Genomic DNA, 57045 nt, shown 5'->3' with positions numbered 1-57045 from the left:
AACGAGCTCTGGGGCGACGCCTACCTCGACATCACGACCCGACAGGACATCCAGAAACACTGGATCCGCGTCGAGGACGTGCCCGAGATGTGGGAGCGCTACGACGAGGTCGGCCTGACGACGGTGCAGGGCTGCGGTGACTCGGCCCGAAACGTCCTCGGCTGCCCCGCGGCCGGGCTCGACGACCACGAGTGTTTCAACGCACAGCCAGTCATCGAGGCGGTCTCTGACTTCTTCACCGAGAACCGCGAGTACGCCAACCTCCCGCGGAAGTTCAAGATCACGATCACCGGCTGTGCCCACGACTGCGCGCAGTCCCAGATCAACGACGTCGGGCTCGTCCCGGCGAAGAAGGAGATCGACGGTGAGTACCTCTACGGCTTCCACGCCCGCGTCGGCGGCGGCCTCTCCGACGGCCCGCGAATGGGTTCGGAACTCGACGTCTTCATCCGACCCGAAGACACCGTCGAGTTCTGCCGCGCCGTCGCCCAGACGTTCAAGGAACTGGGCGACCGCAACAACCGCGGCGTCTGCCGCATGCGGTACCTCGTCGAGCAGATGGGCCCCGAGAAGTTCGAGGAAGCCGTCCGCGACCGCTGTCAGATCGACCTGCCCACCGGCGGCGAGAACCTGACCGTCGGCTACCAGAGCGACCACGTCGGCGTCCACGAGCAGAAACAGGACGGGCTCAACTACGTCGGCTTCAACGTCATCGCCGGCCGCATGGGCGGCGACGAGTTCGCCGCGGCGGCCCGGGCCGCCGAGAAGTACGGGACCGAGGACGCCTCCGTCCGCCTCGCAACCGATCAGAACTTCCTGATCACCCACATCCCCGACGAGAACGTCGACGACCTGCTGGCCGAACCGTTCGCACAGGAGTACAGCCCCGATCCGGGGCCGTTCTCCCGCGGCGCGGTCGGCTGTACGGGCAACGAGTTCTGTAACTACGCCATCATCGAGACCAAAAAGCGCACCAAGCGCTGGGCCCGCGAACTCGATGACCGCATCGACGTGCCCGACGACATCGAGTCCATCCGGATGCACATGTCCGGCTGCTCGGCCTCCTGTGCCCAGCCCCAGATCGCGGACATCGGTTTCCGGGGCGAGACGGTCAAACTCGAGGACGAGAACTCCACCAACGCCGAGGGCGACAACATCGTCGAAGGGATGGACTTCGGCCTCGGCGGCTCGCTCGGTGCCGACAACGAGTTCCTCGACTGGGTCGAGAGCGCCGTCCCCGCCGACGCCGTGATCCCGGCCCTCGAACAGCTGTTCGAGGCCTACTCCGCGGACCGCGACGACGAAGAGGAGTTCTACGAGTGGTGTCGCGGCGTCGACAACGGGCAGCTTCGGTCGATCATGCAAGACGCGGACGCGCCGGTCGCACGAGGTGTTGCTCATGGGGATTAACGGCGAGGACGAACGCCGCTTCCCCCGCGTTCCCGACTCGGACGACGATGACGACGCGGTCATGGTCCCCGACGCCGGCAGCGGTGGATCTCGCTCTCGAGAGGGAACGGACCACGCTCGAGAGGGCGCAATCGCGACGGACGGCGGTGCCGACGGTGCGAGCGGCGAGAGCTGCTCGCCGGACACCTGTACCTGCGGCGAGAAGACCGCTGAACCGGCGGCCGAATCGACCGGCGACAAGCCCGTCGCCACCGACGGAGCAGGCGTCGCCAACGTCGACGAGATGGGCGAACTCGGCGACCTCGAGTTCACCGAGCCCGCCGAGGACGTCAGTCAGGACGTCTACGACGACTCGCCGGATACCCGCGTCGGGATTCCGGACGGCGTCGACCTCGAGACGCCGGAGTACTCGATTCGATCGCGGATGAACGACATCGAGACGCCGGACGAGAAGACCTGGTTCATGGAACTGGACGAGGCCGTCATCGACGAGGGGCGGTGTATCCAGTGTGGGACCTGTGTCGCCGCCTGCCCGTCGGACTCGATCGGCATCGGCGACGACGGCCACCCGGAACTGGTCAAGATGTGTACCGGCTGTTCGATGTGTTGGGACTTCTGTCCCCGCGGCGGCCTGCGCTACGAGCGCCAGTGGAAGATCACCGGCGGCGAGGACAACGTCAAGGGCGCGGGCGACCCGATCACGGAGTTCTCCGCGAAGGTCGAGGACGACTGGACCGATCAGGCCCAGGACGGCGGCGTCGTAACCGGCATCCTCTCGACGCTGCTCGAGGAGGGCGAGATCGACGGCGCGCTCGTCGCGACCGAGAGCGACGAACAGGAGTGGAAAGCCGAGAGCTACCTCGCGACCACGACCGAGGAACTCATCGAAAACGCCGGCACCGTCTACAACCAGACGATGGCGCTTGGCAACCTCGACCTCGGCCAGTGGGAGCACAAGCTCCCCGACAAGTCCTGGGACGAACTCAGCATCGCGATCGTCGGCACGCCGTGTGAGATCGAGGGCATCCGCGCCCTGCAGGACTTCGAGTGGGACTATCAGGGCCACGAGGAGGGCATCCGCGCGGTCGACTACACGATCGCGCTGATGTGTACGAAGAACTTCAACTACCACAGCCTCATGGGCGAGCAGTTGGAGGAACAACGCGGCATCTCGCCGTCGGAGATCGGCAAGATGGACGTCCTCAACGGCAAGATGATGGTCTACGACCACGAGGGCGAGATGATCGTCGAGGAAGACATCGAGAACTTCCACGACGCCGCGCTCAAGGGCTGTGACGAGTGTGCCGACTTCACCGGCTTCTGTTCGGACATCACCGTCGGCTCCGTCGGCTCCGCCGACGACTACTCGAGCGTCATCGTCCGCACCGAGCAGGGGATGGACGCGTGGGAGCTGACCGAGTCCAAGCTCGACTACCACGACCTCGAAGACAAGTCCGCGGTCGGCAAGCTCCAGGGATGGGACAAGAAGAAGGCCTTCGAGAGCCTCGAGCGTCCCTTCGACCCCGACGCGCCGCGATTCATCGAGTACACCGACCACGCCGAGAACTACGGGACGACGCTGAACCCGCACGACGACGGTCACTAACGGTCGACCAACGGCCGCGTCGCCTCGGTTTCAGTTTCGGACACGATTTTTGCGTCGCTGGAAGCAGCCGAAGACACTTCAGTACTTGTCAACTATATTCCAGTATGCGCGTTCCAGTGAGTCGACTCGGCGTTCTGGGAATCCTCGGAATTATCGGTGTCTGGACGAACGAGCCAGCGCTGTACGGCCTCTTCGCGCTGTTCGTGCTCTTCGCCAGCGACCGGACCATCCGGCTCCCGATCGGCGACGACGAAACGACTGAGTGACGCCGCGAGGCCGGTCGTCGGCTCCCCGGCTCAGATGACGACGCCGGACTGGAGAATCGCGATCAACACGGTCAACACCGGGATCGCCAGCAGCGTCGTGAGGAACACGCAGGTCGAGACGTACTCGGAGACAAGCACCCCGTCAGTGCGGGCGCTGCCGGCGAACTCGATGGCCAGAATCAGCGGCGTCACGGCGGCCGGCATCGCCGTCTCGAGGACGAACACGCGCGCGACGGTCGGGTTCTCGAAGCCGACGAGGAGCGCGATGCCGAGACCGACGACGGGCGCGATCACCATCTTGAGCGCCGTCGCGGGCCACGCACGGGAGACCGCCGAGGCGGTGTCGGCCCGGGCGAGTTGGATGCCGAGGATGAGCAACATGAGCGGGATCGAAGAGTCGCCGACGAGCTGGAGCGTCTCCATCGCCGCCGCGTCCGCGGGCGGGACCAGATCCAGCGCTCGCGCGATCAGCGCCGCGATAACCGCGTAGACGAGCGGGATGTAGAACACCCGCCGGACGCCCTCGAGGCCGGCCGAGCCGCTGCTCCGGGAGGCGACGTAGACGCCGACGGTGTACATCAGCACGGACTGGACCGAGAGAAAGAGGACCGCGGTCTGGCGGCCGACTTCGCCGAACGCGAAGTCGGAGACGGGGATGCCGAGGTTCCCCGAGTTGGTGAAGATCGCGACGAGGACGAGCCCGCTCAGCGCCGGCTCTCGCTCGCCGGTGGCGCGGCCGACGACTTCGGCGATCCCCCACATGGCCGCGGTAAAGACACCGATACCGACCGTCACCCGGAGGAGCGTCGACGCCGCGAGTTCGGTAACGGCGAGGCTGTGAAAGACCAGCGCGGGTGCCAGTACGTAGACCACGGCCGTGTTCAGCGGCTCCGGGTTGATCTCCTTGACCGTGGCCAGTACGTACCCGACGGCCGCGATAGCGACGATCGGCCCGACCGCGGAGCCGAAGATCGCGACGAGGTCCGCCATCGGTCAGCGCTCGCCTCCGCGGCGAGCCGGTCGACTCGAGCAAGCCATCGATCGGGCGACAGTCGCGTCCTGCATTACGCGGCGTGATACTCCCCGGACGTGATATGTGGCTTACGATTGCGGACACGGTATCCGTGGGCGATTCCCTCGAGTCGGGAGAACGGGGTCCTTAACTCCGTGAGACCCCAAACGGGGCCAATGAGTGAATCGCGTGCGTTCTGTCCCCGGTGTGGGGACCCAGTTCCCGAGCGGTCGGCGAGCGACGCGAACGATCCGTTGCGGCCCGGTGCGGAAGTCGAGCTCTGTGACGCCTGTTACTTCGAGGACTTCGACTTCGTCGACGCCCCGGACCGGATCGACGTTCGCGTCTGTTCCCGGTGCGGTGCGGTCCACCGGGGCAACCGGTGGGTCGATGTCGGTGCGGAAGATTACACCGACATCGCGATCGAGGAGGTCAGCGAGGCGCTCGGCGTCCACGTCGACGTCGAGGACGTCGCGTGGCAGATCGATCCCGAGCAGGTCGACCAGAACACGATCCGGATGCACTGTTACTTCACGGGCGTCGTGCGGGGAACGCCGGTCGAAGAGCAGGTGACGGTACCGGTCAAGATCGCCCGCCAGACCTGTACCCGGTGTGGACGGATCGCCGGCGACTACTACGCCAGCATCGTCCAGATCCGCGCCGAAGATCGGACCCCGACGACCGAGGAGATCGACCGAGCGAAAGAGATCGCGAACCAGATCGTCGCCGACATGGAGGCCACGGGCGACCGCAACGCCTTCGTCACCGAGGTCGGCGAGACCGACGACGGGCTGAACGTCAAGGTCTCGACCAACAAGATCGGGAAGAAGATCTCGAACAAGATGATCGAGGAGTTCGGCGGCACCGTCAACGACGCCGAGACGCTGGTCACGGAAGACGAGGACGGCAACGAGGTCTATCGGGTCACATTCGCCGTCCGCCTGCCGCCCTACACTCCCGGCGACGTCATCGACCTCGCCGACGACGACGGCGGCCCCGTCCTCGTCCGCAGCGCCCGCGGCAACCTCAAGGGCGTCCGCGTGACGACCGGCGAGCGCTACGAGGCGAGTTACGAGGAGGGGAATTCGCCCGAGGCGCGCAGGCTCGGCGACCTCGAGGACGCGGCCGAAGCGACGGTCGTCACCGTCGAGGACGACAACGCGGTGCAGGTACTCGACCCGGAGACGTTTCAAGCCAAAACGGTCTCGCGGCCGGACTACTTCGATCCCGGGGTCGAGACCGTGCCAGTCCTGAAGAGCCGCGCTGGGCTGCACATTCTGCCCGACGAGGGCGACGAGAGCAATGACTGACGAGGACGCGGCGGACCCGTCGACAGACGACGCCCTCGAGCCCGCGGTCGACGAGGTCCTCGAGCGGGCGACGGCCGACGGCCCGCTGGCCGCGGTCGTCGAGAAACCCCGAGCGGAGGCGGCCGCCGAGTCGCTCCGCGCCGAGGGGGTGTACGACGATTCGCGGCGCGTGCGCGAAGACGGCCCCGACAGGGTCGCGCTCCCGGTCACCGAGCCGCCAGCCGAAACCGACGTGCTCGAGGTCGTCCGGCAACTCGAGCCCGAGCCGCGGAATCCGGATCTGGAAGCCCTGCTTGCCGATCGGGGCTGGAGCGACGCAGACCTCGAGTCGGTGCCGGGCTCGTGGGCGGTGATCGGCTCGGTGATCCTCGTGACGGTACCCGAGGGCTGTCCCGACGAGGCCGAACTGGGCGAGGCGCTGCTCGAACTCCACGGCGAGGCCGACAGCGTACTGGCCGACGAGGGGATCGCGAACGAGGGTGCGGCAGGCACCTTCCGCGAGCCCCGCACCCGGCTCATCGCGGGCCAGCAGGACACGGAGACGATCCACACCGAGCACGGAACGCGGTACGGACTCGACCCCGCGACGGTGATGTTCTCGCCGGGCAATCAGGCCGAGCGCGTTCGGATGGGCGACATCGGGAGCGCCGACGAGCACGTCTTCGACATGTTCGCCGGCATCGGCTACTTCACGCTCCCGATGGCCCGGGCCGGCGCACGGGTGACCGCGACCGAGATCAACCCGACCGCCTTCCGCTACCTGCTCGAGAACGCCGTGCTCAACGACGTCGGCGACCGGGTCGACGCCTACATGACCGACTGTCGGGACCTCGCCGGGGAGATCGAGGCCGACCGGGTCGTCATGGGTTACTACGGCAGTTCCGACGGCTCGAGGGCCGAGGACGAGAGCCCGGACCACGGCTCGCGAACGGACGAAGCACACGACTTCCTCGAAGACGCCCTCGCGGCGCTCGTCCCCGGCGGCGTCGTCCACTACCACGAGGCGACCCCCGAGTCGCGGCTCTGGGACCGGCCGCTCGAGCGACTCGAGGCCGCCGGCACCGCCGCCGGGCGCGAACTCGAGGTACTCGAGAAACGCCGCGTAAAGAGCCACAGCGCGGGCGTCGCACACGTCGTTGTCGACGCCCGGTTCGCGTAGCGGGTCGCCAGCGGCCCGCGACGGGCTCGCGGCGGCGGTCGTGAGATTGATACACGCGGAGCGAATCCCGTTATCTATGGACAAGAATCAGCTCATCGCGCTCGTCTTCGCGGTTCTCATGGTGTCCTCGATGGTCGCGTGGGGCGCGACGGCGATCTTCTGAGGCCCCGACTGACCGCTGGCTCACAGTCCCACAGAACGGACACACTGGGAAACCAGAAACAGCGAGCCAGCTATTCTCATCCCGAGTCCGTATCGACGACGGCCTCGAGTGTGCTGGTCGAGGGGAACCGGCATTCCGTTCGGGGAAGCCTGCCCCTCAAGGGGCGCGAGGCTGTCAGTACGCCCGTGAGCAGCAACTCGATCACAAACGAGAGCGACACGTTCGAAATCGGCGATTCGACCGTCCACCGGCTGGGATTCGGCGCGATGCGGCTCACCGGCGAGGACATCATCGGTGCGCCCGACGACGAGGAGCTCGCACGCGAGGTCGTCCGACACGCCGTCGACTGCGGTGTCGATCTCATCGACACGGCCGACTCCTACGGCCCCGCCGCCAGCGAGCGCCTCATCGGCGAGGCGATCGGCGACCCCGAAGACGTGTTGGTCGCGACCAAGGCCGGACTCCTGCGCAACCGCGACGGCGACTGGATCGCCCACGGCGATCCCGATTACATCCGGAATCAGGCGCTGACGTCGCTCGATCGGCTCCAGACCGATACCATCGACCTCTACCAGTTCCACCGGCCCGACGACGAGGACACCCCCTTCGAGGACTCCGTCGCGGCCTTCGCGGAACTCAAAGACGAGGGCGTCGTCGACGAGGTCGGCGTCAGCAACGTCTCCGCCGAACTCCTCGATCGAGCCCGCGAACAGGTCGAGATCGCGACCGTCCAGAACCGGTACAACCTCGACGACCGCGGGAGCCAAGAGGTCCTCGATATCTGTGACGACGAGGGCATCGGCTTCATCCCGTGGGCTCCGATCAACGGCGATGACCTGGACGAACACGGCGACCTCCTCGACGAGATCGCCGCGGAACACGACGCGACGCGCCGACAGGTCGGGCTGGCGTGGCTGCTCGAGCGTTCCGAGGTCATCCTCCCGATCCCGGGCACGTCGGACCCGGACCACCTCGAGTCGAACGTCGCCGCCTCGCAGTTCTCGCTCGCCGAAGACGAGGTACAGCGACTGACCGAAGCGGCGGACTGAGCCGCTCCGGTTTCGATTGCTGCCGAGTCGTTCGTCGACTCGAGTGACATCGCGGCCGTTAGCCGTCGAGTTGAGCGGCGAGACGCTGGGAGAGCGCGGTGAGGTAGAACGAGCCCCAGACCGCGGCGACGACGGCCCCGACGACGTCGTAGACGAGGTCGACGATCGTATCGTTCAGGCCGTGTTGGGCGACGACGGCCTCGATACCGAGTTGCTGTGCGCTCCAGTCGAGGGTAAACTCAAGCAGCTCCCAGGCGACGCCGAAGGCGAGGACGAAGACGAGGATGAACGCGAACAGCATCGCCGGCGGGAAATAGATCTCGTCGGTGTGGAGGTCGATCGCCCGGACGACGGCATACCCCGCCGCGGCGACGATCGACGCCGAAATCGTATGCGTCAGGCTATCCCACGAACTGATAAGCGCGTACAGACCGGCCGAGCCGAGCGCGTGAAGAAACACCGCTGCGGTGAGCCAGAACACGAGCCCCGGCTCGAGCGTGAGCCGGTAGTCCCGCTCGAGGATGGCGGGGAGGAAGGTGATCCCGAGCGCGATGGCGGCGTTCGAGACCGTCGTCAGATCGAGGGTGACGAACCCGTACAGCAGGAGGACGGCGAGGGAAACCTGCATGACCCGGGAGAGCCCCCGAACAACTGCTTCTGGGGCGTCTAGCTGATCGCGGATCAGCGTCGGGACGGGGTCCGGTTCGGAATCGGGGGAGGTCTCCCGCGGCGTCGGCGTCCGCTGGGTCTCGATAGCATCTCCGTAGGATCCGAAGTACCGGCTGAAGACCACGCCCGCGAACAGGCCGGCGATCGCCGCGTACGCGAAGTTGACCATCAGGTCGTGGTTGGCCACGTCCTGTGACCGCCCGTCGAGAATGTAGTTCGTCCCGAATGTCACGTCGGCGAGCCACTGGGCGACGTGCCACGCGCCGGCGACGGCCAGCGTCGTGAGTACGACCAGCACGACCGCGAAGGCGTGATTCATACGGACCGCGGTGAACCGATCGATCTCGACGGTGACGACGAGCGCGATCGCGGCGACGGCGACGTAGATCGCGATCGACGTCAGAAACGTCTCGCCGAGGACCGTCGCGTCGACGACGGGGAGCAAGACGAGGACCAGCAGTTCCCACGGCGGCATCACGAGCGGATCCCGAAACGCGGCGGCCGGGAGCAAGACGATCGCGACCGCAAAGCCGGTAAAGGCAAGCCAGCGGTACGAATCAGCGAGCCCGTGATTGAGTGCGAGCACGACGAGCGCGACCGTGATTACCCAGGCGAGCGCCGCGTTCTGCTGCGTGTTGCCGAGCATGCCGCCGTGCTGGGTATCCGCCATACGCGCGGTACGGGCCGGCGCTCCTAAACGCGGGCGCATGACAAAGCCGCCGACCGGTCCAACTATTCGCCCATCGTTTTCGTCCGTAGGCTTCATCGAACGGGAGGATTCCGTCACAGGAGACACTCGGCTGGATCGTCTATTTCCGTTCTCGATCGATAGGAGCGCGCGGACGGACCTCTGTCTGGGGATACGGTCAGTCGCGGGTCCGAGAGAGTCGCGCCCGAACACTGATACCTCGACCTCGTAATGTTGTCGTATGGTTTCGTGTGACAGTATCGAACACGGCCGGGCCCGCGTCAACGGAACGAAACTGCACTACGTGACCGCCGGCGCGGGCCCGCCGCTGGTGTTGCTCCATGGCTGGCCACAGACGTGGTACGAGTGGCGAGACGTCATTCCCGCCTTAGCCGACGACTATACCGTCATCGCACCGGACCTCCGCGGGCTGGGCGACTCCGAGACACCCGTTTCGGGGTACGACAAAGATACCGTCGCAACCGACGTCCGCGAACTGGTTTCCCACCTCAAGTTCGACGGCGAACCAATCGCGCTCGTCGGCCACGACTGGGGGATGCCGACGGCCTACGCGTACGCCGCCCAGTACCGCGACGAGGTACGCGCACTCTGTGTCCTCGAGGCGGGCCTTCCCGGGATCAACGAGGACGGGAAACGAAAGCTCTGGCATACCCGCTTTCACGGCGTCCGCGACCTCCCGGAACGGCTGGTTGCTGGCCGGGAACGGCTCTATCTCGACTGGTTCTACGGGGAAGGGGCGTATGACCCGTCTGCGATCGACGACGACGCCCGTGACGAGTACGTTCGCTGTTACTCGCAGGCCGGCGGCCTGCGGGGCGGCTTCGAGTACTACCGCGCGTACGAGACCGACGCCGAGCACAATCGGGACCACGCCGAAGACCTCCTCGAGATTCCCGTTCTCGCGCTCGGCGGCGAAGCCTCTTTTCGCGAGCTCCCGATCAGGGACATGGAACGGGTCGCGACCGATGTCGACGGCGAGGTCGTCGAGCGTGCCGGCCACTGGATCCCGGAGGAACGACCAGACTACTTCGTCGAACGATTGACCGAATTTCTCGAAGATGCGGCGTAAACGAGTCGTCCTTGACAACCGTAGAACTCGAGTTCAGTACTGTTCCTGTACCGCGTCGATCTGACACTGGATGCAGTGGTCGTCGGCGACACAGGCGATGTTGTCGTACGGGCAGTCGTACTCCTCGACGTCGACGGAGAGGCGACGTTTCGCGTGCTCCCACTCCGTCGCCCAGTCGTCGATATCCATCCCGGCGGAGGTAAAGACGACCTCGCCGTCCCGGTCGACGATCTTCGCGACCGTGACCGAGCGGTGGTGTTCCTTGACGACGGCGATCGCGTCCTCGTACGATGGACAGCGAACCCGCTCGGTTCCGCTCTGGTCGTCTAACAGCCGAACGACGATGGAGCCGTCGTACTCCTCCGTGGGCTCCAATCCGCGAGTCATGTCTGCTACTGACGGAACGATATATAAAAACCTGCGCGTCAGCGAACCGGTTCGTCCTCGAGCTTCGATCGGTCCGGGTGCGAGAACCGAACCACGCCGAGACGTGCCCGCTGCGCGCGACTCGTCTGGTTCGATCTCGCCGTCCAGCTTTGCCACTCTGCCCGATGGACGTCGTGAAAAAGCCCGGGTGCGAGAACCGAACCGAAGGGAGAGGTTCCTGCTCACTCCGTTGCGCGGGCTGCCTCTCCCAGGGTTCGATTCTCTGAGGATTTGCGCCGCTCACGGATTTGTTCGCGGCGACAAAGTCCGGGTGCGAGAATCGAACCCGCGTCTCAGCCTCCACAAGGCTGAAGGATAACCACTACCCCAACCCGGACACGCGTACAGGTTATCCTACGGCCGGTTGGACTCAAATACGTTACGACTCTTCGATACGGTGTGGGGAGCCATACCGCGCGATTCCGGCCGCCGCGTGCGGGTCGGACTCTCTCGTCGCACTCGTGTCCGCTCGCGACCGGGACGTTTTTCGACCCACAGCCCCTAGGATCGCCAACGCGTGGCTATCACCGACAAGATCTACATCAAGAACCACCGGCAGCTCAGCTCCCAGCTCGAGACGAATATCCCCAGGGGAGCGTTCAAGGGCGCGACGCTCGACATGCTCTTCCAGGGTGACGGCCTCGAGAAACTCGACGACGCGACCCGCGATCGGGTGCTCGATTTCACGCAGGATTTCCTCGACTGCGGGTGTGACAACAATCCCTACTGTGGCTGCCCGGAGCGGAAGTTCATCAAGTATCTGCTCGAACTACGCGCACAGGGGCTCGGGCCGGACGCGATCGTCGACGTGATGACCGACGACTACATGGTGTATGCCTATTCGGGCGACGTGCTCTCCTTCCTCGATAACGGCGTCCGCACCCTCGAGGCCGCGGAGGGCCTCGCTCGCGTCGACGGCGCGGATGAGAAGTACGACGAGATTCGGCAGGCGAAACGAGAACTCGAGCGATAGAATCGACCCGCCAGTCGCCGCTATTCGTCCGTATCCCAAACGTCCGCCAACGGACTCGAGCGAGAGGATCGTCCCGATCGACTCGAGCGCGACGACGATCGGCCGTCGCGGCCGCCGGAGTCTGCCTCGTTGGCTCGTCCTCGACTCGCAGTTCCAGAGCCCGAACCGGATCGACCGCCGGTTCCCGACGCCGTCCCGTCCAGCGCCGACCGCGGCTCGAACGCCGGCAGGTCCGGCCGCTCCATGCGGTCGACCTGCGCCTCGAACCAGTCCGGCATGTCCGTCTTCGCGCGGTCGAACAGGTCCACCAGACTCGAGTCCGCGAGATACGTCGCCCCGTAGTCGTCGGGCGCGCGGACGACCCGGCCACAGCCCTGAATGACGGTTCTGAGCGCCGTGCGGTAGTACCACGCCCACTGGCCCTCCTCGAGTCGGTGGGCCACCCGCGAGTCGCCGGTGTTGAGGAAGGGGGCCTTACAGAGGACCTGCCAGCGACAGAGGTCGCCCTTGAGATCCAGCGCTTCCTCCATCTTCACCGAGAGGAAGACGTCGGGGTCGTCGCTGGCTTTCCACTCCTCGAGGGCGGCGTCGCGGCCGTCGCGGTCGTGAGTCCGAATCCGGTCGCCGACGCCGAAGTCCCGCAGGAGGTCGGCGAGGCGCTCCTGAATGTTGTAGGAGTGGGCGTGTACCAGCCCCTTCTCGTCGGGGTGGTGTTGCATCAGCCGGACGATGGTGCGGGCGATTTTGGGCGTCGTTTCGTCGCGCTCCTCGTAGGTCATCTTCCCCTGTGTCACGTCGTACAGTGGCCGGTTCTCCACGGGGAACGTGTGTTCGACGTCGACCAGCGCGACATCGTCGGGGTCGAGCCCGACCTGTCGACAGAACGCGGCCTTGTTGAGGATCGTCGCCGAGAGCAGCGCGAACTTGTTGCCCCGATCCCAGACGGTGTGCTGGAGGTACTTCTCGGGGTTCATCGGCTTGATCGTCAGCGGGCCGCCCTGCGGTTCGTCACTCTCAGCATCGCCATTGCGTGTGCCCGACCGCAGTTCGGACTGATCGACCAGCCACGTTGTCGGACTCTGGGGATCGCGGTAGTCCGAGACGAACCACTCGAGTTCGCCGATGAGTTCCTGCAAGCGGTCGCGTTCACGCACCTCGCCGGGGGATAGCGAGTCCTGTGCGAGCAGTTCGTCCTTGCGGCGCTCACAGGTGCCGGCGAGGTTCTCGGCGTAGCGGACAGCGCGTTCGATGCCGTCGATCTCGGGGACGCGGAGGTCGTCCCAGAACGAGACGGTTCGCGGGCCGAGCTGGATGGTCGCGTACATCTCGGCCCACTCGGCGAGGCCGTGGGCCTCGTCGACGACGACGACGTCGCGTTTGCGGAAGACTTCGCTCCCGGCGGTCTGCATGAAGTAGGCCAGCGTCATCGCCGCGATTTCGCGGTTCGACGCGATGGCCCGGTCCGAGAAGTACGGACACCGGTGTTTGACCGAACAGTCGTAGCCCCGCTCTCGCACGCAGGGGGCCTGATTGACCGGCGTGTCGCGTTCCTCCGGCAGGATGCAGGTGTAGTTCGATTTCCCGCGGATGACGTTGAGATCGGCCAGTAAGTCGTCGGCCGCCACGTCGTCCAACTGGGAGACCTGCGGGGTCGTGTAGTAGGCCCGGGTGGCGTCGCTGGGGTCGCCCTCGTCCGCGCGGCGGGCACACCCGGCGACGGCGCGGGCGAGCAGGGACTTGCCGCTGCCCGTCGGCGCGCGAACGAGCACGACATCGTTGCCGGCCGCGAACGCGTCGCGAATGTCGCGGAGGGCCTGCTGTTGGGTCCCGCGGTAACTCGGCGCGGGAAACTCCTCGAAGATCCGCTCGGGATTCACCGTTGGACTCACGGGGCGGCCGCGTCCTAAATGCTGCGGACCGTTGCGGCCGGTGCGAGATCTTCGAACCACGGACGGCGATATGAACGTCGAAACCACCGGCTACCGTCGGGTATCGCCCACCTACGGGAGACGATTGGCTGTCAGCGAGCGGGTAATCAGCTGATTACAAAGACGAACTCCGCCGTCGGATCGAGGTGCGGAAGGGTCGCTCAGCGGTAGAGCACCGCGGTGCCACTTGGTTCCGCGGCGGCATTTCGCCCCGTGGCGTTCAAATCCCACCCCTTCCGCTCACGGTTACGGTATGCCGTGGACGGCTACGGGCCGTCATGCTCGCATCGCCACGGCGCAGTGCGCCGTGACCGTCACACTCGCCTCCACGCTCCGCTCCGACATTTTTGCGGCCGACGACTGTGGCCGAGTCGCCACGATCGATGCTAGAGCACGCCGAGTTGCGAGGTCTCCTCGTCGACCTGCTCTAACCGCTCGATGTCCTCGACGGTGGGATAGTCCGGCAGCGCCTCGATACAGGGATAACACAGCAGGTGCGACGATCCGTCCTCGAGTTCCAGCGTCATCGCGGTCCCGACGGTGCCGGCGTCGGTGCCGAACGACCAGAGGTTGGCGATCCCGCCCGACACCGTGACCGTTCGGCCGCAGCCGTCACAGGAATCCTTCGACATACGGTGGCGTGGGTGGCCGACGGTGAAAGTCGTTCTCCCGTCGGACTCGGTCGGGGCGCTCGAGCCCCCGCGGCGGCGCGAGCCCGCACAGCTGTTATAGGCCACAGCGGCATACCGCCGCCTATGGAGGTGAACTGCGAGGGCTGTGCGGGCTGTTGCATGGACTGGCGGCCGCTGCTCGACGGCGAGGACGACGCGACGGCCGCCACTCGAGGTACCGACGCCGAAACCGAGGGCAAGAGCGAGGCCAGTTACCGACGCAAGCGACGCCGCAAGCCGTTCGGCGAGCGCGACGACGACCGGGAATCGGCTCGTGAGCCGCTCGACGACGACGCGAACTTCGTCCCCTTGACCCGCGACGAGGTGCGGGCCTTCCTCGAGGTAGGGATGGCCGACGCGCTGACGCCGCGGTTCTGGGACGCCCGCGACGAGCGTTCAGGCGATGCGTCCCCCGGAGAGGACGAGGGCGATGGTGAGGGCGTCGACATCGACGACCACACTGTCGCCGCCATCGCGGGCCGACCGGTCTTCTTCGTCGGCCTCCGAAAACCGCCGAAACCGGTGGCCCCGTTCGGGCGCGAGGAGCCGACGTGGCTCTCAACCTGCGTCTTTCTCGATCCGACGACGCTGCAGTGTCGGATCCACGGGAGCGACCGTTATCCCGACGAGTGCAGGGCCTACCCCGAACACAACCTCGCACTCGAGCAGGCGACGGAATGCGAACGCGTCGAGGCGGCGTTCGGCGGTGATCGGCTGCTCGAGGCCGATCACGACGATCCGGACGGACTGTTGCTCGGTTCACAGGCGATCGGCGCGAAACTCTTCTGCCACCCGGAGCCGGCTGCTCTCGAGGGGATCATCGACCGAGCCGCAAGCGGCGACCTCACGCGGGCGGATCGAGCGGAAGCCATCGCGGTCGCCGCCGGCTCGAGTCCCGGAACGCTGGCGATCTCCGACCATCACTACGAGCGGGCGAAAGCACAGGTGCTCGAGAGGACGGACAATGACGGCGACTCGACCGCTGCAGAGGAGACGGCCTGGGTCGGCCCGGCGATCCGCGACTGGACCCGGCGCTACCGGGCGGCCGGCGAGACCGTTCCGTCACCGACCGTCGCCGACATCGTCGAAACGGATCGCGGCGCACCCGAAACACCGGGCTGGGACGACCTCGAGTGACCGGTTCGACTCGAGTTCGGTTGAGTTCGTCGGAATTCGACGGCGGACGTACTCGAGCGCAGTTGGGACTCGGAACGACTGGACTGGACACTCACCCTGCGGAAACCCCGACGAAAAGAGGAGGAGAAGCCCACCGTCGGTCGGCACTAGTCCGACTTCATCTGTTCGAACCGGTCGAGCAGTTCCTCGGTGGAGTCGCCGGAATCGTACTCGACTTCGCCGCGGTAAATCGTCCGCTCGTCGTCGAAATCGGTGTCGACCTTCGAGGCTTGTTGTTCGCGGCGCTCGTGTTCGTCTTCGTCATAGGCACCCATTGGCATGGTAAGTATAGACATGGTAGGGCCGTCGCGATTATTAATGTAACGGTCTATCACATCCGCTGATCGCGTAAAACGTATCGCGGTTCCCGTAACGATTACACGAATTCGGCGTCGAATCGGACGATTCGTGCGACAGGTGACAACGAACGATATATGCGTCCCCGCGGCGTAATACCGCCCGTGGCACGGCCGCTTCGCTTTCGCTATTCGCCCCAGTCGTGGAGCGACGGGCGAGTACGACACGACATTCTCCAGTCGCTCCAATCGAACATCGGTGCCCAAGCCGTCTCGCCGTGGTTCAAGATCGGCGGCGACTGGCAGACACACCGCTTCGAGATGCAAAACGGCGACATCTCCCTCTTTGCACGCACCGACTCGGAAGCCTACTGGATGGGCAACACCGAAACGCCCTCCGCGCTCTGGAAGACTGATAAGTTCGGCTGGCGGGAAGTCCCCTACCACGTCTCGCGGTGGGCCCAACGGGAGCTGACCGCGACGCTCCACGAAGAAGACCCGTGGCTCGCCGATTACCCGCACCTCTCGTGGTTCTTCCTGCCGGTTTTCATGTCCAAAGACGGCCGTCACTCGACTCGAGCGTTCTTCCGCGAGCACGCCGCCGGCTTTCCCGATGCCGGCCGGCGAGAGACCACTCGTTTCTTCGAGGAATTCCTCCAGAGTGGCGTTCTCGACGAGTACCGACACGTCATGTCGGGCAAGCTCGGAACCAGCGACCACGTCGACCGCGTCCGGATGAGCGCCGCGATGGCCGAGTTCATCGCCGCGAAGATCCTCACCGACGCGGGGTACGGCGTCGTCCCGGAGATCGAAGTCACGACCGGGCACTCGCTGGATTTCCGGGCCGAACGCGGCGAGACCAACGTCCTCGTCGAAGTCACTCGCCCGCAACCGCCGGGCAACCGCGCCGCCTCGGGTCCCGTGGCGGCCGTCCGCGACACCGCCGAGACCAAGACCAACGGCCAACTGGCCGAACACGGCGGCGGCGCGGTGCTGTTCGTCGACTGCTCGAGCTTCCGAGACGATTCGTGGAGTGCGGTCCGCGGCGAACAGCCCGACGTGCGCCACCGCCCCGCAGTCGTCTACCGCGTCCGGCCGAACGGCCACGTCGAGGGGTATCGGAAGGGCGCGGTCCCCCTCGAGTTGGGCGACGCGATGGAGTTTTTGGACTGAATCGATCGCTACCGCGCTCGATACTGTCGGCTTCGCCGTCCTCTCACTGCCTGCGACGAGGTGGGGTGTATTTGTACTATGACATAGTTAATCATGTACATGCGCGCAGCAGTCCTCGAGGAGCACGCGGAACCGCTATCGATCGAAGAGGTCGACGCCCCGGAGCCGGCACCGAACGGCGCGGTCGTCGACGTCGAAGCCTGCGGCGTCTGCCGGAGCGACTGGCACGGCTGGCAGGGCGACTGGGGATGGCTCGGACTCGAGACCCAGCCCGGCCAGATCCTCGGCCACGAGCCCGCCGGCCGGGTCATCGCCGTCGGCGACGATGTCGAGCAGGTCTCCGAAGGCGACCACGTCGCGGTTCCGTTCAACCTCGGCGACGGTGTCTGCCCGCAGTGCCAGCGGGGCCACTCCAATACCTGTGAGAACGTGATGCCGCTTGGCTTCATCGAGGAGGCACAGGGTGCCTTCGCCGAGCAACTCCACGTTCCCGTGGCCGACCATAATCTCGTGAAACTCCCCGACGGCGTCTCCTCGGTCGACATGGCCGGGCTCGGCTGTCGGTTCATGACCTCGTTTCACGCGCTGGCACACCGCGCCGATATCGGTGCCGGCGACTGGGTCGCGATCCACGGCTGCGGTGGCGTCGGCCTCTCTGCGGTCCACATCGCCGACGCGCTGGGCGGCAACGTCGTCGCGGTCGACCTGAAAGACGAGAAACTCGAGAAAGCCGAGGAACTCGGGGCCGTCGAAACGGTCAACGCCGAAGACGTCGAGAACGTGCCCGGCGAGGTCACATCGATCACCGACGGCGGAGCCGGCATCGCAATGGACGCCCTCGGTATCGAAACGACCAGCCAGAACTCCGTAATGAGCCTCGGCACCCGCGGCCAGCACATCCAGGTCGGACTCACCACCCAAGACGAGCAAGGGATGATCACCCTCCCATCGGACGCGATGGTCATGAGCGAAATCGAGTTCATCGGCTCGCTGGGCATGCCCCCGACCCGCTACGACGAAATCTTCCGCATGGTCGCGACCGGCAAACTCGAGCCCGAAGCCGTCGTCTCCGAAACCATCGGTCTCGAGGACGTCAGCGACAAACTCGAGTCGATGACCGACTTCGAAACGGTCGGGATTCCAGTCATCGACAATTTCTAGAACCTAAATTTTGCTCTGCGGGCACGGCTTCGCCGCGCCCTCGGCAAAATTTAGTATAAAAGCACTCCTCCTTCCGTTCGCTCGCGATGCTCGCTCACATCAGTCGTCGGCCCGCTCGCTCCCTACGGTCGCTCGCGGGTGCTTGCGGTGACCGCAGTGTTGAACGCAAGTAGTCGTACCGAGCGCGCCGCTGGCGCGCTCGGCCTTTTTTAATCGAATTTTTTTGGCGGGGTTCGAGCGAGCGAAGCGAGTGAGGACCCCGTGAAAAAACTTCGTTCCCTAGAACGAAACCGCGTCGGGCGAGTACGGGCTGCCGACCGGGGTCGGATCGCGGTCGCTGTAGCCGACGCGGCCGATGGCCTTGTTGCTGACGGCGGAGTAGACGGCAAAGCGCGCGTCCTCGGCGTTGTCGAAGGTTTCGGACTCGAGGCGGGCGAGTACATCGGCGACCGTCTCGCTACCGTTCGGGAGTTCGAGGGTACGGTCGCCGTACTCCTCGATCAGTTCCTCGGTCGTGGCGGGGTACTCGTGGTCGTCGATGACATCGCCGGTGCCGTTGAGCAGCATTACACCCTATCTTCTGTGAACGATAATTATAAACATTGTCCACGTATGTTTCCTAGTAGCACTGGATACCTTATACACCTAATAGTCCCCTAGAGATAGAGGGCGACGGGTGCAAATTGGAGTAACGCCTTTACGAGCGGGCCCGTTCGGATACCGTATGCCGTATGCGGATTTACACGTCCACACGACGCGCTCGGACGGGAGCCTCGAGCTCGAGGCCGTCCCCGACGCCGCCCGGCGCGGCGGCGTCGATGTCGTCGCGGTGACGGACCACGATCGGGTACAGCCGTTCGACGGGCCGGTCGTCGAGCGCGACGGCGTGACGCTGCTCCACGGAATCGAGTTGCGCGTCGAGACGCCAGGGGGACAGCGGATCGACCTGCTCGGCTACGGCCTCGAGCCGAGCACGGAACTCGAGGCGATCCTCGGGACGATTCAGGAGAATCGCATCGAGCGCGGCCGGGCGATCGTCGACTGCGTGGAGTCGCGGCTGGACGTCGATCTCGACGTGACCATCGACGGCGGGTTCGGACGGCCACATATCGCGCGGGCGATCGAGGCCCATCCCGGAACCGACTACGACTATCAGGGCGCGTTCGATCACGTCATCGGCTCCGATTGTCCGTGTTACGTCCCCAGAGCGGTCCCGTCGTTCGAGCGCGGGCAGGCGGCGTTATCCGAGTCGTGTCGGCTCGTCTCGCTTGCCCACCCGTTGCGGTACCGCGACCCCGAAAGCGCGCTCGCCCTGGCCGCAGAACTCGACGCCGTCGAACTGCAGTACCCCTATGGTCGCGAGGTCGATCGCGACCCCGTCGAGCGAGCGATCGAGCGCCACGGCCTGCTCGCGACCGGCGGCAGCGACGCCCACGACGAGCGACTCGGCGTCGACGGGCTCTCCCGCGAGGCGTTCGACCGACTCGAGCTGACAGCCGACTAACCCAAATCATGGCCGCTAGCGGAGGGTTCAATGCATCGTGGGCCATACGACGGTGTATGAACTGCCACTATTGCGACCGCGAGGCTGCCTTCGCCGCGGAGTCCGACGGACTCAAAGTTGGCCTCTGTGAGGAGCACTTCCGGGAGCGGCTCCAAGAGCTCGCGGAGGCAGACGGACTCGAGAGCCTGAAGGAGAAAGTCGACGTGGATCGCGCCGAATAAGGCGCGTTAGGCCGTTCGACCGGCGTCGACGTCGATGGCGTCGACCGGACAGACGTCGACACAGAGCATACAATCGATACACTGGACCTCGTTTGCGGGGTCTGCCTTCTCTTCGCTCTCTGGGTGACCCGGCGTGTCGATCCACTCGAACACGTCGACCGGGCAGTCCTCGACGCAGGCCCCGTCGGCGAGACAGATGTCGAAGTCGACGGCGACGTGCGTGCCGTGGATCCCGAGTTCCTCGGGCTCGTCGACGGGCCCCCAGACCGAGTGTCCCTCGTGTTCGTCGACCTGATCGCGATTCTCGTGGAACTGTGGGTCTATGGCCATTGCTAGCAGATTAAAAGCGGGTCGCGTACTTAAAAGTGCGTACTCGTCGGCGTTCGGGAGCCGACGGATCGAGGAAGCGGCTTCGATCGGACTCAGCACGGAAGACGGGAAGCCCTCAGCTATCCGTCGTTCGGTTGTCGTCGTGTTCCGCGAGCCGATCGTCGAGCAGTTCGCGTATCCAGACCGCAAAGCCGTGATCGCGGCCGTAGGTCCAGACCGCCATCTCGTTGACCACGTCGGGGAGGTCGCTCTCCTTGATGCCGGCGGCGACGATCGCTTGCTGGTCGACCATGAGTAACTGCGCCGGCCACTCGTCGTAGACCTCGTTCGTCGACTGGAGAGCGGCGGTCACCTCGATGTCCGCGCCCGGAACCGCGTTGGCGAACTCCTCGCGGTCGTCATCCGTCCCGACCTCGATGTACACGCTGACGCCGCGCTCGGCGGCCGCCCGAAGCTCGGTGTGGATCTGCTGGTCGACGACCTCCGTCGCCGGAACGAGGTAGTGAACCGTCCCCTCGGCTTCCTCGAGGAACATCACGACGCGGTCGGTGATGTGTTCTTTCCGGGTGATCGCCCACATTCCCTCGTCGTCCTTGGAGTCCGGCTCCTCGAGTTGGCCGAGCGCGTTCTCGGCGGCGTTGATGCGGGAGTCGTAGTCCTCGCGGATTCGCCGACACGCCGTGTCGACCGGGACGGCCTTGTACTGGCGCGGTTCGGTCTGCTGGACGCTGACCAGTCCCTTCCGGTCGAGGCGCTCGATGGTGTCGTACACCCGCGAGCGGGGGACATCCGCGACCTGACTGATTTCCTTGGCGGTCCCCGTCGAGAGGCGGACGAGCGCCACGAAACAGCGGGACTCGTACTCCGTCAGCCCCAGTTCCTCGAGGGTGGAGACCGCTTCCTCGGCGTTCGACACGGTTGGAACAGGATCAGAACGGGGGAAAGGGCGCGGCTTTCGAACGCCGCCCCGTTAACATCACTCAGGAGAACACTCGGAAGGAGGTGCTGCCGCAGGGACAGCCGTCCGTGCTCCCGATCGGCCGAATCCCGTCCGACGAGACCCAGACCGCGAGCGCCCTCCCACAGTCCGTACATCGCGCTGCGCCCTTCCGCCGTGACTGTGCTTCCATGGAGCGTAGTTCGCCCGGACAGCACATAAGCAGCCTGCGAGTTCGACGGGAGTCACGGGTCACCTATTTCTGCCGTAACAACAACCGCACGGGCCTCGAGCCGGAATTAGTAGCCGAGCGAGAACGCCCAGTTGACCGCCAGTGCGGCGAAGACGACGGCGAGTAACGCGGCGAGAAAGCCAAAGGAGACGCCCCAGCCGAACAGATCCGCCAGCGTACCGGTCACCACCGACCCCAGCGCGCCGACGAAGCCGTAGACGGTCCGAACGAGTCCGAACCCCGCGCTGCGCTCGGCCGCGGAGAGTTCGTCCATGAACCGGGGCAAGAGTGCCGCACCCCAGCCGAGGCCGATCCCGAGGAGGACGGTCCCCGCGACGACGGAGACGATTCCCGGAACGGCGATGTACAGGAGGAAGCCGGCGACCGAGAGCGCCATACAGGCCGCCGTGGAACTCTCCCGGCCGTACCGGTCGGAGGCCGCGCCCACGCCGACCTGCGTGATCCCTTGGACGACGAAGTAGCCGCCGAAGACGAGACTCGCCGTCGTCGCGGACTGGCCGCGATAGGCGACGAGGAAGGTCGGCAGGAACGAGGAGGTCGCCTGCCAGACGAAGTCGCCCAGAATCGCGAGGACGCAGGTGAAGGCGATCTTCGGCCGGGAGAGCAGTTCGACGAGCGGCGCGAGTTCGAAGCGCGAGGCCATCGGTTGGTCGGGCCGCTGGGGTTCGGTCGGCCGCACCGAGCGGGCGAACAGGACGAAGATCGGCACGGCGACGACGGTGCCGACCGCGATCGCGGCGCGCCAGCCGTACCGAACTGCGACCCACGCGGCGACCGGCGGCGCAATGAGCCCCGCAATCGGGCCGCCGCTGTTGTGGACGCCGATCGCGACCCCGATCTCGTCATAGGTACGGGTCAGCAGTGACGTCGCGACGCTGTAGTGGAGGCCCGCGACGGCCCCGAGCGCGACAGTCCCGACGACGAAGACCGGAAACAGCGGCGCGACCGCGAGGAAGGCGCTCGCGACGGCCGTCCCGCCGACGGCGACCAGAATGATCCGCCGCTCGCCGTACTTGTCCGCGAAGACGCCGCTGGGAAACTGCGAGCAGAAGTACGCCATCCACATTCCCGTCAGCGCGAGGCCGATCACCGAGTTCGAGATGCCGAACTCCGCGGTGATCCGTGGCACCACCGGGCTGATCACCAGCCGGCCGGCCATCGTCGCCAGGAAGGCGAGCGTACACATCGCGAGGACGGTTTCCTTGTATCGCCAGCGCATCAGTCGACCTCGAGGAGTCCTGTCATCACAATCATCACGCGTCGGAAAGCGGCAATCACTCGTGGTTCATCGATTCCGACGGATGAGGGTATTGTTCTCGGCAGGCGGTGCTGGATCGCAGTTCGATGGGACAGGAGATCGCCGAGCGTCGGCGGGACACCACGCACTGACAGCGCGCCGCCAGGTCGGCCGCGACCCGCGGGGCATCGAGCGCATCGCTTTTGCGACTCCCGTCGAATACACGGCTATGGATCTCACTCACCGCCCCCGACGGCTCCGACAGGACCGCGTTCGCGGCCTCGTCAGCGAGACGAGCCTCGAGCCCGCCGACCTGATCGCACCCGTCTTCGTCGACGCGACGACCGACGAACGCCGGCCGATCGAGTCGATGCCCGGCCACGACCGCGTGCCGATCGACGGGATCGTCGGTCGGGTCGAGGAAGTCCTCGAGACCGGCGTCGAGGCGATCATGCTGTTCGGGATTCCTGCGTCGAAAGACCCCGAGGGAAGCCGCGCGTGGGCCGACGACGGCGTCATTCAGGAGGCGCTGCGCCGAATTACGAGCGAGACCGACGCCTACGTCATCACCGACGTCTGTCTCTGTGAGTACACCGACCACGGGCACTGCGGCCCGCTCGAGGAGGAGTTACGGAGCGAGGACATCGTCGACGCGGACGGCCCCGCTTGCGAACCGACGATGACCGTCGATAACGACGCGACGCTCGAGGCCCTCAAGCGGATCGTCACGTCCCACGCTCGTGCGGGCGCGGACATGGTGGCCCCGAGCGGGATGATGGACGGCATGGTCGAGGTCATCCGCGAGGCGCTGGACGGGGCGGGGTTCGAGCACGTCCCGATCATGAGCTACGCGGCCAAGTACGAGAGCGCGTTCTACGGCCCCTTCCGGGACGCCGCCGACGGCGCGCCCTCGTTCGGTAACCGGCGGCACTACCAGATGGACCCCGCGAACTCGCGGGAAGCCATGCGAGAGGTCCGACTCGATGCCGAGCAGGGTGCGGACGTGATGATGGTCAAACCCGCACTGCCGTATCTGGACATTATCAGCGCCGTCCGCCGGGAGTTCGACCACCCCGTCGCCGCCTACAACGTCTCCGGCGAGTACGCCATGCTCCACGCCGCCGCCGAGAAGGGGTGGCTCGATCTCGAGGCGGTCGGCCTCGAGTCGCTGCTGTCGATCAAGCGGGCCGGTGCGGATCTGATTCTGACGTACTTCGCCGAGGACGTCGCACAACGGCTGTAGGGACGAGCGCGTCTTCCGTCGCCGGGTTCGGTCGGACTCGTACGCTCGGGAAGCGACCATTCTCCACCACACAGGATCGGCGATTAGACGAATGTCAATCTCGAGTCCGGCTCGCAAACCGGGGTGGCAATATCTGCCGCGCGCGAGCGGAGAGGCACCGATACGCCCCGCTCGAGCGGCAATCTACCGGTAATCATCCCGATTGTGAACGGTTTGACCGCTCACCACTGGTTGACAAACGGGTAGAATATAACCGTCGCTCGAAAAAGACGTGATTTTCAATACCCTTATACACATTAGATCTGATTTAGCTTTGGACGGATTACCCTATTACGCCCGTTATTTTGCAGATCTGTCAACGCTAACCCTTAAATGAAACAAGTACAACTGACTCGAACGTGATTTGGAGGACAAACATGAACGGAATTGCACTGGAAGGGGACGATCGTTTGGTCGCTGAATGCAGCGCTGCGTGGAACGGAGAGGTGAACGTCTGATGGATCCGACGCTTCTGCAGTCCGGAGAGGTCGCCGACGTTGGCGTCCTCGTCAATGCACTCAATTACACGTGGATCCTGGTGGTGTGTTTCCTGATCTTCTTCATGCACGCGGGCTTCGCGATGCTGGAGGCCGGTCAGGTTCGATCGAAGAACGTCGCCAACCAGCTGACGAAGAATCTGCTGACCTGGTCGGTCGGGGTCGTCGCGTTCTTCCTCGTCGGAGCCGGTGTAAGCAGCCTCGTCGGCGGAGGCGGCTTCAACTGGGTCGCCGGTAACGATCCCAGCTCCTGGGCCAGCGGCTGGTTTTACGGGGCCGTCTTCGCAATGACGGCGGCGACGATCGTCTCCGGTGCGGTCGCCGGACGCGCGAAACTCCGCGCGTACGTAGCGTACACCGTCCTGCTAGCGGCGGTCATCTACCCGGTCGTCACTGGAATTACGTGGTCCGGTGCGTACATCGGTGAATACCTCGGAACCGGCTTTCAGGACTTCGCCGGCGGGATGATCGTCCACGGTATGGGCGGTATCGCCGGTCTCACCGCAGCCTGGGTGCTCGGTCCGCGTATGGACCGATACAACAGTGACGGCAGCGTCAACGTCATTCCCGGTCACTCGATGACGTTCGCCGTGCTGGGAACCCTCCTCCTCGCCTTCGGCTGGTACGGGTTCAACGTCGGGACGGCGGGAATCTTCGTCGAGAACAGCGCCGGAGACATGGTGTTCAACGGGGCCGTCCTCGGCCGCGTCGTGCTGACGACGACGCTAGCGATGGCGATGGGTGCCATCGGCTCCGGCGCAGTCGCCCTCCTGAAAACCGGCAAAGTCGACACGCTCTACGTCGCAAACGGCCTGCTGGCCGGGCTCGTCGGCATCACGGCGATTCCCGACGTCGCGGCGTGGTGGGGTGCCATGGTCGTCGGTCTGCTGGCCGGCGCACAACTGCCGCTCGTCTTCGGTTTCGTCGAACAGCGACTCAAGATCGACGACGTCTGTGCGGTCTTCCCCGTCCACGGCTCCGCGGGCGTCCTCGGGACGCTGCTGTTCCCGTTCGTTGCCGCTCCGGGCATGGTCGATAGCGTCGCCAATGCGTTCATCGCACAACTCGCTGGCGTCGTGGCAATCACCGTCTGGACGGTCGTCGCAACCGCGGCAGTCTTCGGCGGGCTGAAGGCCATGGGACAGGCCCGCGTCTCGCCCGAACACGAACGCGACGGGCTCGACGTCTCCGAACACGGCGTCGACACCTACCCCGAATTCGGCGAACCCGACATCGCCACCGACGGTGGCGACGAAATCATCCGCGCCGATGGTGGCGAGCCGAACGACGGCCAGATCAAGATGGTCACCGCAATCGTTCGCCCCGACCGACTCGGCGATATCAAGCAGTCACTGGCCGAAGCCGGCGCACCGTCGCTGACGGTTACCAACGTCTCCGGCCGCGGCTCCCAGCCCGCAAAGAAGGGCCAGTGGCGCGGTGAGGAGTACACGGTCGACCTCCACCAGAAGGTCAAAATCGAGTGCGTCGTCGCCGACATCCCGGCCCAAGAGGTCGTCGACGCCATCCGCGAGGGCGCGGAAACCGGCGAACCCGGCGACGGCAAGATCTTCGTCATGCCCGTCGAGGGCGCGACGCAGATCCGCACCGGCAAGACCGGTCCCGACGCCGTCTAAGCTCGAGGCCACTGGCAACCATTCGTCGGCGAATCGACGCTCGGTCCGACCGGGCGTCACGGTCGGCCGGGGCCGTCTCGGCTCGCGGCCGACACCCAGTGCAGTTCCGTGCGTTCGATGGTGTGACGCTGTACTGGACTTGATGTGATTGCGTCGCTTTTCTCGCGGTCCGTGACGATTCCTCGAGGTGCACACGTTCGGAGCAGCGAGCGCTTCGGAGACGGACCTCGGTACTACTTTGCCGTCCGAATCCGAAGTGGCGCACATGACCGAGGACAACTCACGCGAGCTGTACGACCGGGCGCTGTCGGTGATGCCCGGCGGCGTCAACTCGGCGGTCCGCGCGGCGATCGAACCCTATCCGTTCTTCGTCCAGAAAGGCGAGGGCGGTCACGTGATCGACGCCGACGGCAACCGGTATATCGACTGGGTGATGGGACTCGGCCCGCTGCTTTTGGGCCACGATTTGCCCGAGCCCGTGCAGGCGGCGATCCAGCGGAAGGCCAGCGAGGGGCCGATGTACGGCACCCCGACCGAGGTCGAGGTCGATCTCGCGGAGTTCGTCGTCCGCCACGTGCCGAGCGTCGAGAAGATCCGCTTCGTCAACTCCGGTACGGAGGCGACCACGTCCGCCGTGCGACTGGCGCGCGGCTACACCGGCCGGAACAAGATCGTCGTCATGCAGGGCGGCTACCACGGCGCACAGGAGTCGACGCTGGTGGAGGGCGACGCCGACGATCCGAAGCCGTCCTCCGCGGGGATTCCACAGTCGTTCTCCGAGCACACGCTCCCGGTGCCCTTTAACGACGAAGACGCCATGCGCGAGGTGTTCGAGGAACACGGCGACGACATCGCCGCGGTCCTCACCGAGCCGATTCTGGGCAACTACGGTATCGTCTACCCCGAGGAGGGGTACCACGAGTTCCTCCGCGAGATCACCGACGAGCACGGCTCCTTGCTGATCTTCGACGAGGTCATCACCGGCTTCCGCGTCGGCGGGCTCGGCTGTGCCCAAAGCGAGTTCGGCGTCACGCCCGACCTGACCACGTTCGGAAAGATCATCGGCGGCGGGTTCCCCGTCGGCGCGATCGGCGGCCGCGCTGAGATCGTCGAGCACTTTACCCCCTCCGGCGACATCTTCCAAGCCGGCACCTTCTCCGGCCACCCCGTCACGATGGCCGCCGGCCTCGAGACCCTGCAGTTCGCCGCGGAAAACGACGTCTACGAGCACGTCAACGGCCTCGGTGACCGGCTCCGCCGCGGACTGACTGACATCGTCGCGGATCAAGCTCCCAGCTACACCGTCACCGGCACCGACAGCATGTTCAAGGTCATCTTCACGCGCGAGGGGCCGGGCCCGGACTCGCTCGAGGAGCAGTGTCCGGCGGGCTGCCGGCAGGACCCGACCTGCCCGCGCTATGACTACAGTCCCAAAAACGCCGGCGACGTGAAAAACGCCGAAACCGAGCGCTGGCGACGGATCTTCTGGGGGCAGATGAAAGACCAGGACGTCTTCCTCTCACAGAACCAGTTCGAGTGCCAGTTCGTCAGCTACGGCCACACCGAGGACGACGTCGAGGAGACCCTCGAGGCTGTCTCTTATACACATCTCTGATGGCGCGNAGTGCCAGTTCGTCAGCTACGGCCACACCGAGGACGACGTCGAGGAGACCCTCGAGGCCTACAAGGAAGCGCTGTAGCCGGTTCACAGCGGCCGCGTGGTCTCGGCAGGCGCGGTCGCCGACGCGTTCTCGCCTGCGAGCGGTTCGGCGTCTCCGTCGCTCGAGACCGCCGGGAGTTCGACCGCGAAGCGGCTTCCGTCCGGGCCGGTGTCGGCGAGTTCGACGGTTCCGTCGTAGCGGGCGGTCAGTCGAGAGACCAGATAGAGCCCTAACCCGTGCGTGCTCCCGCGCCTCTCGACCCGCTCGAAGAGCGAATCGAGCTCCGAATCGGGAATGCCGGGGCCGTTGTCCGCGATCTCGAAGCGGACGGTGTCGGGACCGGGGTCGGCCGTCACCGAAACCCACGGCGTCGCGGCGTCGTTGTGTTCGACCGCGTTCGAGAGGAGATTGCGGAAAATGCGGGCGAGCAGGTCGTCGGCGCGGACGGTCGCGCGCTCCGGAATCGACGCCTCGACGACGACCGACTCGTACTTGGTCTCCAGTTTGCGGATCTCGTCGGCGACCACCCGCGAGGCGTCGACGGGCTCGGGTCGGTAGTTCCGCTCGGTCGTCTGTAACAGCACGCGAACGTCGTCGATCACGGTCGACATGTCCTCCGACTCGTCGATGATGATCTCGAGCCAGTGGCGGCCCCGACCAGAAACTGCCCGTCGATGACGGGCGCCGAGTCGCCTGAGACGACGAGGAACGCGATTTCACAGAGGACGACGAACGCCAGTCCGAGACCGAACCCGATCAGATACGTCGGGATCCGGTCCGTACAGGGAGCGGTGGCGTTCTCTGACCGTTGCATACCCTGCGAGTCACAATCGAATCGGTTAGCCGTTCCGGCCATCGCGGCCTCGCTGCCCCGTTTCGGCTGGATTGCGGTATCGAACGGAACGAAAGAAACGAACTGCGAACGCGACCCGCGACTCAGTCGTCGTCGCTGACCGTGTCGACGGTGTCGCGGTCGCCGAAGATGCGGTCCGCGATGACGTGACTGGTCGTCTCCTCGGCGGTCGCCTTCCGCTGGAAGAGTAGCTTCGCGGCGACGTCCCACGCGAAGACGACCGCGCCCAGGATCAGGAGCGTGTCGCCGGGCATGCGCAGCCAGAACAGCGTCTGGACCAGCCCGCCGTTGTAGAACTCGAGACTGCGCGAGGCGGCATAGCCCTGCGTGAAGGCCGTCTCGAGCTGGAGGAAGCCGATGGGGAGCAGCGACAGGAAGATCATCGCCGCCAGCCCGACGTTACAGAGCCAGAACGACCAGCGCAGCCGCCGGTTCGTCCAGTGGCTGTCGCGGGTCGTGAGCCGGAGGATGTAGACGGCCATCCCCATCGCAAGCAGGCCGAAGGCTCCGAACATCGCGCCGTGGGCGTGGGCCACGGTGAGGTAGGTCCCGGTCTGGTAGTAGCTGATCAGCGGGAGGTTGATGAAGAAGCCGATCACGCCGGCCCCGAAGAAGTTCCAGACGCTCGAGGCGACGATAAAGTAGAAGGCCATCCGGTAGGGGAAGTCGGTCCCCGCGGTGTCCATCGCGCGGTACTGGCCGAGCGCCTCGTAGAGGATGAACAGCAGGGGAATGAACTCGAGCGTGGAGAAAACGCTACCGATGGGCAGCCACGCTTCGGGGAGGCCGACCCACCAGTAGTGGTGCGAGACGCCGATGATGCCACTGCCCATGACGAGCGCGGCCTGGAAGATGACCGCCTTCTCGGCCGATTTCTTCGTCAAGAGATTCATCGAGACCAGCGTCAGCGCGATGACGACGACGATGAAGAACTCGAAGACGCCCTCGACCCACATGTGAACGACCCACCAGCGCCAGAACTCGGTCGTAACGATGTTGGTCTGGGGCGTGTAGAGGAAGCCGGCGATGAACAGCAGCCCGATCGACCCGCCGGCGTAGACGATCATGTGGGCCAGCCCGTAGCGGGGTTCGCGATCGAGCAGCGGCTTGAAGCCCCGGGCCACGAGGGCGGTCCAGCCGAGGAAGCCGACCAGCAGGCCGAACTGCCAGACCCGGCCGATCTCGAGGTACTCGAGTCCCTCGTTGCCGAGCAGCCACCACAGTTGGCCGTCGAAGACGTTGTTGATGCCCAGCCAGATGCCGGCTAATCCGCCGACCGCGACGACGAGCAACGCGCCGATCAGTCCCTTGACGTAGCGGGCCTGCTTCGGCGGTTCGCGACCGGTCAGCAGCGGTGCGAGGAAGAGTCCGGCACCGAGCCACATCGTGGCGATCCAGAGGATGCCGAGGTCGACGTGCCACGTCCGGGCGATCGACCACGGGAGCCACTGGAGGATGTCGAACCCGATCAACTCGTTGAGACCGAAGAAGCCGTCGCGCTCGACGTAGTAGTGAGCGAGCAGGCCGCCGAGGAACGTCTGGGCAGCAAACAATAACGCGCCGATGAGGACGAATCGGGTACTCAACAGCTGGCTCGGCGTGAGATCGATATCCCGCGGGTGGGGGATCGAGACACCGGCGGCTTCGGGTTCGGGGAGTTCGATGCTCTGGTAGAGCCAGATCGCGGCCCCCGCCCCGGCGACCAGCAACACCATCGCGATGACGCTCCAGGTCATCACCGGGCCGCCGGCCTCGTTGCCCGCGTCGGGCGAGTACGGCCAGTCATTGGTGAACGACGCCTCCGAGCCGGGACGATCGGTATGAGAGATCCACGCGGTCCACAGCGCGAAGTCGGCGAACTCCTCGGCCTCCTCGACACTCGGGATCTGTTCCGCGGGCACGCCGCGCTCGCGGTCGCCGTCGTGGTAGCGCTCGACGTACTCTTCGCGGACCTGCTCGTGAGCGTAGACCTCAGCGGCGGAGTACTCGACCTGCTCGGGTTCGTACTCGCTCGACTGGAGTTCCTGCCGGACCTCCTGATCGATGCCGGCCTGTATCGACGCGTTCAGTTGCGAGTAGTCCTGGCCGTGGCGCTCTTGGGCGTAATACTCGCGCATGTGCTCGGTCTTCAACTCGAGCGCGTTGGCGGTGTAGTCGGTGTCGTAGTAACTACCGTGACCGAGTATCGAACCCTGATTCATCAAGCCGTTCTCCTGGAAGACCGCCTTCCCGGACTGGACGTCGTCGCCCGTCGCGACCGTTTGGCCGTCCGGACCGACGATCGTGTCGGGGATTTCCGGTTCGTTCGCGTAGGATAGCCACGCTCCGCCACCCATGACGATGAGATTCACGACGAAAATCGTCACGAGGAAGGCGGCGAGTTGCTTTCTGGATATCTGCATGACAGTCCCAACTCGACCCCTAAGCCCCGTCAAACGGCCCGTGAATTCCTACGATCTGGAAAAAGGTTCGAACCAGTTCGGGACAGCAGTTAGGGGCGGGACGGTCGTGGTCGTCTCGTCCGTACGGTCTCGGCTGGAGAACTGCTGTCTCGCTCGGTACCAAGAACTGTCGTGCACTGTTCGATCGGCCGACGCGATCGGGCGAGACCTCAGTCGGCCGCGGTGACGATATCGCCCTGATAGCTCGCGATTTCCTCGAGGACGGCCTCCCGGTCGTCTTCGCCGACGTCGAACTCCACGAGCGCATCGTCGAGGTGGGTCGCGATCGCCTGGAAATCCGAGGGGGTGATGCCCATGTCCGCGTGGACGGTCTCCATCTCTTCGCCGGAGTACTCGACCGGGCCGCCGGTGACCGAACTGATGAATTGTGCCTGATGGGCGCGCTGTTTCTGCATATCGACATCGTCGAAGTAGCCTGCGACCTGTTCGTCCGCCATGACGCGGTCGTAGAACTCGTCGACGACGGCCGCGATCGCATCTTCGCCACCGAGTCGTTCGTAAAGGGTTCCGCTCATCGGGCGTGTGTACTAAAGTCAGACGGATAAAATCCGGTCCGAACCAGTTCGATCGAAGGCGGGCATTTATCAGTCCCGTCGAATCCAACGGCGCGGTCGGGCGGCTCACGTGCCACGAGGGCGGCTCCCACTCGCCGTCGGACAAGCGTGCGCTTTTCATACTCGAGGCTCCGACTGCTGTCTATGAGAACGCGCGGGACGCTGCGACTGGCGACGAGGGGGTCCGCACTCGCCCGGCGACAGGCCGCCCTGGTACAGGAGGCCTTGGAGGAGCGCCGGTACGAGGTCGAACTCGTGACCGTGGAGACGACGGGGGACCAGATCCGGGACGAACTGATTCACCGGCTCGGGAAGACGGGCGCGTTCGTCCGCGAACTCGACGAGCGCGTCCTCGAGGGCGACCTCGACGGCGCGATCCACTCGATGAAGGACATGCCGACCGAACAGCCCGAGGAACTCGTGACCGCCGGGGTGCCCGAGCGAGGACGACCGGGGGATGTCCTCATCACGCCCGACGGCGCGACGCTCTCGGAGTTGCCCGACGGCGCGACCGTCGGCACCTCGAGTCTCCGGCGGCGCGCGCAACTCCTCTCCGAGCGGGACGACCTCACGGTCGAGCCCCTGCGCGGGAACGTCGATACGCGCATCGAAAAGCTGCTCGCGCCCGCGCTACAGGCAGAGCATCAGGAACGGACGGAAGCGGACAAGGAACGGAAGGGAAACACCGGCGACGAGGACTTCGAACCCGAGTACGACCGCACCACCGACGAGTGGTTCGACGACCTCTCGGAACTCGAGAAGGGCGCGCTCGGCCGCGAGGTCGAGACGGAGTACGACGCGATCGTCCTCGCGCAGGCGGGCCTCGAGCGCAGCGGGCTCGCCCACTACGTCGAGTATCAGGAACTCCCGACGGAGACGTTCGTCCCCGCGCCGGGACAGGGGGCGCTCGCGGTGACCGCACGGGACGACGAGACGGCCCGCGATATCCAGACCGCGATCGACCACCCGCGGAGTCGCGTCGAGACGACCGTCGAACGGACGGTGCTGGCGGAACTGGGCGGCGGCTGTATCGCCCCGGTCGGCATCTACGCGATCCTGCAGGGCGAGTACGTCCACACGACCGTCAGCGTCTTCGACCGCGACGGCGAGGAGTCGGTGACCGGCAGCCGGGACCTGCCCGTCGAGACCCACGCGGAGGCCGCCCGCCAATTTGCGCGCGATCTCGCGGACCGCGGCGCGGCGGACCTGATCGCGGCGGCCCGGGAGGACGCCGATGACGACGGCGACGAGGGCGTCTCCGAGGAAAATAAGCCCGAGGGGAAGTAGCTAGCGAGTACCGAATGTCAGGAGACACCATCGACGCCGAACCGGGCACCGTCTATCTCGTCGGCAGCGGCCCCGGCGACCCCGACCTGCTGACCGTCAAGGCAAAGCGCCTGCTCGAGGCCGCGGACGTCGTCCTCCACGACAAGCTTCCCGGTCCGGAGATCATCGAGACCCTCCCCGAGGACCGCCGCGAAGATGTCGGCAAGCGCGCCGGGGGCGAGCGCACGCCCCAGTCCGAGATCAACGAGCGACTGGTTGAACTCGCCCGCGAGGGCAAGTCCGTCGTCCGGCTCAAGGGCGGCGACTCCTTCGTCTTCGGCCGCGGCGGCGAGGAAGCCGAGTATCTGGCGGCCCGCGAGGTTCCCTTCGAGGTCGTCCCCGCCGTCACCTCGGCGATCGCTGCGCCTGCGGTGGCCGGCATCCCGGTGACACACCGCGATCACGCCTCCTCGGTCTCCTTCGTCACGGGCCACGAGGACCCCACCAAAGAGGAGTCCGCGGTCGACTGGGACGCGCTGGCCGCGACCGGCGGCACCATCGTCGTCCTGATGGGCGTCGGCCGCCTTCCGGATTACACCAAAGCGCTGCGCGAGGCCGGGATGGCCCCCGAAACGCCGGTCGCGCTCGTCGAGCGCGGCACGTGGCCGGGCCAACAGGTCGCGACGGGCACCCTCGAGACCATCGTCGACGCCCGCGACGAGGCGGGGATCTCGCCGCCCGCGGTGACCGTGATCGGCGACGTGGCGGGGACCCGCGAGTCGGTGGTCGACTTCCTGCAAAACGACTACGGCGCGGCCGAGGGCGGGGAGTAACGATGAGCGACGCGCCCACCGTCGCCGTCTTCCGCCCCGACGACGACCGCCTCGAGCGAGCCCGGGAGTTGCTCGCAGACCTCGGTGCCGAGCCGGTTCCGGACCCGATGCTCGCTGTCGAGGCGACCGACGCGACGCCCCGGACCGACGCCGACTACGTCGTCTTCACGAGCAAGACCGGGGCCGAACTCGTCTCCGCAGCGGGCTGGGAGCCGAGCGGCGAGACCGTCTGTGCGATCGGCCCCGCGACGGCCGACGCGCTCCGCGAGGAGGGGTACGCGGTCGATCTCGTCCCCGAGGAGTTCACCTCGAGCGGGCTGGTTGCAGCGCTTTCGGATGCCGTCGACGGCGCGCGCGTCGAGGTCGCCCGCAGCGACCACGGCAGTCCGGTGTTGCTCGAGGGACTCGAGAACGCCGGCGCGTACGTCCACGAGACGATCCTCTACCGGCTGGTCCGCCCCGAAGGCAGCGGTGAGTCGGCGCAACTGGCCGCCGACGGCGACCTCGACACGGCCTGTTTCACCTCGTCGCTGACCGTCGAGCACTTCCTCGAGGCCGCCGCCGAACGGGGGATCCGCGAGGACGCGCTCGCGGGACTCGCGGACGCGACCGTCGGCGTCATCGGCGAGCCGACGGCCGAAACGGCGGCCGAACAGGGGATCGACGTCGACGTAGTGCCCGAGGAAGCGACCTTCGAGACGCTCGCACGGGAGACGCTCGCGGCGACGCCGGTTCCAACGGAGTAACGACCGCGTTTTCTCGCCGCTTTCCTCCGCTCGAGCGACGTGTCGACCGATCCGCGGGTTTATGAGCGAAGCCGCCCCACTGTTCCCCGATGGCAGGGCCGGTTCCCGAACTCGAAGATCGCGCGGTAGCGTGTGCAAATCGGCTGTGCGCAGCCGATCGCGTGTTGCTCGCGTCGCACATCGACGCCGACGGACTCACCAGCGCCGCGATCGCCGCACAGGCCCTCGAGCGGGCGGCGATTCCCTTCGAGACGGTCTTCGAGAAGCAACTCGACGAGGACGCGGTCACCGCGATCGCGGCGACTGACTACGACACCGTGCTCTTCACCGACTTCGGGAGCGGCCAACTCGATATCATCGGCGACCACGAAGACGCGGGCGATTTCACGCCAGTCATCGCGGACCACCACCAGCCCGCCGACCGGGAGACGGAGTTCCACCTCAACCCGCTGCTGTTCGGAATCAACGGGGCCTCGGAGCTTTCCGGAGCCGGGGCGAGCTACGTCCTCGCGCGGGCGCTCGCGGCGGTCTCTGACGACGAACTGGACCCCTCAGTTGCAGCGGATGGGGGTGAGCCGAGTCAAACGAGGCGAACCTCGTCGGAGCCCCGCTCCGACGGTGGTATCGTCACTGCGTCGGGGGCCGCGAACGCCCGCGCGGACAACCGTGACCTCGCCGCGCTCGCGGTCGTCGGCGCGGTCGGCGACATGCAGGCCTCGGGCGGCGAACTCCACGGCGCGAACGCGGGTATCGTCGAGGAGGGCGTCGACGCTGGCGTCCTCGAGACGGGGAAGGACCTCGCGCTCTACGGCAAACAGACCCGACCGCTCCCGAAACTGCTCGAGTACGCGACCGACGTTCACATTCCGGGGATCTCGAACGACGAAAACGGCGCGCTGCGATTCCTCGACGGCCTCGATCTCGAGTTGAAACGCGACGGGGAGTGGCGGCGCTGGGCCGGACTGACAAAGGACGAAAAACAGACCGTCGCCAGCGCGCTCGTCCAACGGGCCGTCTCGAGCGGCGTCCCCGCGAAAAAGATCGACCAACTCGTGAGTACGGCCTACGTCCTGAGCGAGGAACCCGTCGGCACCGAACTCCGGGATGCGAGCGAGTTCTCGACACTGCTGAACGCGACCGCTCGCTACGAGCGGGCCGACGTGGGGCTCGGCGTCTGTCTCGGCGATCGGGACGGCGCGCTCGAGCGCGCGCGACAACTCCTGCGTGAGCACCGGCGGAACCTCTCGAACGGAATCGATCTCGTCACCCGCGAGGGGGCGACCCAAGAGGACCACGTCCAGTGGTTCCACGCAGGCGACGAGATCCGCGAGACCATCGTCGGCATCGTCGCGGGTATGGCGATGGGCAATCAGGGGATCAGCCGCTCGAAGCCGATCATCGCCTTTGCCGAAAAGAACGACGAGGAGACCAAGGTCTCTTCGCGAGGTACCCACTCGCTCGTCCGGCAGGGACTCGACCTCTCGGCCGTGATGGGGAAAGCCTCCCGCGCCGTCGGTGGCGACGGCGGCGGCCACGACGTCGCAGCAGGGGCGACGGTGCCGAAAGGGCAGGAAAAAGCGTTCGTCGAGCGCGCAGACGAAATCGTCGGCGAACAACTCTCGTCATAGCCACAGTTCGGTGAGTCGTCGGCTTGAGACTCGATTATGTCGATCTATCCATCGAGGCCGGCACCGTCGGCAGCAGCGGTGCGCGCGACGTGAACAGGTACGCCGTCTTCCGCACCGCACCCTTCCCGTACTGAACCGCGCTCTTCCGGATCGGCGTGCGCTTGCCGTGGATCTGGGTCCGACCCTCGAGGATCGCGTCGACGAGATCGTCGCCGTCGATATCGGCCTTCGTTGGGTTCGCCGTGTCGGGGGTGACGAGAACCTCGGTGAAGGCTTGGCCGACGTTCGGCAAATAGTGGGCATCGCTGGCCCCGATCTGGGGATACTCACGACGCGCCGCGAACGTGCGAGCGCGCCGGTTTCGATAGCCGGTAAAGACCATGGAGTTGTAGGTCTCGATGGCGTCAGCGTCGTCGATATGGCGTTTCCGGACGCCGTGGCGGCTGCGCTGGAAGGGATGGGGAACGATCGCGATGCCGCCGAGTTCGCGGACGGTTTCGACCGTGTCTATGAACGGCCGGCCGGGTTCGGGGCGCGTTTCGACGCCGATCGCCAGCAGGTGACCCTGTTGGGTCGACACCTCGACGCCGGGGATGCCGATCAATCCGTACTCCGGAGCGAGCTCGGCGGCGCGGAGTGATTCGTCGATCTCGTCGTGGTCAGTGATGACGACGCCGTCGAGTCCAATGTCGTCGGCGTGCTCGAGGATGAGTTCGATCGGTTCGTGTCCGTCGTAGGAGTCGTCGGAGTGGACGTGAAAGTCGATCGCGAACGGAATCTGAGTGGTCATGGGGATGCCAGGTATCAGGTGCGGCGGAAGTCGCTACCACCAATAGCTCGTTGTCGCGCATAAACGCTGTGCTGTTGACCGGCAGTACGCGCGGCCCGGCATTCAATATAGCATTATATGATTTGTTAGCTGACTCGGCCGCTCGTGAGAACCTGCGGCAGAACGCGCCACACAGCGAGACACCGAAAATGAGAGATATTCGATCGATCTGCCGTCGGAACGACGGGGGAGCACTGCCGACGTAGTCGCGATCGGCGATCAGTAGTCAATCGTGAGTCGGTAACAGTGTCTCCGCTCTCAAATCCGATAGTGAACGCAGTCCAAAGCCCGCCATCGAAATCAAGCTCCGCCCCCCAGAGAGGGGGTAGCCTGTGACGGACCGATACTCGTCTGTTCGTCCCGGATTCAATGACCACAAGAAAAACGGGCGACTCGAGCATCGGTCAGAGGGATTCGAGCGCGGTGAGCGGCTGTGAGCGCGGCATGGTGGAAACTGCTCTGCTCTCGAGGAGTTTCGTCGTCGCGGCGCCTCGTAGCTGGAGTCGTATCGCCACTGCATCAGGGGTAGGTATCTCCCGACGACTGCATCGATCACCCGGCGTTCGAGGACGGTTTCGCCGCTTCGTGAGATGCCAGTGGCGAGATGATCTCGCTCGAGCGGTCCGGTCATAGTTCGATAGCCAATTCACAGTTGCACTAACCACGAGACGACATAGCCGACCCTTCCGGCGACCAGCACGTTCGCAAACGGGTACGACACCGAGTGGGTCTTCGCTCGAGTGAACCCAGAAATCGGGGTACTGTCGCAGTTACGGCCCGAAACGTAGGTGAGGTATTTGCACCTGAATCTGCACGCATCGAACAATAAATCGCATTCCGATATACCAAATCGCCGTTCGACGAGAGCGGCAGACCGCCACCACGAATTATTAGGGTAGCCTAAATTTCGATGGACTTATCATGCTTTAGGTTGGCCTAAACAATAACCGATCCGTCGGCGAGCGCGCGGAACGAGCCCCTCGAGGGGTGTCCAGTACACCATTCCATCGAGGGCGAACCGCGCGGACCTGCGACGGAGGCGGACTAGAGGAACCATGGTCGGAACCACACTCAGAGAGATTCGACATCACATCGAACGGCTGGCCAGCGACGACGGGTCGTACTACGTCGTCTGCGCTCGCTCCGGCGAACGGCCGGTCCCGGTCGCCGGCAAGCGATTTTCGACCCGCACCGATGCGGCCGACGCCGCACAGGCCACCGAACAGTACCGCGCCGCGCTGAGACGGTACGATCCGCAGTTACCCTACTACGATCCGGTCGCCTGTCAGGAGCGGCCGGCCGACGCGGCCGACACCGCAGACGAAAAGACCGACGACGACCGCCGGACTGGCGCTCGAGCAGGACCGAAAACCCAAGCACAGTCGTCGAATAATGGAACACAGCAGGGCAGAGACGATCCGATGATCAGTTTCTGCCACGACGTCTCGGGGGCCGTCTTCGAGTCGCTCTCGGCCCGGGAACACGAGGACGCCGAGCGGGCGATCATGGAGACGTATATGGCCGCCGCCGAAGCGACGACCGATCGGAACACGCTCTGTCTGGTTCTCCTCGAGGTGATGGCGTCGGAACTCGAGGCACAGTTGAGCGCGACCGAGCGGACCGAGGTACTGCAGGCGGCAGCGGCGAACCTCTCGCCGGTCGAGCCGGCGGACGATCCGGTCGACGAGAGCCTCGCGTTCCTCGACTCGCTGTCGCTGGTCCGGGAGTACGGTCTCACACGCGATTCGGTCGGCGCGACCGGTGACGTCTGGACCGTCTCCCTACGGGGGTACGCCATCGAGTGCGGCGAACGGCGGTTCCCGACGCTCCCGATCGGGATCGATATCCTCCGTCGCTCGGCGACGTCGACCGCGGCGCTCGGCGTGACCGACGTCACCGCGCTCGGTGACGGCGACTGGCAGTTCGTCCTGACGAGCGACACGGAGGCGACCGGCGGACTCGTCTGTACGCGGGAGGCGGAGCAATGACCGGGTCGACGGCGGCCCACCGGGCGCTCGAGCATCTCGAGATGGAGGAAGACGCCGTTGCGGAGCGCGGAGACGCCTTCGAGGCCTTCGCGGAGCGCGTGCGGGCGGTGCCGGCGAAAACCCCTGCGTCGGCGGGAATTCAACGGGCGACCGCGGCGACACCGGTGGCGACGGCGGGCGTACAGAGATCGACCCCTGAAATGTCCGGAGACCGCTGTGTCACCGTCCGGGAGGCGTTCGCCGAAACGGTCCGGCCACACAGCACCGCCGACCTCGAGGACGAGGAATCGCTCGCCGAGACGATCGCGGCGGAGTTGACCGAGGACATCGCCGTCGCGCTCGCGACCGAAACCGGGTGGACGCCGCCGCTCAAACGGGCCGTGCTCGCGGAGATCGAGGACAGACAACGGGAGGTGACGGCGCTCCAAGAGACCCTACAAACCGAACGGGACACGCTCGAGGCGGCGATCGACGAAATCGACGAGATCGTCGCGTGGCTGCAGTCGACGGCCGAGGAGTCACTCTTACAGTGTGACTTCGAGACGCTGCGGGCGAAACACGAGCGGCTCGCGACCTATCGGGACCGACTCGAGGCGCGGACCGAGACGCGGCAAGCCCAGTTTACCGGGTCGACGAATCGCTACGGGCCGGGCGGGACTCGGTATCGGACGGTGGTAGCATCGCTTTACTCGGCGTGTTCGGTCCGGTATCCGATCCTCTCGAGTGCCACGCGGCTGTACGGGATCTGCGGTGACTGTCAGGAAACCGTTCGAGCGCACCTGACACGGCGCGTGTGACGCGGTTCGGCGTAAACAGGGTATCGAGAATCGAGACGGCGTCGGCTATTTCGGCCGGGACAAGCCGTTCGGAACGAGATCGGAGAGGGAGACGCTGTCGAGCACTTCGCCGACCTCGATCGCGTCGTCGGCCGCCGAGACGGTGTCGTGCACGCGGTGCATACACTCGAGCAAGCCGTCGATGGCAGCCCGCTGGGTCGAGACGCGGCCGATCGACTCGGTGATCGTTCGGTCCGCGAGGAAGTACCGGTAGCGAAGCTCCCAGCACCGGCAGATACCCAGTCCTGGGTGAGAGCGGTCAGCGGCGGTCATCTCCGCGATCAGTTCGATCGGTGGGCGGCTGTGCCGGTAGGTGAACCGATCGGGTCGGAGTTCGGCGAGTCCCCATCTCGGCGGCAGTGCCTCGCGCGGAATGGGGTCCTGATCAGCAGCCATGGCGTCGGTTTCGCCCAGAGCGAGAGTGTCCGTTCCGCTTGCAAGCGCACGCTCCTATATAGGGAGTCCCTACAGCATCAGCGGCGTGTCACGTTTCCGCGCCTCGAGTCGGTTTCGACCACAATACGAGCCTACCGACAGTGTGCCGGTCCGAACGAATCCCCTCCGAGCGGGGGCAATCGTCCGACTTTTAGTGTCGCTACCGTTGGGCTACGGTATGGCCGACTTCGATCCCGACAAGTTCGAGGACAAGTACGCCAACTACTTCCCCGAACTGCAGCAGGCGTACAAGAACGCGTTCAACCGTATGAACGACAACTACGACTCCGAGCTCGTCCACGCGATCGACCAGCAAGTCCTCAACGAGAGCGAACCTTTCTACGAGGGCGACGGCGAGTTCCGCATCGAGCTCCCCGATGATCCCTACGGACGCGTCTCCGGCGTGCTCGTCGAGGAAGACCGGTTCGACACGGTACTCGAGGCCCACATCGAAGAGATCGAGACCGAACTGCAGCGCGTCTTCGGGTTTCAGTAATCCGGACTCCGGCGGTCCGCGCGTCGCGGCCGCCGGCAGCCGAACATGGAGGACGGAAGGTTTAGGGGGGCTGATACCCAATGGATTTCTATGAGCACCGAGACCCAGAACGACGGGGACGACCTCGAGGACCGCGTGACGAACTTCCTGCGACGGAACTTCCCGCAGATTCAGATGCACGGCGGCAGCGCGGCGATTCAGGACATCGATCGCGAGACCGGTGAAGTCAGCATCGCCCTCGGTGGCGCGTGCAGTGGCTGCGGTATCTCGCCGATGACGATTCAGGCGATCAAGAGCCGAATGGTCAAGGAGATTCCGGAAGTCGAGAAAGTCAACGCCTCCACCGGGATGGACGGCGGCGAAGAGGAGATGGGCGGCATGAGTCCCTCCTTCCCCGGCGAGACCGTCGACGACGACGGCGGCGAAGCTGACGAAGGCCCGGAAGCACCGTTCTAACGCCTCGTCCACGCGGTTCCAAACCGACGGTTTTGCTATTTTAGCCGCATAGCATTGGCGCTGGTCGTGATCGGATGCGGACACCCAGTATCTGATCGCCGCGAGAAGCGACGACCGATCACCGCACGTCGCGACCGCGTTCCCACGTCCTGACCAGCGCCGCGAGCGTCCGGTTCGTCGGCACCTCGAGGCCGTGATCGGCCGCGTGATCGACGACGTAGCCGTTGATCGCGTCGATTTCGGTGCGGCGGTCGCCCAGCACGTCTTGGCGCATGGAGGACGTGTTGGCGGCCGTCGCCTCGGCGACTCCTTCCATCGCGGCCAGCGCGTCGCGGTCCGACAGGGCGACGTCGCAGGCGCGAGCGACGCGTGCCGCCTCGCGGGCGGCGTTGCGTGCGAGGTCGGTAGCCGGGTCCGCGAGGATCGCACCGTTTTCGGTCGCGGTCAGGGCCGTCACCGGGTTGATTCCCGCGTTGACCGCGAGTTTCTCCCACAGGCGGCGGGGCATATCCTCGGCGACGGTCGTCTCGAGGCCGGCAGCCGCGAACGCCTCGCCGATCCGATCCGCGGTATCCGAGGGGCCGCCGTCGCGAGCGCCCAGCACGACCTCGCCGACGCCGGTACAGTTGACGACGCCCGGGTCCCGCAAAATTGCGCCGTAGGTCGCCGTGCCGGCGAGAACTGGGACCTCGAGTCGCGCCGCGAGCGTCGCTTCGTTTCCCATCCCGTTCTGTAGCGAGAGCACGGCGTCGAACGATCCCGTCGCGAGCGCGTCCGCCGCCGCGGCGGTGTCGAACGATTTGACCGCGACGATCGCGAGGTCTGCCTCGAGACCCGTTCCGTCGGTCGTCGCCCCCGGAAACACGCGATCGGGATGGGTTTCTCCGACCCCCTCGAGGCGCAGTCCCGACTCGCGAACGGCGGCTGCGTGGGCCCCTCGAGCGACGAGGGTGACCGCGTGATCGCGCGCGAGCAGCCCGCCGACGAGACTGCCGAGACTCCCTGCGCCGAACACGACGATATCCATGGCTCGAGGTGGCACGAGCGGGCTAAAAACGGTTGTCGTCTGGTAGTCGCAGGAGATGGGCACTTAGTCGCAGGTACGAATTACCCGCACGATTCTGTTTGATAGCGGATGATAAATCCTATTACGGTATACAGAATCGGAGGGTGAGCTACACTGGTATCGATCGACGCTGCCGCGAGTCAGTCCTCGGTCCAGTACATCAGATCCTCGCGTTCGGTACCGCAGTTCGGACACTCGTCGGGGAGCCCCCCCTCGATATCGCCCATCTCGCCACACTCCATACAGCGCCACATAAGTTCCGCCTCGCCGAACGACTGCCCCGAGCGGGCGTGCTCGACGCTCATCGCTTCGGCACCCTCGCGGGTGGTGGCGAAGAACCCGCTCTGCTCGAAGCCGCGAATGCGCCCAATCTCGTTTCCGTCCTCGTCGTAGACCGTCTGTCCGAAATTGAGGTGTTCTATTGCCTCGACGGCCTCCTCGTCGCCCTCCTTCGCCGGTGTCTCGCCAGTCTCGACCATGGAAACGTCCACGCCGGCAACGCCGATAAAGACACAGCGCGCATTGTGCGAACGGCCGCTCGAGGACTCGGGGATCGTGATGAGGGGTTTCGCGTCAGTGGGTTAGGTTGCGACAGTCGTGAGCGCGTGCGTGTGACAGGCATCCCCAGTTCGAGGACACAGTAGAGTGACAATACACACCACGGTAATAGAAAACAATATACACCCGTCGGAGAGACACGTGGTATGATAATTCATCTCATCATCGGCGCGCTCGACGAGCGTCGGTCGATCGGCGTGTCCTCCCTCGAGTCGCAGCGAACGGTGGCGGCGATCGGGAACGGAAGACCGTGCGTGGGGAGTTCGGGAACCTCGAGATCGGAAGCCGCGGTCCCGTCGGGGGATTCGGCGATCGCACCCCTCAGACGCAATCCGTGTGCTCATACGAATGGAGCCCCTGCAAACGACGACGTGATTCGATCATGAGCGGGACCGGGATCGCACCCGTCGGCGACTGTCGAATCGCTTACCGGCGCGCGGGGACCAGCGGCCCGCCCGTCGTCCTCTGTCACGGGGCCGGGATCGACGACGCGACCGTCTCGTGGCGACACACGATCGACGCCCTCGCAGACGACTATCGAGTCTACGCGCTGGACTGGCCGGAGTACGGCAACAGCACGGGAGACGTCACGCACACCGTCGAGACGTACATCGACGTCCTCGAGGGATTCCTCGAGACGCTCCCCTTCGAGCGCGTCTCGCTTGCTGGCATCTCGATGGGCGGCGGCGTCGCGCTCGGCTACGCGCTCGAGCACCCGGAGCGAGTCGAGCGGCTCGCGCTCGTCGACAGCTACGGGCTCGGGGGGCGACTCCCCAGCGCCCTCGCGTGGAAGGCCCTGGCGCGAGTGCCCGGAATGACCGAATTCGGGAAGATCGCCGCCAGCACTACGTCGCGAAGCGTCCGCATGGTCCTCGATTCGCTCGTCGCCGACGCCGACGCGTTGCCCGACCGCTTCGTCGACGACGCCAGACGGAAGCTGATGGAACCGGGCTCGATACAGGCCTTCAAGGAATTTCAGGACAACGAACTCTCCTTTAGCGGCCGTGTCGAGACGAACTTCGTCGACGACCTCGAGTCCCTGTCGGTCCCGACGCTGCTCGTCCACGGGAAACAGGACCCGCTGGTCCCCCCCGAGTGGTCGATCCGCGCGGCCGACCGGATTCCGAACAACGAACTGGCCCTGCTCGACGACTGCGGCCACTGGACGCCTCGAGAGCAACCCGAGCAGTTCAACGACCGGCTCCGCGAGTGGCTGCCGGACCCGGAATATTCGCCGACGCCGCAGTACACCAAGGACGGAATGCCCGGCGTGACTCGAGCCAGCGGCGATTAATAAGTGATCGAGTTATAGTGGCCGGGAACGCGCGTTCGCCGCACTCGCGGCGAACCGCGTGACCCGGGGAAAGGCAGGCGGTTACCCGATTCCGACCGCGAGCGACCGCAGGGAGCGAGCGGGCCGACGACTGATGTGAGCGAGCAGCGCGAGCGAACGGAAGGAGGAGTGCTTTTATACTAAATTTTGCCGAGGGCCGCCATAGGCGGCCCGCAGAGCAAAATTTAGGTTTACATGAAGTCTTCAATACCGCTCTGCTTGTTCTTGTCATTTTCGAAGATGCTCTCGAGCGAGCGCTCGAGGACCTCTAACCGCTGTTTCGTGTAGTCGCGACAGTCGTACTCCTCGGCGACCTGGATCGCGGTTTGCATGTACTTGTTCACCGAGCCCTTGTGGACGGTGAGATTGACGCGACCGCCACACTCGCGGCAGTCGCCGGTCAGGGGCATCCGCCGGAACTTCTCGCCGCAGTCGAGACAGCGGGTCTCCTGCCGGGAGAACGCGCGCAGGTTGCCGATCAGGTCCGGCAGGAAGTGGTACTCGATGACTCGCTCGGCCACGTCGGTCTCGTCGACGGCCGCGAGTTTGCGCGAGAGCTCGAGCTGGGCGTCCATCTTGTCCATCATCGAGCCCAGCGTCTTGTACGCCGAGAGGTCGGGGCCCATCGCGATGTCGGTGGTGTCGTGGGTGTGCTCGAAGCCGGTGTACTCGAGATCGGTGCCGAGGTTCTCTTCGGCGATCTCGACGTCGACGTCTTCGGGGTCGGCCTGCTCCCGGGTCGCGAGGTAGAACTCGCGGGGGTACTGCGAGACGACGTCCATGTTGTGGGCCTCGTCGTCGATCTCGGAGGGATCGATGCGCGAGGACATGACTAAGGGTGCGTCCATCTTCCCGCCGCGCTGGTCAGGGAGGAACGACTTGCTAAAGTTAAGAAGTCCATCAAGAAGGAGCATTACGCAGTCCTCGTCACCATCGCATTGCTTTTGCGACATATTGTTCGCGATGAGGGAGTGCGTTTCGGCAACGGTGAGACAGTAGACCGAATCGACGGTCGATTCGGTATACTCGACCGACGAAATCCGTTCGACGAGATACGCGTCGTCGCCACCGTCAAAGACGCGTCGGCCCCGCGGGACGATTTCGTCGATGTGGGACTGCAAGAGATCGTCCTTTCGAGACAGGTGGAATCCCACTGTTTCGGCGAACCGACTCGCGTCTTCGGACGATATCTCGAGGACGTACGATAGCGCAGTCATCGACGGATCGTCTGTTTGGTAGAACTCCGGGAACTTCTCGTGAAGTGGAACCGGATCGGTGATCGTCGCTCGACCACAGATTCCCAGTCGGCTCAGTAACGCGAGCAGGTCTTCTTTGAGTTCGGAGCTGACTGTCGTCGCAGAGACCAGCAGCGCGTTCGCATCGACACCGCCGTCGCCGCTGAAATAGCCGCGGAGATAGGCAGCGACGATCTCGTCCGGTGCGTCGAAAATCGGCTGCGGGACGCGCTTCGTCTCCGCGAAGATTCCGGCTGCGAGCACCGAGTCGAAGAAGACGCGCACGAGTCGTCCCGAAACGGTCACTTTCGCCTCGTTTTCGCGATACGGATCGACCCCGAACTCTTCTCGGAGCACGTCGACGTAGAAATCGCGAGCCTCGGCTTCGGTTCCACAGATCGTTGTCTGGTGGATCTTCCCCTTCGGTGTCTCCTGTTCTCGCGCGAACCCTTCGGCGGCGTAATACCCCAACAGAGTGCCGACACGCTCGTTGAGTTCGACGAATCGATCGATCTCGGTCCGATCACGACGCATACCGAGCTGGACATCGTCCGGGACGAACTCGAGGAGTTCCTGCCGCGAACTAAACAGTTCGAGCAGCAGATCCGCAGGGAAGCTCTCACGGTACAGATAGTTGCTGAACGTCTTCTTGCTCAGATCGAAGTACTCGGCCGTACTCGTGAGGGGATAGAACTGGCCGTCCCACTCGTCACCGAGTCGTTCCTCGAAGAGTTCGTAGAGCCGGTCCTTCTCCAGTCCCTTGATCATCAGCCGGGATTGATCCACAGAGTCGACCTCAAGAAACTCCTCGAGGAGATCGAACGCGTGCGAAGCGTCGTCGGTATCGATGACATCGAGATGCTCGGGAACGACGGCGTGGTCCTCCGTCGTCAGTTGGGCGGCTTGTTTCGACTGGAGGCGGCCGTCTTCGTAGACGTGGACTTCGTGATCCGGCGTCAACGTGATTTCGCGACCGCTCCGCGTCTCGAGCCGAACGAGGTGGTCAGGTGCGGGATGCTTCGAGACGGCCTCGACCGGTTCTCGAGTGAGGTTTCCGTCCTCGTCGATCGATGGGACGGTGACGTCGCCGTCGAGTTCCTGAACAAGTGTCCCGAAATCGTCCGTTACGGGGTCATCGAGGCGTTCTTCGACGAGCGTTTCGATCGGTTCGTGGTGCCACTCATCTCCTTCGTCCCGGAACCAGACCTTCGTCTCGGGATGGAAGCAGTTCCGCCGTTTAGCCGCATGGAAGTACGGATGCGCGTATCCGACCGCCGCGCTCGTGAAACCGATCACCCTCCCGACAGTTGCCGCCGAGGTGTGGGGTGCCATTCCGAAGACGAGTTCGCCGACGAGGTCCTGCCGGTCTTCGAACTCGTAGTAGGGCTCGAGGCCGTAGTACTGCTCTAAGAGGTCGTCGATGAAGGCGGCCGTCTGGAGCATGTGTTCCGCTGCGCCGTTCGAGAGGACGATGTCCTGGACCTTGAGTTCGACCAGTTGGTCCTCGTGGGTCAGTGGCTCGCCGTGGATGTCCGCCTCGTAGCCGAGCGCTTGGAGTTGCCCGACATCGATGTCGAGTTCGCTCGCCCGGACGGAGGTGACCGGCAGGTCGGTCATGTCGTAGCGGACGGTGCCGTCCTTGAACGAGGAAACGTCGTGTTTCGCGCGGAGAATCCCCTTCTCGATGGGTTCGGGGATCTTGGTCGACGACGTGAGTCCCTTGACTCCTTTCAGGATCTCGAAGGCGTTCTCGCGCTCGCCGACTGACTCGAGGGCGTCGCGGTACTCCTCGTGGACGTCGATCTCGCGGGGTTCGACGCAGGTTCCCTCGCGCTCGCAGTGGTCGCACTCGACGCGGCCGGCCTCGTCGGGCTCGAGACGCTGGTCGCAGTCAGGACAGCGGTAGTCCGGCGTCGTCCGGGCGTTGCAGTCCGGACAGCGGTTCTTGAACGTCTCGGTGCCACAGGACTCACAGCGCTGGCGACCGATCTGTAGTTCGACGACGCCGGGAGTATCCGACATCGTCTTGGCGTGTTTGGCGGCGTCGGCGACGTTGCGCTGCGTGCCGCCGGCCTCGCCGATCGGGAACAGCGTATGGACCGCCGGGCTCAGATCGCGGCTCTCGGACTTCTCCGGTCGTCCCATCCGGTTGCCGACGCGCGTCGGGGCGCGTTCGCGGACCCGAAACGGCGCGACTTCGTTGACCGCCTCGATGGCGTTGTCGCCCTCGGTCTCGGTTCCCCACGTTCGGGCGCGCTCGGAGAGGTCGTCGTCGGTCCACGTGCGCTCGAGTTCGACGGCGGGCTCGAGGGCCGCGCCGTCGGCGGCGGTGCGTCGCGGTTCGCAGCCGACCGTGCGGACGAACGGTCGCCAGTCGTCGATTTCGATGCGGTCCTCGTCAGGCCGCTGGCGGTGCTCGAGGACGATCCGCTCGAGGACATCGCGGACGGATTCTGTATAGTCGAGCACGAGCGTCGAGTCGCCGTCGAGGTCGCCCTCGACCCGACCGTCCGCGACGGCCGCGGCGAGAGTTCGGAACGCGTCGACGGAGATATCGTGCCAGAGGGAGGTGTACTCGGGGTGAAGCGGCGCGTCGTACTCGGTGGCCCACTCCAGGGCTTCCGCGGGGTCGGGGAACTCGAGGTCGATACGGGGGTCGTCCTCGAGTGCCTGAACGTCCGCGCCCGCTGCCTCGAGATCCTGTACCCACCACTCGTAGGTGTAGGAGGCGGGCGCGAGCGGGTGGTTGTTCTCGACGAACTCGCCGTAGTTGACAAGGTACTCGCCGAGGTCGAGGATGGCCTCGACGCCGTTTCGGATCTCGAGGGCGTCCTCGGGGTCGTCGATCCGTCGAACGTCGCCGTTGGCGAGTTTGACCGTCGGTCCCTCCAGCGAGTCGACTGGGACGACCCCCGCCGCTTTGCCGGGGCGTTCGGTCTTGATCTGCGTGCCCGTCGCGAGGAAGTCGTCGACCAGGTGCATCGCGGCGGGGTGGACGCCGGCGGTCGCGAAGCCGTGATTTCGCGCCCGGCCGTAGCGGAGCCGGAAGCCGCCCCTCGCACAGGGATGAGAGAAGACGGGGCGGCCGGCGATCAGGTCACGAAGGAATTTCTCCGAGGTTTCGACGCGGGGCGGCCCCTCGGGTTCGTCCGCGTCGCCGTCGTTGTCAGCGGCGTCGTCCGCGACTTCGTCCTCGTGGCTTTCCGCAGACGCCTCGTCCGCGTCGTCACCGTCAGATTCGTCGTCCGCGGTTTCGTCCTCGTCGTCGGAGTAGTTGCCGTCGATGAGGTCCTGCAGCCACGGCCAGTCGACCTCGTCGAGATTGCGGGTGTAGCGCTGGATCTTCGGCGCTTTCAGCGCGATCCCCTCGCCGAGGACGAGACACATCCCGCCGCGGGCGCTGTTGGTGTCGACCCGCTCTAAGTCGCGGAAGCCGGAGACCTCCTCGTCGCCGGTGGCCTCCCCGTCGAGCATGATCGGGAGGTGTTTGGCGATGAACTTGGCCTCCTTTGCCTTGGGACAGTACTGAAGCCCCGTTTCCTTGTCGTAGAGGGCGATCTCCTCGGCGTAGCGTTCGACCTCCTCCTGGCGGATGTTGTACTGTTCGATGCCCACCAGCGCGCGCGTGTAGTCGGCCACGAGCACCGAGAGGGCCTGTGCGGTCCCGCCGGCAGAACGGATCGGGCCGGCGTAGTAGACGTTGACGAACTCGGTGCCGTCGTCGTTCTCGAGGATTTCGACCCTGTCGATCCCCTCGATGGGCGCGGCGACGACGCCTTCGGTCAGGAGCGCGACAGCGGTTCGGACCGCCCCCTCGATCTTGCCGGCTTTCGTCTCGTAGTCGCCGACGCGGCCCTCGGCGAAGTCCTCGGCGAGTTCGAGGGCCGCCTCCTCGCGGCTCATCTGCCCCTCGAGTTCGCGGACCCGCTCGGCGACGCCCGCGATCCCGAGGATGTTCTCGACGCGGTCGGCCATGTCCTTGGCGACCGGGATCTCGACCTCGGGTTTCGGATCGCCGCCCCGTTTCTTGGCTCGCTCGGCGACGTCTAGGGCCTCGTCGAGTTGGTCCTCGAGTCCCTCGAAGTACCGTTCGTCTTCCGGCCGCATGTCAGAGCCAGAGGTCGAGTTCGGTGGTCTCGTCGTACTCGCGCTCGAGGGGCTCCGCGAAGACGCGCATGTAGACCTCGCCGGCCCAGACCGTGGCCGCGTTCAGGTGCCCGGAATAGGTCGTGCCCTCGTCGTCCGAGAGGACGGCGTGCGTGTGAGCGAAGCGCTCGTCGTCGAGCCACGAGACGTTCCCGACGCAGCTGGCGACTTCCAGCGGCTCGTCGAACTCGATCGGGTAGTATTCACACTCGTCCTGATCGTAGAACCATAGTTCGGCGTCTTGGACCGCGCCGAGCGCAGTAAACCATGCGGCGTCGCCCTCGACATCGTCCGCGAGCGACTCGATCTCGGCCCGCCAGTCGGCACCGTGCTCGAGGCTGGCGACGTACTCCTCGGTGGTTTCGACGGCTCGGTAGTTCATACGCATCTACTGTGACGGCCGGCAGAAAAAGCCCACCGGTCGCGAGCGGTCGAGTGCAGCGCGGCCGATTCCCGCAGTGTCGGGGTTGCCCGCCGTTCCGAGCGACTGCGCGCGACGCGAGTTCGGACACGTGTCCGGAGAGATTTCCTCGATATCGCGGACACTAGTCACTAGTACAACCAGTATCCGATTATATAACCGATCACCGGTCGATCGGCCGAGAGGGAAATCGACTGAAATGTACAGTGTGAGCCATTAGTGTACAGAAATCGAACTCACACGAGAGAGTACGAGTCCATTATCGAGCAGTAAAAAGCGATTTGCGCGTGTTACCCTGCTGATACCAAAATAGGTGGGTTGCTACCACACAGCAGGATGGTGCCACAGCAATCAACGACGCGACGGCGACTCCTCGCCTCGGGAGCCGCCGTCTCCGCGGCAGTGGTCGCAGGGTGTATCGGTGGGGGCGGCAGCGGCGACGGCGACGCATTCCACTTCACGCAAGAGCAGTCCCGCGAGGAACAGTTCGACCCCGTCATCTCGAACGACGCCTACAGTTTTCAGGTGATACAGCTCGTCTTCGACGGGCTCTACGAGTTCGGCGAGAGCCTCGAGCTCCAGCCGAAACTCGCGACGGGCGAGCCGACCGTCGAGCGCGACGGCACTCGCTACATCTTCGAGATCGAGGAGGCCGCGGAGTTCCACAACGGCGACGACGTGACCGCCGCCGACGTGGCCCACTCGTTTACCGCGCCCGTCGAGGAGGAGACCGAAAACGCCGCCGAGTACGACATGATCGAGAGCACCGAGGTCATCGACGACTATCAGCTGCAAGTCGACCTCGGCGAGGAGCCGTACGGCCCGTTCGAACTCCAGACGATGGGCGTGACCGTGGTTCCCGAGTCGGTCCGAACCGACGACCGCGACGCGTTCAACACGGACCCCGTGGGGTCGGGGCCGTTCACCTTCGCCGACCTGCAGGAAAACGAGTACGTCGAGATCGAGCGGTGGGACGACTACTGGGGCGACCTGGACCCGAACCTCGAGCGGGTCCGCTTCGAGGCCCACGACGACGAGGCCGGCCGCGTCTCCGATATCCGCTCGGAGAACACTGACGCGATCGCGGGCATTCCCAACGACGACTGGGACGTCCTCGAGGGCGAGGACGGCGTGACCCTCCACTCGGCGGAGAGCCCGACGTTCATGTACATGGCGTTTAACTGCAACGAGGGGCCGACGGCAAACGCCGACGTACGGCGAGGGATCGCCCACTCGTTCTCGATGGGGGATTTCATCGAGTCCAACGGCGCGAACGTGACCTCGCCGATGTACAGCCCGATTCCGCCGGTCGTCAACGAGGTCTGGGGCTTCCCCGCGGACGAGTATCAGGACCTCCTCCCCGACTACGATCCCGACGAGGCCCAGTCGCTGCTCGACGAACACGCGCCCGACGGCTTCGAGCCGACGATCATCACGCCGGAGGGGATCCGGGCGCAACTCGCCGAGCGGATCGCCACCCGGCTGGACGAGATCGGCTACGGGGCGGATGTCCAAGTGCTCGACTTCGCGACGCTGGTCGACACGTACACGACCGGGAGCGCGGACGACTACCAAATGTACCTGCTGGGCTGGACCGGCGGCCCCGACCCCGATTTCTACCTCTACTCGCTCTTCCACGAGAGCCAAGAAGAGATCAATCAGGGTCACTTCTACGAGGGCAGCGACGGCTTCCACGACGCCATCGCACAGGCGCGTAACTCGGCCGATCAGGACGAACGGTACGACCTCTACGAGCCCGTCATCCGGGAGATCGTCGAGCAACTGCCGGCGCTTCCCGCGTTCACGCAGGACAACACGATGGCCTCGAGGGAGTACGTCCAAGACCTGCAAGCGCACCCGGAGGTCACGCGAAATCCGGACCTCATCGCTGATCACGCGAACGTGTCGATGGAGTGAGCACGCCGGCCGTTGGGTCGAGTTCGGCGGTCGGCGAATCGATCCGGCGGCCGGTCCGAAGCGGTCCGAGCGTAGCGACGAAACGACCACCCGACTCGCGAACCGATGAAGCTACTCAAGTACACGATATACAGGCTCCTGCAGGCGATCCCCGTCCTGATCGGGATCTCCGTCATCACGTTCCTGCTGGCGAATCTGGGGCCGGGCGATCCGGTCAGTCTGATGTTGCAGGGACAGGAACACAGCGAGGAACTGGTCCGAACGATCGAGCGCCGATACGGACTCGACAGGCCGCTTCACGAGCGGTACCTGACCTACATGGGCGGCCTGCTACAGGGCGATTTCGGACAGAGCATCCACCACCAGCGACCGGTCGCCGACCTGATGATAAACCGGGTCGGACCGACGCTCCTGTTGGTCCTGTCGGCCTACGCGTTCGCGCTGGCGACGGCGATCCCGCTCGGAATCATCGCCGCCAACCGGCGAAACGAGCCGACCGACCACGTCTCGCGGATCGCCGCGCTCGTCGGCGTCAGCACCCCCTCGTTCTGGATCGGCATCGTCCTGATCCTGATCTTCGCGGTCACGCTCGGCTGGCTCCCCTCGAGCGGGCTCATCTACCCGTGGCGGCCGCCGAGTGCCTACCGGGGGATCGACGGCCACCTCGAGCTCTACTACGAGTCAGTCAGACACCTCCTGTTGCCGATGATCGCGCTGGGGACCTTACAGATGGCGACGATCATGCGCGTCGAGCGGACCCAGATGATCGAGTCGCTACAGGGAGAGTACGTCAAGTTGGCCCGCGCCTACGGCGTGCCCGAGCGGACGATCCTGCGAAAGCACGCGTTCAACGTCGCACAGCTCCCGATCATCACCATCGTCGGGCTGAACCTGTCGACGGCGATCGGCGGCGCGGTGCTGGTCGAGACGGTGTTCAACATCAACGGGATGGGCCGGCTGTTCGTCAACGCGATCTCGACGAACGACTACCAGCTCGTGATGGGGATCACGATGATGCTCGGGTTCCTGTTCGTGATCGGCGTCATCATCACCGACATCTCCTACGCGTACGTCGACCCGCGAGTCACCTACGGTGAGCGAGAGTAACCATGGCAGTCAGTGAATCACAGCTCGAGAGCGGCCGGGAACCGGCGACCGAAGACGAGGAGGAAGTCGAGGCCCGCGTCGGCTGGCGCTACACCGTCGCGCGGATCAAACGGGACACGACGGCCCGCTGGGGGCTGTACGTCGTGACGATCGTGCTGTTCGTCGCGATCTACGCCGTGGTCGACAGCAACCTCTCACTGCTCACGTTCGGGCTCCTGTCGGATTTCACGTTCGCGCGACTACTGCCGATCTTCGATCACCCGACCCACATCCCGCCGCCGGGCGAGGGGACCCAACACATGCCGCCGTACTTCCCGCTCGCCGAGCAGGCGTGGAACCCGCTGCCCGCAGGCGGCACACTCGAGCATCCCCTCGGCACGGACCACACCGGGCGGGACTACTTCACGCGGATCGTCTACGGCACGCAGGTGTCGGTGTTCGTCGGGCTCGTCTCGACGTTCATCGGGCTCGCCGGCGGGACGGTCATCGGTGCCGTCGCCGGCTACTACGGCGGTCGGGCCGACGACATCCTCATGCGGGCCGTCGAGACGGTCTACTCGATCCCGCCGCTGATCCTCATCATCGTCTTCACCGTCTTCGTCGGCGGGGCGAACATCTGGTATGCCGTCCTCGGCGTCGGGATCACGTTCATTCCGGTCTTCGCCCGCATCATCCGGAGCCGGGTCCTGAGCATCCGCGAGATGGACTACATCGAGGCGGCGCGGGCGGCCGGCGTGAAAGACCGCCACATCATCATGCGACACGTCGTGCCGAACAGCTTCGCGCCGGTGCTGGTGTACGCGACGCTCCAGATCGGCGTGACGATCCTCATCGTGGCCGGGCTCTCCTTTTTGGGCTACGGCGCACAGCCGCCGACGCCCGACTGGGGCCAGATGCTCAACATCGCACACGGCTACATGCACTCGAACGTCTGGCTCTCGATCTGGCCGGGTATCGCGATCATGATCACCATCATGGGCTTCAACCTGTTCGGCGACGGCCTGCAGGACGCCCTCGACCCGCGAATCGACGACTAACAATGAGTTCCGAACCACTACTCCGCGTCGAGAACCTCAAGACGCAGTTCTTCACCGAAGCCGGTACAGTACGCGCAGTCGACGGCCTCTCCTTCGAGGTCCGCGAGGGCGAAATCGTCGGCCTCGTCGGCGAGAGCGGAGCCGGGAAATCGGTCGCCTCGATGAGCATCATGGGGCTCGTCGAGGCCCCCGGCGAGATCGTCGCCGGCGAGATCACCTACAAGGGCGAGACGATCTTCGGCCTCGAGGAGGGGCCGGACGGCGAATTACGAAAGCGAGACGACGCCCTCTCCGACGAGGAGATCCGGACCCGCATCCGGGGCAACGAGATCGCGGTGATCTTTCAGGACCCGATGGAGTCGCTCAACCCCGTCTTCACCGTCGGCGGCCAACTGCGGGAGTTCATCGAACTCAACCGCGGGCTGGGCGAAGACGAGGCGAAAGCGGCGGCGATCGACATGCTCCGGGAGGTCGGCATCCCCGATCCCGAGGAGCGCTACGAGGAGTACCCCCACCAGTTCTCCGGCGGGATGCGCCAGCGCGTGCTCATCGCAATGGCGCTGGCCTGCGAGCCCAGCCTCATCATCGCCGACGAGCCGACGACCGCCCTCGATGTCACCGTCGAGGGCCAGATCCTCGATCTGGTCGACGACCTCCAAGCGAAGTACGGAACGAGCTTCATCTGGGTCACCCACGATCTGGGCGTCGTCGCCGAGATCTGCGACCGGGTGAACGTGATGTACCTCGGCGAGATCGTCGAGCAAGCGCCCGTCGACGAACTGTTCTACGACACCAAACATCCCTACACGAACGCCCTGCTGGACTCGATCCCCCGTCCTGATCGAACCGTCACGGAACTCGAGGCGATCGAGGGGGTCATGCCGGAAGCAATCACCCCGCCGTCGGGCTGTCGGTTCCACCCGCGCTGTCCCGACGCGCGGGAGGTCTGCAAGCGGGTCCACCCCGAGGCGAAGGTGGTCGACGACGCCGGCGGTGAACCCCACCGCGCGGCCTGCGTCCAACACGACGCCTTCGACGTGGGCTACGACGAGAGCCCGCCGCTCGAGGGGGTCGCCGGCGGCGTGTCGACCGTGAGAGACGAGGGGAGCGGCGACTCGGGCGCGGACTCGGAACTCGCGGCCAACCCGACCGGCGACGACAGCGGGGGTGGGAGCCGTGAGTAGCGGCATTCGGTTGGACGAGGAGCACACGTACGACCGGGAGGGGCCGCTGCTCGAACTCGAGGGCGTCACGAAGTACTTCTCGCAGGAGTCGGGACTGCTCGCGGGCATGCAGTTCGATCCGGGCACGTTCCCGCCGATCAGCGTCGATCGGGAGCACGTCGAGGCGGTCGACGACGTCTCCCTCGAGGTGCGGCCCGGCGAGACGCTCGGGCTCGTCGGCGAGTCCGGCTGCGGCAAGAGCACGCTCGGGCGGACGATCCTGCGCCTGCTCGAGCCCACCGAGGGGGACATCTACTTCAAGGGAGAGAATCTGGCCGACCTGAGCGGCGAGGAACTCCGGCGGACCCGCTCGGACATGCAGATGATCTTCCAGGACCCCCAGTCCTCGCTCGATCCGCGGATGAAGGTCGGCCAGATCATCGAGGAGCCGATGCGGGCCCACGGGCTGCTCGACGACGAGGGCCGGGAGGCCCGGGCGAAGGACCTCCTCGAGAAGGTGGGGCTCGATCCGCGCCACTACAACCGCCATCCACACGCCTTCTCCGGCGGGCAGCGCCAGCGGATCAACCTCGCGCGAGCGCTGTCGGTCGATCCCGATTTCGTCGTCTGCGACGAGCCCGTCTCCGCGCTGGACGTCTCCATTCAGGCGCAGGTACTGAACACGATGGACGAACTCCAAGACGAGTTCGGACTGACCTACCTCTTCATCGCCCACGACCTCTCCGTGATCCGCCACATCTCCGACCGAGTCGCGGTGATGTACCTCGGTCACATCGTCGAGTTGGCGGAGAAAGAGGAGTTGTTCGAGAACCCACAACACCCCTACACCCGCGCCCTGCTCGAGTCGATCCCCGTCCCCGACCCGCGGGAGGACGGCGCGCGCGGCGTGCTCGAGGGTGAGGTTCCCAGCCCGGTCGATCCGCCCTCGGGCTGTCGGTTCCGAACGCGGTGTCCGCGCCTGATCGCCCCCGACGCGTACGACTGGGCCGACGGGGAGTGGGCCCAGACGCGAGCGTTCATGCGAGCGATCAAACGGCGGTCGTTCGAATCGATGTCGGCCGCGGAGATGCGACGAGAGTTCTTCGACGGCCGCCCGCCAGGCGGCGAGGCGGGCTCGGTCGTCGAGGAAGCGATCGACCTCGTCGCGAACGATGGCGAGACCGACCGCGAGGCCGACGACGAAGCCGACTGCTGGGAAGCGGCGACCGATCTCCTGCTCGACTCTTTCGCCGAGCAAAGCGTCTGTGCACGCGAGCGACCGGCCTACGAACTCGAGCCCGAACGCGGCGACGGGACCCACTTCTCGGCCTGTCATCTGCACCGCTGAGAGCGCGCGAGTGTCGAGGGGGTCCGGTGCCGAGAACGGTTCGATTCTGTCTCGAGGCGCTGCACACGATTCTGGCGGCGTTCGCTCGAGCGATCGCATGACTCAATGGGATCGTGAGAGTCGTTCGCTAATGGTCCGATCGCCGATTATCCAACACGGACTATCATCGCAAAAAGGCTTACAAGGACGACACGATTATTAACTCGTGTATGAGTAAGATACTCGCCATCCTGGCAACGCACACGAAATTCGGCGCGAAGATGCAACGAACGATCGAGCACTCGCCGTCGTTCTCGGGCGTGCAGACGAGCGATGACGGTCGCCCCGCGACGCAGGTCTCTCCGGGCGGGTTCCTCACCGGATAACCCGGTACGGAGCCACTCAGACCGTATCGTCCGGCTCTCACCGGTCGACCGTCGGAATTGGGGCCGAAATCACACGGCGAGTTGCAGACGACACGCAGCGATCGTCCGGAGGCAGTCCGCCCCCGGTTCCGGTCGAGATTCGCTCTTCGTTACGCCTGTCTCTTATACACATCTCTGATGGCGCG

At 65.3% G+C, this 57045-nt stretch carries 53 protein-coding genes and 2 tRNA genes (1 of these 55 only partly in view); 33 read left to right on the top strand and 22 right to left on the bottom strand.

Annotated features, from left to right (window positions below; translation table 11 throughout):
- From C489_RS14920 to C489_RS21915, 3 genes are all read left to right on the top strand, one after another.
- Window positions 1-1410, top strand: partial view of a nitrite/sulfite reductase gene (locus C489_RS14920; RefSeq protein ID WP_049890918.1) — the 3' portion only. It extends 291 nt beyond the left edge of the window; the window shows 1410 of its 1701 coding nt (coding positions 292-1701); the start codon falls outside the window, past its left edge; the stop codon is at window positions 1408-1410.
- On the top strand, window positions 1400-3016 hold the full coding sequence (locus C489_RS14915; RefSeq protein ID WP_006432145.1) for a Coenzyme F420 hydrogenase/dehydrogenase, beta subunit C-terminal domain: 1617 nt from the start codon (window positions 1400-1402) through the stop codon (window positions 3014-3016). The genes C489_RS14920 and C489_RS14915 overlap by 11 nt, the downstream gene beginning before the upstream one ends.
- Window positions 3017-3120: 104 nt before the next feature.
- Entirely contained in the window at window positions 3121-3282 is a 162-nt protein-coding gene (locus tag C489_RS21915; RefSeq protein ID WP_160163645.1) for a hypothetical protein, read from the top strand.
- Window positions 3283-3312: 30 nt separating this feature from the next.
- Here the strand turns inward: C489_RS21915 and C489_RS14910 are convergent, their stop codons facing one another.
- Window positions 3313-4272 (bottom strand): AEC family transporter, encoded by a 960-nt coding sequence (locus C489_RS14910; protein ID WP_006432144.1) that lies wholly within the window; start codon window positions 4270-4272, stop codon window positions 3313-3315.
- A 198-nt stretch (window positions 4273-4470) separates the two neighbouring features.
- Here C489_RS14910 and C489_RS14905 point away from each other — a divergent pair, with 198 nt between their 5' ends.
- The 4 genes from C489_RS14905 to C489_RS14895 all read left to right on the top strand — a co-directional run bounded on the left by C489_RS14905 (window position 4471) and on the right by C489_RS14895 (window position 7975).
- Window positions 4471-5604, top strand: a complete 1134-nt coding sequence (locus C489_RS14905) for a 60S ribosomal export protein NMD3 (protein WP_006432143.1) — start codon at window positions 4471-4473, stop codon at window positions 5602-5604.
- On the top strand, window positions 5597-6763 hold the full coding sequence (locus C489_RS14900) for a class I SAM-dependent methyltransferase (RefSeq protein WP_006432142.1): 1167 nt from the start codon (window positions 5597-5599) through the stop codon (window positions 6761-6763). The genes C489_RS14905 and C489_RS14900 overlap by 8 nt, the downstream gene beginning before the upstream one ends.
- A gap of 40 nt (window positions 6764-6803) precedes the next feature.
- Entirely contained in the window at window positions 6804-6926 is a 123-nt protein-coding gene (locus C489_RS22885) for a hypothetical protein (RefSeq protein WP_275039578.1), read from the top strand.
- 185 nt (window positions 6927-7111) lie between these two features.
- Complete coding sequence (locus C489_RS14895; RefSeq protein ID WP_049890930.1) at window positions 7112-7975, top strand: aldo/keto reductase; 864 nt, start codon at window positions 7112-7114, stop codon at window positions 7973-7975.
- 58 nt (window positions 7976-8033) lie between these two features.
- Here the strand turns inward: C489_RS14895 and C489_RS14890 are convergent, their stop codons facing one another.
- Window positions 8034-9314, bottom strand: coding sequence for a hypothetical protein (locus C489_RS14890; RefSeq protein WP_006432140.1), 1281 nt, complete (start codon window positions 9312-9314; stop codon window positions 8034-8036).
- A gap of 259 nt (window positions 9315-9573) precedes the next feature.
- Between C489_RS14890 and C489_RS14885 the strand changes: the two genes are divergently transcribed.
- On the top strand, window positions 9574-10422 hold the full coding sequence (locus tag C489_RS14885; protein WP_006432139.1) for an alpha/beta fold hydrolase: 849 nt from the start codon (window positions 9574-9576) through the stop codon (window positions 10420-10422).
- 33 nt (window positions 10423-10455) lie between these two features.
- Here the strand turns inward: C489_RS14885 and C489_RS14880 are convergent, their stop codons facing one another.
- The gene (locus tag C489_RS14880; protein WP_006432138.1) at window positions 10456-10809 is read right to left on the bottom strand and encodes a hypothetical protein; all 354 of its coding nucleotides are present in this window, start codon (window positions 10807-10809) and stop codon (window positions 10456-10458) included.
- A 304-nt stretch (window positions 10810-11113) separates the two neighbouring features.
- Window positions 11114-11185 (bottom strand) — tRNA-His (locus tag C489_RS14875).
- Between the two features lie 180 nt (window positions 11186-11365).
- Here C489_RS14875 and C489_RS14870 point away from each other — a divergent pair.
- Window positions 11366-11821: a DUF5814 domain-containing protein gene (locus tag C489_RS14870; RefSeq protein WP_006432137.1), complete on the top strand. Its 456-nt coding sequence runs from the start codon at window positions 11366-11368 to the stop codon at window positions 11819-11821.
- Window positions 11822-11841: 20 nt separating this feature from the next.
- Here the strand turns inward: C489_RS14870 and C489_RS14865 are convergent, their stop codons facing one another.
- On the bottom strand, window positions 11842-13698 hold the full coding sequence (locus C489_RS14865; RefSeq protein WP_006432136.1) for a helicase C-terminal domain-containing protein: 1857 nt from the start codon (window positions 13696-13698) through the stop codon (window positions 11842-11844).
- A gap of 201 nt (window positions 13699-13899) precedes the next feature.
- On the opposite strand from C489_RS14865, the gene C489_RS14860 reads away from it, so the two are divergent.
- Window positions 13900-13988, top strand: a tRNA-Gly gene (locus tag C489_RS14860).
- Between the two features lie 147 nt (window positions 13989-14135).
- Here the strand turns inward: C489_RS14860 and C489_RS14855 are convergent.
- On the bottom strand, window positions 14136-14381 hold the full coding sequence (locus C489_RS14855; RefSeq protein ID WP_006432135.1) for a DUF7561 family protein: 246 nt from the start codon (window positions 14379-14381) through the stop codon (window positions 14136-14138).
- A 123-nt stretch (window positions 14382-14504) separates the two neighbouring features.
- Between C489_RS14855 and C489_RS14850 the strand changes: the two genes are divergently transcribed.
- Entirely contained in the window at window positions 14505-15557 is a 1053-nt protein-coding gene (locus tag C489_RS14850) for a YkgJ family cysteine cluster protein (protein WP_049890916.1), read from the top strand.
- 146 nt (window positions 15558-15703) lie between these two features.
- On the opposite strand, the gene C489_RS21620 is transcribed toward C489_RS14850, so the two are convergent.
- Window positions 15704-15877: a DUF5786 family protein gene (locus C489_RS21620; protein ID WP_006432133.1), complete on the bottom strand. Its 174-nt coding sequence runs from the start codon at window positions 15875-15877 to the stop codon at window positions 15704-15706.
- 180 nt (window positions 15878-16057) lie between these two features.
- Between C489_RS21620 and C489_RS14845 the strand changes: the two genes are divergently transcribed.
- Both C489_RS14845 and C489_RS14840 read left to right on the top strand, forming a co-directional pair.
- Entirely contained in the window at window positions 16058-17065 is a 1008-nt protein-coding gene (locus C489_RS14845; RefSeq protein WP_006432132.1) for a DUF5784 family protein, read from the top strand.
- Between the two features lie 99 nt (window positions 17066-17164).
- Complete coding sequence (locus C489_RS14840) at window positions 17165-18226, top strand: zinc-dependent alcohol dehydrogenase family protein (RefSeq protein ID WP_049890928.1); 1062 nt, start codon at window positions 17165-17167, stop codon at window positions 18224-18226.
- Window positions 18227-18505: 279 nt separating this feature from the next.
- On the opposite strand, the gene C489_RS14835 is transcribed toward C489_RS14840, so the two are convergent.
- Window positions 18506-18793 (bottom strand): DUF5789 family protein, encoded by a 288-nt coding sequence (locus C489_RS14835; RefSeq protein WP_006432130.1) that lies wholly within the window; start codon window positions 18791-18793, stop codon window positions 18506-18508.
- Between the two features lie 157 nt (window positions 18794-18950).
- On the opposite strand from C489_RS14835, the gene C489_RS14830 reads away from it, so the two are divergent.
- Together C489_RS14830 and C489_RS22250 are read left to right on the top strand one after the other, a co-directional pair.
- Window positions 18951-19730 carry a PHP domain-containing protein gene (locus C489_RS14830; RefSeq protein ID WP_006432129.1) on the top strand — a complete coding sequence of 260 codons (780 nt, stop codon included), beginning with the start codon at window positions 18951-18953 and terminating at the stop codon, window positions 19728-19730.
- A 56-nt stretch (window positions 19731-19786) separates the two neighbouring features.
- Window positions 19787-19951 carry a DUF6757 family protein gene (locus C489_RS22250; RefSeq protein WP_006183007.1) on the top strand — a complete coding sequence of 55 codons (165 nt, stop codon included), beginning with the start codon at window positions 19787-19789 and terminating at the stop codon, window positions 19949-19951.
- Between the two features lie 6 nt (window positions 19952-19957).
- Here C489_RS22250 and C489_RS14825 read toward each other — a convergent pair whose 3' ends face one another.
- The 4 genes from C489_RS14825 to C489_RS14815 all read right to left on the bottom strand — a co-directional run bounded on the left by C489_RS14825 (window position 19958) and on the right by C489_RS14815 (window position 22690).
- Complete coding sequence (locus C489_RS14825; RefSeq protein WP_006432128.1) at window positions 19958-20281, bottom strand: 4Fe-4S dicluster domain-containing protein; 324 nt, start codon at window positions 20279-20281, stop codon at window positions 19958-19960.
- Window positions 20282-20396: 115 nt separating this feature from the next.
- Entirely contained in the window at window positions 20397-21197 is an 801-nt protein-coding gene (locus tag C489_RS14820) for a TrmB family transcriptional regulator (protein ID WP_006432127.1), read from the bottom strand.
- Between the two features lie 64 nt (window positions 21198-21261).
- Window positions 21262-21411 (bottom strand): hypothetical protein, encoded by a 150-nt coding sequence (locus C489_RS22245; RefSeq protein ID WP_169331190.1) that lies wholly within the window; start codon window positions 21409-21411, stop codon window positions 21262-21264.
- Between the two features lie 106 nt (window positions 21412-21517).
- Window positions 21518-22690: an MFS transporter gene (locus C489_RS14815; RefSeq protein WP_006432126.1), complete on the bottom strand. Its 1173-nt coding sequence runs from the start codon at window positions 22688-22690 to the stop codon at window positions 21518-21520.
- Between the two features lie 247 nt (window positions 22691-22937).
- Here C489_RS14815 and hemB point away from each other — a divergent pair, with 247 nt between their 5' ends.
- The 3 genes from hemB to hemL all read left to right on the top strand — a co-directional run bounded on the left by hemB (window position 22938) and on the right by hemL (window position 27736).
- Complete coding sequence (hemB, locus tag C489_RS14810; protein WP_006432125.1) at window positions 22938-23951, top strand: porphobilinogen synthase; 1014 nt, start codon at window positions 22938-22940, stop codon at window positions 23949-23951.
- Window positions 23952-24447: 496 nt separating this feature from the next.
- Window positions 24448-26121 (top strand): ammonium transporter, encoded by a 1674-nt coding sequence (locus tag C489_RS14805; RefSeq protein ID WP_006432124.1) that lies wholly within the window; start codon window positions 24448-24450, stop codon window positions 26119-26121.
- Between the two features lie 265 nt (window positions 26122-26386).
- A complete protein-coding gene (gene hemL, locus C489_RS14800) occupies window positions 26387-27736 on the top strand; it encodes a glutamate-1-semialdehyde 2,1-aminomutase (RefSeq protein ID WP_006432123.1) in 1350 nt (449 codons plus the stop codon).
- Between the two features lie 90 nt (window positions 27737-27826).
- Here hemL and C489_RS14795 read toward each other — a convergent pair whose 3' ends face one another.
- The 4 genes from C489_RS14795 to C489_RS14780 all read right to left on the bottom strand — a co-directional run bounded on the left by C489_RS14795 (window position 27827) and on the right by C489_RS14780 (window position 31612).
- Window positions 27827-28393, bottom strand: a complete 567-nt coding sequence (locus C489_RS14795; protein ID WP_006432122.1) for a sensor histidine kinase — start codon at window positions 28391-28393, stop codon at window positions 27827-27829.
- Complete coding sequence (locus tag C489_RS14790) at window positions 28381-28596, bottom strand: hypothetical protein (protein WP_006432121.1); 216 nt, start codon at window positions 28594-28596, stop codon at window positions 28381-28383. The genes C489_RS14795 and C489_RS14790 overlap by 13 nt, the downstream gene beginning before the upstream one ends.
- Window positions 28597-28718: 122 nt before the next feature.
- The gene (locus C489_RS14785; protein WP_006432119.1) at window positions 28719-31037 is read right to left on the bottom strand and encodes a nitric-oxide reductase large subunit; all 2319 of its coding nucleotides are present in this window, start codon (window positions 31035-31037) and stop codon (window positions 28719-28721) included.
- Between the two features lie 209 nt (window positions 31038-31246).
- The gene (locus tag C489_RS14780; RefSeq protein WP_006432118.1) at window positions 31247-31612 is read right to left on the bottom strand and encodes a group I truncated hemoglobin; all 366 of its coding nucleotides are present in this window, start codon (window positions 31610-31612) and stop codon (window positions 31247-31249) included.
- Between the two features lie 183 nt (window positions 31613-31795).
- Between C489_RS14780 and hemC the strand changes: the two genes are divergently transcribed.
- From hemC to C489_RS14760, 4 genes are all read left to right on the top strand, one after another.
- Complete coding sequence (gene hemC / locus C489_RS14775) at window positions 31796-32938, top strand: hydroxymethylbilane synthase (protein ID WP_006432117.1); 1143 nt, start codon at window positions 31796-31798, stop codon at window positions 32936-32938.
- A gap of 14 nt (window positions 32939-32952) precedes the next feature.
- Complete coding sequence (gene cobA / locus C489_RS14770) at window positions 32953-33750, top strand: uroporphyrinogen-III C-methyltransferase (RefSeq protein WP_006432116.1); 798 nt, start codon at window positions 32953-32955, stop codon at window positions 33748-33750.
- A gap of 2 nt (window positions 33751-33752) precedes the next feature.
- A complete protein-coding gene (locus C489_RS14765; protein ID WP_006432115.1) occupies window positions 33753-34496 on the top strand; it encodes a uroporphyrinogen-III synthase in 744 nt (247 codons plus the stop codon).
- An 89-nt stretch (window positions 34497-34585) separates the two neighbouring features.
- On the top strand, window positions 34586-36124 hold the full coding sequence (locus C489_RS14760; RefSeq protein ID WP_006432114.1) for a DHH family phosphoesterase: 1539 nt from the start codon (window positions 34586-34588) through the stop codon (window positions 36122-36124).
- A gap of 34 nt (window positions 36125-36158) precedes the next feature.
- Here the strand turns inward: C489_RS14760 and C489_RS14755 are convergent, their stop codons facing one another.
- Entirely contained in the window at window positions 36159-36914 is a 756-nt protein-coding gene (locus tag C489_RS14755; RefSeq protein WP_006432113.1) for a PHP-associated domain-containing protein, read from the bottom strand.
- Window positions 36915-38008: 1094 nt separating this feature from the next.
- Here C489_RS14755 and C489_RS14750 point away from each other — a divergent pair.
- Both C489_RS14750 and C489_RS14745 read left to right on the top strand, forming a co-directional pair.
- Window positions 38009-38941: a DUF7551 domain-containing protein gene (locus tag C489_RS14750; RefSeq protein ID WP_006432112.1), complete on the top strand. Its 933-nt coding sequence runs from the start codon at window positions 38009-38011 to the stop codon at window positions 38939-38941.
- Complete coding sequence (locus tag C489_RS14745; RefSeq protein ID WP_006432111.1) at window positions 38938-39738, top strand: DUF7260 family protein; 801 nt, start codon at window positions 38938-38940, stop codon at window positions 39736-39738. Before C489_RS14750 ends, C489_RS14745 begins: the two co-directional genes overlap by 4 nt.
- A gap of 45 nt (window positions 39739-39783) precedes the next feature.
- Here the strand turns inward: C489_RS14745 and C489_RS14740 are convergent, their stop codons facing one another.
- Window positions 39784-40173 (bottom strand): hypothetical protein, encoded by a 390-nt coding sequence (locus tag C489_RS14740; protein WP_006432110.1) that lies wholly within the window; start codon window positions 40171-40173, stop codon window positions 39784-39786.
- Window positions 40174-40390: 217 nt separating this feature from the next.
- Here C489_RS14740 and C489_RS14735 point away from each other — a divergent pair, with 217 nt between their 5' ends.
- A complete protein-coding gene (locus C489_RS14735; RefSeq protein WP_006432109.1) occupies window positions 40391-40708 on the top strand; it encodes a DUF5783 family protein in 318 nt (105 codons plus the stop codon).
- 90 nt (window positions 40709-40798) lie between these two features.
- Complete coding sequence (locus C489_RS14730) at window positions 40799-41164, top strand: NifU family protein (protein WP_006432108.1); 366 nt, start codon at window positions 40799-40801, stop codon at window positions 41162-41164.
- Between the two features lie 118 nt (window positions 41165-41282).
- Here C489_RS14730 and C489_RS14725 read toward each other — a convergent pair whose 3' ends face one another.
- A complete protein-coding gene (locus tag C489_RS14725) occupies window positions 41283-42191 on the bottom strand; it encodes a ketopantoate reductase family protein (protein ID WP_006432107.1) in 909 nt (302 codons plus the stop codon).
- A 179-nt stretch (window positions 42192-42370) separates the two neighbouring features.
- On the bottom strand, window positions 42371-42709 hold the full coding sequence (locus C489_RS14720) for a DUF7130 family rubredoxin-like protein (protein WP_006432106.1): 339 nt from the start codon (window positions 42707-42709) through the stop codon (window positions 42371-42373).
- Between the two features lie 461 nt (window positions 42710-43170).
- Between C489_RS14720 and C489_RS14715 the strand changes: the two genes are divergently transcribed.
- Window positions 43171-44082 carry an alpha/beta fold hydrolase gene (locus C489_RS14715; protein WP_006432105.1) on the top strand — a complete coding sequence of 304 codons (912 nt, stop codon included), beginning with the start codon at window positions 43171-43173 and terminating at the stop codon, window positions 44080-44082.
- Between the two features lie 230 nt (window positions 44083-44312).
- Here the strand turns inward: C489_RS14715 and polC are convergent, their stop codons facing one another.
- Both polC and C489_RS14705 read right to left on the bottom strand, forming a co-directional pair.
- Window positions 44313-49463 (bottom strand): DNA polymerase II large subunit, encoded by a 5151-nt coding sequence (gene polC / locus C489_RS14710; protein WP_006432104.1) that lies wholly within the window; start codon window positions 49461-49463, stop codon window positions 44313-44315.
- Window position 49464: 1 nt separating this feature from the next.
- On the bottom strand, window positions 49465-49884 hold the full coding sequence (locus C489_RS14705; protein ID WP_006432103.1) for a PPC domain-containing DNA-binding protein: 420 nt from the start codon (window positions 49882-49884) through the stop codon (window positions 49465-49467).
- Between the two features lie 375 nt (window positions 49885-50259).
- On the opposite strand from C489_RS14705, the gene C489_RS14700 reads away from it, so the two are divergent.
- The 6 genes from C489_RS14700 to C489_RS22240 all read left to right on the top strand — a co-directional run bounded on the left by C489_RS14700 (window position 50260) and on the right by C489_RS22240 (window position 56860).
- Complete coding sequence (locus C489_RS14700; RefSeq protein ID WP_049890915.1) at window positions 50260-51840, top strand: ABC transporter substrate-binding protein; 1581 nt, start codon at window positions 50260-50262, stop codon at window positions 51838-51840.
- 105 nt (window positions 51841-51945) lie between these two features.
- Window positions 51946-52947 (top strand): ABC transporter permease, encoded by a 1002-nt coding sequence (locus tag C489_RS14695; RefSeq protein WP_006432101.1) that lies wholly within the window; start codon window positions 51946-51948, stop codon window positions 52945-52947.
- Between the two features lie 2 nt (window positions 52948-52949).
- Entirely contained in the window at window positions 52950-53984 is a 1035-nt protein-coding gene (locus C489_RS14690; RefSeq protein ID WP_006432100.1) for an ABC transporter permease, read from the top strand.
- Window positions 53985-53986: 2 nt separating this feature from the next.
- Window positions 53987-55168, top strand: a complete 1182-nt coding sequence (locus tag C489_RS14685; RefSeq protein ID WP_006432099.1) for an ABC transporter ATP-binding protein — start codon at window positions 53987-53989, stop codon at window positions 55166-55168.
- Window positions 55161-56495 carry an ABC transporter ATP-binding protein gene (locus tag C489_RS14680; RefSeq protein WP_049890914.1) on the top strand — a complete coding sequence of 445 codons (1335 nt, stop codon included), beginning with the start codon at window positions 55161-55163 and terminating at the stop codon, window positions 56493-56495. The genes C489_RS14685 and C489_RS14680 overlap by 8 nt, the downstream gene beginning before the upstream one ends.
- A 209-nt stretch (window positions 56496-56704) precedes the next feature.
- Window positions 56705-56860, top strand: coding sequence for a hypothetical protein (locus C489_RS22240; protein ID WP_006432097.1), 156 nt, complete (start codon window positions 56705-56707; stop codon window positions 56858-56860).
- Window positions 56861-57045: the final 185 nt, after the last annotated feature.

This window comes from Natrinema versiforme JCM 10478, from assembly GCF_000337195.1.
Classification (GTDB): Archaea; Halobacteriota; Halobacteria; order Halobacteriales; family Natrialbaceae; genus Natrinema; species Natrinema versiforme.
This window is presented reverse-complemented; position numbering and strand designations above follow the sequence as displayed.

What these genes read in the sequence shown, in the direction of transcription:
- C489_RS14915 (WP_006432145.1), top strand. Translation starts at nt 1,400, where the DNA reads ATGGGGATTAACGGCGAGGACGAACGCCGCTTCCCCCGCGTTCCCGAC.
- C489_RS21915 (WP_160163645.1), top strand. Translation starts at nt 3,121, where the DNA reads ATGCGCGTTCCAGTGAGTCGACTCGGCGTTCTGGGAATCCTCGGAATT.
- C489_RS14910 (WP_006432144.1), bottom strand. Translation starts at nt 4,272, where the DNA reads ATGGCGGACCTCGTCGCGATCTTCGGCTCCGCGGTCGGGCCGATCGTC.
- C489_RS14905 (WP_006432143.1), top strand. Translation starts at nt 4,471, where the DNA reads ATGAGTGAATCGCGTGCGTTCTGTCCCCGGTGTGGGGACCCAGTTCCC.
- C489_RS14900 (WP_006432142.1), top strand. Translation starts at nt 5,597, where the DNA reads ATGACTGACGAGGACGCGGCGGACCCGTCGACAGACGACGCCCTCGAG.
- C489_RS14890 (WP_006432140.1), bottom strand. Translation starts at nt 9,314, where the DNA reads ATGGCGGATACCCAGCACGGCGGCATGCTCGGCAACACGCAGCAGAAC.
- C489_RS14885 (WP_006432139.1), top strand. Translation starts at nt 9,574, where the DNA reads ATGGTTTCGTGTGACAGTATCGAACACGGCCGGGCCCGCGTCAACGGA.
- C489_RS14880 (WP_006432138.1), bottom strand. Translation starts at nt 10,809, where the DNA reads ATGACTCGCGGATTGGAGCCCACGGAGGAGTACGACGGCTCCATCGTC.
- C489_RS14855 (WP_006432135.1), bottom strand. Translation starts at nt 14,381, where the DNA reads ATGTCGAAGGATTCCTGTGACGGCTGCGGCCGAACGGTCACGGTGTCG.
- C489_RS14850 (WP_049890916.1), top strand. Translation starts at nt 14,505, where the DNA reads ATGGAGGTGAACTGCGAGGGCTGTGCGGGCTGTTGCATGGACTGGCGG.
- C489_RS21620 (WP_006432133.1), bottom strand. Translation starts at nt 15,877, where the DNA reads ATGCCAATGGGTGCCTATGACGAAGACGAACACGAGCGCCGCGAACAA.
- C489_RS14840 (WP_049890928.1), top strand. Translation starts at nt 17,165, where the DNA reads ATGCGCGCAGCAGTCCTCGAGGAGCACGCGGAACCGCTATCGATCGAA.
- C489_RS14835 (WP_006432130.1), bottom strand. Translation starts at nt 18,793, where the DNA reads ATGCTGCTCAACGGCACCGGCGATGTCATCGACGACCACGAGTACCCC.
- C489_RS14830 (WP_006432129.1), top strand. Translation starts at nt 18,951, where the DNA reads ATGCCGTATGCGGATTTACACGTCCACACGACGCGCTCGGACGGGAGC.
- C489_RS22250 (WP_006183007.1), top strand. Translation starts at nt 19,787, where the DNA reads ATGAACTGCCACTATTGCGACCGCGAGGCTGCCTTCGCCGCGGAGTCC.
- C489_RS14825 (WP_006432128.1), bottom strand. Translation starts at nt 20,281, where the DNA reads ATGGCCATAGACCCACAGTTCCACGAGAATCGCGATCAGGTCGACGAA.
- C489_RS22245 (WP_169331190.1), bottom strand. Translation starts at nt 21,411, where the DNA reads ATGGAAGCACAGTCACGGCGGAAGGGCGCAGCGCGATGTACGGACTGT.
- C489_RS14815 (WP_006432126.1), bottom strand. Translation starts at nt 22,690, where the DNA reads ATGCGCTGGCGATACAAGGAAACCGTCCTCGCGATGTGTACGCTCGCC.
- hemB (WP_006432125.1), top strand. Translation starts at nt 22,938, where the DNA reads ATGGATCTCACTCACCGCCCCCGACGGCTCCGACAGGACCGCGTTCGC.
- C489_RS14805 (WP_006432124.1), top strand. Translation starts at nt 24,448, where the DNA reads ATGGATCCGACGCTTCTGCAGTCCGGAGAGGTCGCCGACGTTGGCGTC.
- hemL (WP_006432123.1), top strand. Translation starts at nt 26,387, where the DNA reads ATGACCGAGGACAACTCACGCGAGCTGTACGACCGGGCGCTGTCGGTG.
- C489_RS14795 (WP_006432122.1), bottom strand. Translation starts at nt 28,393, where the DNA reads ATGTCGACCGTGATCGACGACGTTCGCGTGCTGTTACAGACGACCGAG.
- C489_RS14790 (WP_006432121.1), bottom strand. Translation starts at nt 28,596, where the DNA reads ATGCAACGGTCAGAGAACGCCACCGCTCCCTGTACGGACCGGATCCCG.
- C489_RS14785 (WP_006432119.1), bottom strand. Translation starts at nt 31,037, where the DNA reads ATGCAGATATCCAGAAAGCAACTCGCCGCCTTCCTCGTGACGATTTTC.
- C489_RS14780 (WP_006432118.1), bottom strand. Translation starts at nt 31,612, where the DNA reads ATGAGCGGAACCCTTTACGAACGACTCGGTGGCGAAGATGCGATCGCG.
- hemC (WP_006432117.1), top strand. Translation starts at nt 31,796, where the DNA reads ATGAGAACGCGCGGGACGCTGCGACTGGCGACGAGGGGGTCCGCACTC.
- cobA (WP_006432116.1), top strand. Translation starts at nt 32,953, where the DNA reads ATGTCAGGAGACACCATCGACGCCGAACCGGGCACCGTCTATCTCGTC.
- C489_RS14765 (WP_006432115.1), top strand. Translation starts at nt 33,753, where the DNA reads ATGAGCGACGCGCCCACCGTCGCCGTCTTCCGCCCCGACGACGACCGC.
- C489_RS14760 (WP_006432114.1), top strand. Translation starts at nt 34,586, where the DNA reads ATGGCAGGGCCGGTTCCCGAACTCGAAGATCGCGCGGTAGCGTGTGCA.
- C489_RS14755 (WP_006432113.1), bottom strand. Translation starts at nt 36,914, where the DNA reads ATGACCACTCAGATTCCGTTCGCGATCGACTTTCACGTCCACTCCGAC.
- C489_RS14750 (WP_006432112.1), top strand. Translation starts at nt 38,009, where the DNA reads ATGGTCGGAACCACACTCAGAGAGATTCGACATCACATCGAACGGCTG.
- C489_RS14745 (WP_006432111.1), top strand. Translation starts at nt 38,938, where the DNA reads ATGACCGGGTCGACGGCGGCCCACCGGGCGCTCGAGCATCTCGAGATG.
- C489_RS14740 (WP_006432110.1), bottom strand. Translation starts at nt 40,173, where the DNA reads ATGGCTGCTGATCAGGACCCCATTCCGCGCGAGGCACTGCCGCCGAGA.
- C489_RS14735 (WP_006432109.1), top strand. Translation starts at nt 40,391, where the DNA reads ATGGCCGACTTCGATCCCGACAAGTTCGAGGACAAGTACGCCAACTAC.
- C489_RS14730 (WP_006432108.1), top strand. Translation starts at nt 40,799, where the DNA reads ATGAGCACCGAGACCCAGAACGACGGGGACGACCTCGAGGACCGCGTG.
- C489_RS14725 (WP_006432107.1), bottom strand. Translation starts at nt 42,191, where the DNA reads ATGGATATCGTCGTGTTCGGCGCAGGGAGTCTCGGCAGTCTCGTCGGC.
- C489_RS14720 (WP_006432106.1), bottom strand. Translation starts at nt 42,709, where the DNA reads ATGGTCGAGACTGGCGAGACACCGGCGAAGGAGGGCGACGAGGAGGCC.
- C489_RS14715 (WP_006432105.1), top strand. Translation starts at nt 43,171, where the DNA reads ATGAGCGGGACCGGGATCGCACCCGTCGGCGACTGTCGAATCGCTTAC.
- polC (WP_006432104.1), bottom strand. Translation starts at nt 49,463, where the DNA reads ATGCGGCCGGAAGACGAACGGTACTTCGAGGGACTCGAGGACCAACTC.
- C489_RS14705 (WP_006432103.1), bottom strand. Translation starts at nt 49,884, where the DNA reads ATGAACTACCGAGCCGTCGAAACCACCGAGGAGTACGTCGCCAGCCTC.
- C489_RS14700 (WP_049890915.1), top strand. Translation starts at nt 50,260, where the DNA reads ATGGTGCCACAGCAATCAACGACGCGACGGCGACTCCTCGCCTCGGGA.
- C489_RS14695 (WP_006432101.1), top strand. Translation starts at nt 51,946, where the DNA reads ATGAAGCTACTCAAGTACACGATATACAGGCTCCTGCAGGCGATCCCC.
- C489_RS14690 (WP_006432100.1), top strand. Translation starts at nt 52,950, where the DNA reads ATGGCAGTCAGTGAATCACAGCTCGAGAGCGGCCGGGAACCGGCGACC.
- C489_RS14685 (WP_006432099.1), top strand. Translation starts at nt 53,987, where the DNA reads ATGAGTTCCGAACCACTACTCCGCGTCGAGAACCTCAAGACGCAGTTC.
- C489_RS22240 (WP_006432097.1), top strand. Translation starts at nt 56,705, where the DNA reads ATGAGTAAGATACTCGCCATCCTGGCAACGCACACGAAATTCGGCGCG.